The 57,671-nt window shown below is 37.3% G+C and carries 48 protein-coding genes and 1 riboswitch (1 of these 49 running past the window's edge); of the genes, 37 read left to right on the top strand and 11 right to left on the bottom strand.

Going from position 1 to position 57,671, the window contains the following annotated elements; all coding sequences use genetic code 11:
• The first annotated feature begins 141 nt into the window (after positions 1-141).
• The 5 genes from BUC45_RS03215 to BUC45_RS03235 all read left to right on the top strand — a co-directional run bounded on the left by BUC45_RS03215 (position 142) and on the right by BUC45_RS03235 (position 6,984).
• Complete coding sequence (locus tag BUC45_RS03215) at positions 142-1,725, top strand: HEAT repeat domain-containing protein (RefSeq protein WP_296970278.1); 1,584 nt, start codon at positions 142-144, stop codon at positions 1,723-1,725.
• Positions 1,726-1,757: 32 nt separating this feature from the next.
• Entirely contained in the window at positions 1,758-2,954 is a 1,197-nt protein-coding gene (gene metK, locus BUC45_RS03220) for a methionine adenosyltransferase (protein WP_296970280.1), read from the top strand.
• A gap of 167 nt (positions 2,955-3,121) precedes the next feature.
• On the top strand, positions 3,122-4,276 hold the full coding sequence (locus BUC45_RS03225) for a sensor histidine kinase (protein ID WP_296970282.1): 1,155 nt from the start codon (positions 3,122-3,124) through the stop codon (positions 4,274-4,276).
• A 14-nt stretch (positions 4,277-4,290) separates the two neighbouring features.
• Entirely contained in the window at positions 4,291-4,938 is a 648-nt protein-coding gene (locus BUC45_RS03230; RefSeq protein ID WP_296970284.1) for a response regulator transcription factor, read from the top strand.
• A gap of 342 nt (positions 4,939-5,280) precedes the next feature.
• A complete protein-coding gene (locus tag BUC45_RS03235; RefSeq protein WP_296970287.1) occupies positions 5,281-6,984 on the top strand; it encodes a sensor domain-containing diguanylate cyclase in 1,704 nt (567 codons plus the stop codon).
• On the opposite strand, the gene BUC45_RS03240 is transcribed toward BUC45_RS03235, so the two are convergent.
• A complete protein-coding gene (locus BUC45_RS03240; RefSeq protein ID WP_296970289.1) occupies positions 6,981-8,678 on the bottom strand; it encodes a glycosyl hydrolase family 18 protein in 1,698 nt (565 codons plus the stop codon). The genes BUC45_RS03235 and BUC45_RS03240 overlap by 4 nt on opposite strands.
• Positions 8,679-8,914: 236 nt before the next feature.
• Here BUC45_RS03240 and BUC45_RS03245 point away from each other — a divergent pair, with 236 nt between their 5' ends.
• The 6 genes from BUC45_RS03245 (at position 8,915) to BUC45_RS03270 (ending at position 16,682) form a co-directional block, all read left to right on the top strand.
• Positions 8,915-11,116: an ATP-dependent RecD-like DNA helicase gene (locus BUC45_RS03245; RefSeq protein ID WP_296970291.1), complete on the top strand. Its 2,202-nt coding sequence runs from the start codon at positions 8,915-8,917 to the stop codon at positions 11,114-11,116.
• A 52-nt stretch (positions 11,117-11,168) separates the two neighbouring features.
• Entirely contained in the window at positions 11,169-12,002 is an 834-nt protein-coding gene (gene larE / locus BUC45_RS03250) for an ATP-dependent sacrificial sulfur transferase LarE (RefSeq protein WP_296970292.1), read from the top strand.
• Positions 11,990-12,745, top strand: a complete 756-nt coding sequence (larB, locus tag BUC45_RS03255) for a nickel pincer cofactor biosynthesis protein LarB (RefSeq protein WP_296970294.1) — start codon at positions 11,990-11,992, stop codon at positions 12,743-12,745. Before larE ends, larB begins: the two co-directional genes overlap by 13 nt.
• A 54-nt stretch (positions 12,746-12,799) precedes the next feature.
• Complete coding sequence (gene larC / locus BUC45_RS03260; RefSeq protein ID WP_296970296.1) at positions 12,800-14,002, top strand: nickel pincer cofactor biosynthesis protein LarC; 1,203 nt, start codon at positions 12,800-12,802, stop codon at positions 14,000-14,002.
• A gap of 141 nt (positions 14,003-14,143) precedes the next feature.
• A complete protein-coding gene (gltX, locus tag BUC45_RS03265; RefSeq protein ID WP_296970298.1) occupies positions 14,144-15,619 on the top strand; it encodes a glutamate--tRNA ligase in 1,476 nt (491 codons plus the stop codon).
• A gap of 262 nt (positions 15,620-15,881) precedes the next feature.
• Positions 15,882-16,682 carry a L,D-transpeptidase gene (locus BUC45_RS03270; RefSeq protein WP_296970300.1) on the top strand — a complete coding sequence of 267 codons (801 nt, stop codon included), beginning with the start codon at positions 15,882-15,884 and terminating at the stop codon, positions 16,680-16,682.
• Here BUC45_RS03270 and BUC45_RS03275 read toward each other — a convergent pair.
• From BUC45_RS03275 to BUC45_RS03285, 3 genes are all read right to left on the bottom strand, one after another.
• Positions 16,672-18,189 carry a M1 family metallopeptidase gene (locus BUC45_RS03275; protein ID WP_296970301.1) on the bottom strand — a complete coding sequence of 506 codons (1,518 nt, stop codon included), beginning with the start codon at positions 18,187-18,189 and terminating at the stop codon, positions 16,672-16,674. The genes BUC45_RS03270 and BUC45_RS03275 overlap by 11 nt on opposite strands.
• Before the next feature lie 353 nt (positions 18,190-18,542).
• A complete protein-coding gene (gene fba, locus BUC45_RS03280; protein ID WP_296970303.1) occupies positions 18,543-19,472 on the bottom strand; it encodes a class II fructose-1,6-bisphosphate aldolase in 930 nt (309 codons plus the stop codon).
• Between the two features lie 63 nt (positions 19,473-19,535).
• Positions 19,536-20,528, bottom strand: a complete 993-nt coding sequence (locus BUC45_RS03285) for an ATP-grasp domain-containing protein (RefSeq protein ID WP_296970305.1) — start codon at positions 20,526-20,528, stop codon at positions 19,536-19,538.
• Positions 20,529-20,858: 330 nt separating this feature from the next.
• Between BUC45_RS03285 and BUC45_RS03290 the strand changes: the two genes are divergently transcribed.
• The 17 genes from BUC45_RS03290 to BUC45_RS03370 all read left to right on the top strand — a co-directional run bounded on the left by BUC45_RS03290 (position 20,859) and on the right by BUC45_RS03370 (position 38,532).
• The gene (locus tag BUC45_RS03290; protein WP_296970307.1) at positions 20,859-21,896 is read left to right on the top strand and encodes a LacI family DNA-binding transcriptional regulator; all 1,038 of its coding nucleotides are present in this window, start codon (positions 20,859-20,861) and stop codon (positions 21,894-21,896) included.
• 172 nt (positions 21,897-22,068) lie between these two features.
• Positions 22,069-23,100, top strand: coding sequence for a TRAP transporter substrate-binding protein (locus BUC45_RS03295; protein WP_296970308.1), 1,032 nt, complete (start codon positions 22,069-22,071; stop codon positions 23,098-23,100).
• Between the two features lie 86 nt (positions 23,101-23,186).
• Positions 23,187-23,678 (top strand): TRAP transporter small permease, encoded by a 492-nt coding sequence (locus tag BUC45_RS03300; RefSeq protein ID WP_296970310.1) that lies wholly within the window; start codon positions 23,187-23,189, stop codon positions 23,676-23,678.
• On the top strand, positions 23,678-24,973 hold the full coding sequence (locus BUC45_RS03305) for a TRAP transporter large permease (protein WP_296970311.1): 1,296 nt from the start codon (positions 23,678-23,680) through the stop codon (positions 24,971-24,973). The genes BUC45_RS03300 and BUC45_RS03305 overlap by 1 nt, the downstream gene beginning before the upstream one ends.
• A 213-nt stretch (positions 24,974-25,186) precedes the next feature.
• Positions 25,187-25,948, top strand: a complete 762-nt coding sequence (locus tag BUC45_RS03310; protein WP_296970313.1) for a glucosamine-6-phosphate deaminase — start codon at positions 25,187-25,189, stop codon at positions 25,946-25,948.
• Positions 25,949-26,032: 84 nt separating this feature from the next.
• Positions 26,033-26,239, top strand: a riboswitch (cobalamin riboswitch).
• Between the two features lie 95 nt (positions 26,240-26,334).
• Positions 26,335-26,865, top strand: a complete 531-nt coding sequence (cobO, locus tag BUC45_RS03315; protein ID WP_296970315.1) for a cob(I)yrinic acid a,c-diamide adenosyltransferase — start codon at positions 26,335-26,337, stop codon at positions 26,863-26,865.
• Positions 26,866-26,990: 125 nt separating this feature from the next.
• A complete protein-coding gene (gene ubiB, locus BUC45_RS03320) occupies positions 26,991-28,661 on the top strand; it encodes a 2-polyprenylphenol 6-hydroxylase (RefSeq protein ID WP_296970317.1) in 1,671 nt (556 codons plus the stop codon).
• A 47-nt stretch (positions 28,662-28,708) separates the two neighbouring features.
• The gene (locus tag BUC45_RS03325; RefSeq protein WP_296970319.1) at positions 28,709-29,164 is read left to right on the top strand and encodes a hypothetical protein; all 456 of its coding nucleotides are present in this window, start codon (positions 28,709-28,711) and stop codon (positions 29,162-29,164) included.
• 68 nt (positions 29,165-29,232) lie between these two features.
• On the top strand, positions 29,233-30,378 hold the full coding sequence (locus tag BUC45_RS03330) for a glycosyltransferase family 4 protein (protein WP_296970321.1): 1,146 nt from the start codon (positions 29,233-29,235) through the stop codon (positions 30,376-30,378).
• On the top strand, positions 30,362-30,844 hold the full coding sequence (locus tag BUC45_RS03335) for a DUF4330 domain-containing protein (protein ID WP_296970322.1): 483 nt from the start codon (positions 30,362-30,364) through the stop codon (positions 30,842-30,844). Before BUC45_RS03330 ends, BUC45_RS03335 begins: the two co-directional genes overlap by 17 nt.
• A 269-nt stretch (positions 30,845-31,113) precedes the next feature.
• Positions 31,114-32,811 (top strand): O-antigen ligase family protein, encoded by a 1,698-nt coding sequence (locus BUC45_RS03340; RefSeq protein WP_296970325.1) that lies wholly within the window; start codon positions 31,114-31,116, stop codon positions 32,809-32,811.
• Positions 32,808-33,902, top strand: a complete 1,095-nt coding sequence (locus tag BUC45_RS03345; protein WP_296970326.1) for a glycosyltransferase family 4 protein — start codon at positions 32,808-32,810, stop codon at positions 33,900-33,902. The genes BUC45_RS03340 and BUC45_RS03345 overlap by 4 nt, the downstream gene beginning before the upstream one ends.
• Before the next feature lie 102 nt (positions 33,903-34,004).
• Complete coding sequence (gene csaB, locus BUC45_RS03350; RefSeq protein ID WP_296970328.1) at positions 34,005-35,126, top strand: polysaccharide pyruvyl transferase CsaB; 1,122 nt, start codon at positions 34,005-34,007, stop codon at positions 35,124-35,126.
• On the top strand, positions 35,123-35,884 hold the full coding sequence (locus BUC45_RS03355; protein WP_296970330.1) for a WecB/TagA/CpsF family glycosyltransferase: 762 nt from the start codon (positions 35,123-35,125) through the stop codon (positions 35,882-35,884). Before csaB ends, BUC45_RS03355 begins: the two co-directional genes overlap by 4 nt.
• Positions 35,881-36,726, top strand: coding sequence for a YitT family protein (locus tag BUC45_RS03360; RefSeq protein WP_296970332.1), 846 nt, complete (start codon positions 35,881-35,883; stop codon positions 36,724-36,726). Before BUC45_RS03355 ends, BUC45_RS03360 begins: the two co-directional genes overlap by 4 nt.
• Before the next feature lie 33 nt (positions 36,727-36,759).
• Positions 36,760-37,581, top strand: coding sequence for a transketolase (locus BUC45_RS03365; protein ID WP_296970334.1), 822 nt, complete (start codon positions 36,760-36,762; stop codon positions 37,579-37,581).
• Between the two features lie 24 nt (positions 37,582-37,605).
• A complete protein-coding gene (locus tag BUC45_RS03370) occupies positions 37,606-38,532 on the top strand; it encodes a transketolase family protein (RefSeq protein ID WP_296970335.1) in 927 nt (308 codons plus the stop codon).
• Between the two features lie 138 nt (positions 38,533-38,670).
• On the opposite strand, the gene BUC45_RS03375 is transcribed toward BUC45_RS03370, so the two are convergent.
• The 4 genes from BUC45_RS03375 to BUC45_RS03390 form a co-directional block, all read right to left on the bottom strand.
• Positions 38,671-39,756 (bottom strand): hypothetical protein, encoded by a 1,086-nt coding sequence (locus BUC45_RS03375; RefSeq protein WP_296970337.1) that lies wholly within the window; start codon positions 39,754-39,756, stop codon positions 38,671-38,673.
• Positions 39,757-39,888: 132 nt separating this feature from the next.
• Positions 39,889-41,097, bottom strand: a complete 1,209-nt coding sequence (locus BUC45_RS03380) for an amidohydrolase family protein (RefSeq protein ID WP_296970369.1) — start codon at positions 41,095-41,097, stop codon at positions 39,889-39,891.
• A 15-nt stretch (positions 41,098-41,112) separates the two neighbouring features.
• Positions 41,113-42,123 carry a Nif3-like dinuclear metal center hexameric protein gene (locus tag BUC45_RS03385; RefSeq protein ID WP_296970339.1) on the bottom strand — a complete coding sequence of 337 codons (1,011 nt, stop codon included), beginning with the start codon at positions 42,121-42,123 and terminating at the stop codon, positions 41,113-41,115.
• Positions 42,124-42,672: 549 nt separating this feature from the next.
• Entirely contained in the window at positions 42,673-43,050 is a 378-nt protein-coding gene (locus tag BUC45_RS03390; RefSeq protein WP_296970340.1) for a Na-translocating system protein MpsC family protein, read from the bottom strand.
• A gap of 199 nt (positions 43,051-43,249) precedes the next feature.
• Between BUC45_RS03390 and BUC45_RS03395 the strand changes: the two genes are divergently transcribed.
• From BUC45_RS03395 to BUC45_RS03410, 4 genes are all read left to right on the top strand, one after another.
• Positions 43,250-43,726 (top strand): hypothetical protein, encoded by a 477-nt coding sequence (locus BUC45_RS03395; protein WP_296970342.1) that lies wholly within the window; start codon positions 43,250-43,252, stop codon positions 43,724-43,726.
• 198 nt (positions 43,727-43,924) lie between these two features.
• Positions 43,925-45,076, top strand: coding sequence for a glycosyltransferase family 4 protein (locus BUC45_RS03400; protein ID WP_296970344.1), 1,152 nt, complete (start codon positions 43,925-43,927; stop codon positions 45,074-45,076).
• A gap of 22 nt (positions 45,077-45,098) precedes the next feature.
• On the top strand, positions 45,099-46,100 hold the full coding sequence (locus BUC45_RS03405) for a hypothetical protein (protein WP_296970346.1): 1,002 nt from the start codon (positions 45,099-45,101) through the stop codon (positions 46,098-46,100).
• 11 nt (positions 46,101-46,111) lie between these two features.
• The gene (locus BUC45_RS03410) at positions 46,112-49,648 is read left to right on the top strand and encodes a glycosidase (protein WP_296970347.1); all 3,537 of its coding nucleotides are present in this window, start codon (positions 46,112-46,114) and stop codon (positions 49,646-49,648) included.
• 64 nt (positions 49,649-49,712) lie between these two features.
• Here the strand turns inward: BUC45_RS03410 and BUC45_RS03415 are convergent, their stop codons facing one another.
• Positions 49,713-50,198, bottom strand: coding sequence for a hypothetical protein (locus BUC45_RS03415; protein ID WP_296970350.1), 486 nt, complete (start codon positions 50,196-50,198; stop codon positions 49,713-49,715).
• A 72-nt stretch (positions 50,199-50,270) separates the two neighbouring features.
• A complete protein-coding gene (locus tag BUC45_RS03420) occupies positions 50,271-51,629 on the bottom strand; it encodes a sodium-dependent transporter (protein WP_296970352.1) in 1,359 nt (452 codons plus the stop codon).
• A gap of 660 nt (positions 51,630-52,289) precedes the next feature.
• Here BUC45_RS03420 and ftsE point away from each other — a divergent pair.
• The 5 genes from ftsE to BUC45_RS03445 are packed head-to-tail and all read left to right on the top strand — an operon-like array spanning position 52,290 to position 57,563.
• Positions 52,290-52,976: a cell division ATP-binding protein FtsE gene (gene ftsE, locus BUC45_RS03425; protein WP_366749625.1), complete on the top strand. Its 687-nt coding sequence runs from the start codon at positions 52,290-52,292 to the stop codon at positions 52,974-52,976.
• Positions 52,966-53,838, top strand: a complete 873-nt coding sequence (ftsX, locus tag BUC45_RS03430) for a permease-like cell division protein FtsX (RefSeq protein ID WP_296970355.1) — start codon at positions 52,966-52,968, stop codon at positions 53,836-53,838. Before ftsE ends, ftsX begins: the two co-directional genes overlap by 11 nt.
• 26 nt (positions 53,839-53,864) lie before the next feature.
• Positions 53,865-55,007, top strand: a complete 1,143-nt coding sequence (locus BUC45_RS03435) for a peptidoglycan DD-metalloendopeptidase family protein (protein WP_296970371.1) — start codon at positions 53,865-53,867, stop codon at positions 55,005-55,007.
• A 46-nt stretch (positions 55,008-55,053) separates the two neighbouring features.
• Complete coding sequence (locus BUC45_RS03440; protein WP_296970356.1) at positions 55,054-56,310, top strand: S41 family peptidase; 1,257 nt, start codon at positions 55,054-55,056, stop codon at positions 56,308-56,310.
• Positions 56,307-57,563, top strand: coding sequence for a PDZ domain-containing protein (locus BUC45_RS03445; RefSeq protein WP_296970358.1), 1,257 nt, complete (start codon positions 56,307-56,309; stop codon positions 57,561-57,563). The genes BUC45_RS03440 and BUC45_RS03445 overlap by 4 nt, the downstream gene beginning before the upstream one ends.
• Positions 57,564-57,610: 47 nt before the next feature.
• Here the strand turns inward: BUC45_RS03445 and BUC45_RS03450 are convergent, their stop codons facing one another.
• A protein-coding gene (locus tag BUC45_RS03450) for an Asp/Glu racemase (protein ID WP_296970360.1) crosses the window boundary here: on the bottom strand, positions 57,611-57,671 show its end. 611 nt of this gene lie beyond the right edge of the window; the window shows 61 of its 672 coding nt (coding positions 612-672); the start codon falls outside the window, past its right edge — the gene reads right to left on this strand; it ends in the stop codon at positions 57,611-57,613.

The raw sequence follows: 57,671 nt of genomic DNA on the forward strand, positions 1-57,671 counted from the left end.
AAAAGATAATTTGAGCTGCCGTTAGACCTTCTAAAAGAGGTTTTGAGTAATTCCCTTTAATGATATTGCGACAAATAGCCAATTTCACCTTTTTTGTGCAATAGATAAAATGATTTTTCAAATTAAGGAAAGGAGCGGGCAATGCAGAAAAGAATTCAGGAAAAAGCACCCAAAGTTGATTACCGACTTTTATATAAAAAACAAATATTGGACTATCTAGAATCTTTAAAGGATACGGAGCAAACAATATGGCAAATGGATGAATCCATGAAAAGACTTTTCCGCATTGGGGAACAGGTAATACCCGTTTGCTTGGCCAAACTCAGGGAAAATGACGAGGAAATTGCCCCCATTGTTTGCTATGCATTGGAATTTGCCAATGACTACAGTGTAGTCGAACCTTTGATGGATATATTAATAATGCCTAGTGTTTCCGACCGTATAAAAGCTCGGATATTGGCAGTGTTGACTCATTATGGAATAGATGCCAGTGAGCTTCCGCTTGAAATAATAATGGAAGATTTTGATAAGATGGCATCTGATTCAATGGCTGAAATGCTTGAGGATATTGAAAGTGATCCTTTTTTAATACCTTACATACTCGATGATTTGGATGAATTTTCCTTAGAAATGAAACTTGCTTATATAAAAGATTTGGGAGCACAGAAAGATGAAAGGGCAATCCCTCTTTTGGAAATCATAGCATCAGTTGACGATTATCCGGTGGCCCATGAAGCTATAAAAGCTTTAGGCCAGATAAAATCAGGCAAAGCGCTGTATGTCTTATATAAATTGGCAACTAAATCTGCTGAGGAAGATATACAAAGGATAGCACATCGTGAATCTCAAAGGTTGAAATTTAACGGCATATCTATGGAATTTTTTGAGCCTTGGGAAAATCTTCAGAACCCAACAAAGGTATTTATTTCTTCCATAGATGGTATAGGAAGCCGTGTGTTGTGGCTAGCCTGGAAAAACCCTTTTAAGAGTCGAAAGTTAAGCTTTATGAATTTGCTTATAAGCACTGATATGGGTGTTAGGGACTGTTGGGGAGTTTCAAATATAACGACTCGAGAATTTAATTCTTCGGTGAAAGATTTTTCAAGGACAACAGTCGTAACAAAATGTGATTTGGATTACGCAATTACATTATTAGGTGACGCACTATTTTTCAATAAAACAAAAGATTATCCTATTCCATATCAATTTTATTTTTGGAAACATCTACTGGAGCAAAATTGCCGCATAAATTGCGAGCCTTACTATCCGAAATTTACAGGCTATGATTTGGAATCAATTGAAAACGACCAAGAATGTTTTAAAAGTACTTTTGACTTATTTAATCATAGCTTTTTTAATGACTGGTTTATAGCACACCCCCGAGTTTATGATTATGCTGAAGAAAACAAGTCTAGAAAAGGATATTTAATAAAAAAAATGACATACCAAAAAGCGGAAAAGCTTTTTGCAAGATTTACCGAAGAGCTCATTGAACCTAATGCAGATAAGGTAAAAAGGATGTTGGAACTGTCCGCGGATTTTTTAGACAAAGCCGGTCAAACAGAAATAGCAAAAACCACCCTTTGCGCTTTTTTGCATATGGATATCAAGCCATTGTATCATCATCCTTTTATTCAGAGGATGATAGTTGAAAGTATAAAAGTAGCTTTAAATAACATGAAGAATGGCTTTGACATGCGATTTAATCCCAGCGACTTTGAATAGTCAAGAGCCTGAAACAAAAAAGGAGGTACAAAATGGGGAAAAACTTTTTATTTACTTCAGAATCAGTAACTGAAGGACATCCTGACAAAATATGTGATCAAGTAGCTGATGCTATTCTTGACTCGATTTTAAGTAAAGATCCTTTGGCGAGAGTTGCGTGCGAAGTGGCTGTTACCACAGGTTTGGTACTGGTTATGGGAGAAATTACAACTGATTGTTATGTGGATATTCCTAGCGTTACTCGAGAAACCGTAAAGCAAATAGGATACACTCGGGCTAAATTTGGCTTTGACTGTGACACATGTGCAGTAATTACCAGTATAAATGAGCAATCACCTGACATTGCTATGGGAGTTAACTGCGCATATGAAGCACGGCAAAGCATGGACAATGCTGATGAATTTGATAAGATTGGTGCCGGCGATCAAGGCATGATGTTCGGGTATGCCGTAAATGAAACTTCTGAACTAATGCCTATGCCTATTTCGCTTGCTCATAAGTTGGCAAGAAGGCTTGCTGATGTCAGAAAAAATGATGTACTTCCGTTTTTAAGACCTGATGGGAAGACACAGGTCACGGTGCAGTATGAAGATTCAAAACCTGTAAGGATTGATAAGATTGTGGTTTCTGCTCAGCATAGCTCTTCGGTGGAACTTTTGACTTTAAAAGAAGGCATTATAGAAGAAGTCATCAAAAAAATAATTCCGGCACATTTAATGGATAAAAAAACACAAATTTATGTTAACCCCACAGGCCGCTTTGTTGTCGGCGGACCCCACGGCGATTCGGGCTTGACAGGTCGCAAAATCATAGTTGACACATATGGTGGTTACGGGCGCCATGGTGGAGGCTCGTTTTCAGGTAAAGATCCTACGAAAGTCGATCGTTCCGCATCTTATGCAGCTCGCTATGTGGCGAAAAATATTGTTGCAGCAGGCCTTGCTTCCAAATGTGAGCTTCAGCTTGCGTATGCCATAGGTGTGTCAAGACCGGTTTCGGTAATGATTGATACATTTGGTACGGGAATTTTGCCTGATGAAGAAATTGAAAAGTTAGTAATAAATAATTTTGATCTTCGCCCTGGTGCCATTATAAGGGATTTAGATCTTAGAAGACCGATATACAGACAGATAGCTTCTTATGGGCATTTTGGGCGGGACGAGCTAGACCTACCTTGGGAGAAAGTAGATAAAGCAGAAATATTAAAAAAACAAGCCGGCAGCCTTTAGTAGGCTGCTTTTTTACTTGTTTTTGTCAATAACTGTAGACGCAGATAAAAAGGCAAAATATGACAAACCACGATTTGCATGTCAAAAGAAGGGATATCCTAGATTTTCATCGAATATAATATCTGATATATTGTGATATTTGGTACAAAAATAAATGGGGGTTTATTATGAATAAAGCCCATATGAATATAGAATATCTAAATGAAGTGATAAATTCTACTATTGATGCAATTGAAAAAGGACAAAAAGAGATTTTTAACATTTTTGAGTATGCAAAACAAGAATGCGAACGCATGGAAAGGGAGCTTGAAGACTTAAAAGCTCAAGTTAAAGATAGAATAAAAGAGGTTGATAACTTAGTTAAGCTTGAAAAAGCAGCTAAATTTAAGTTAATGACAGTAAGCCGGGACTTTGAAAAACACTCGGAGGAAGATATAAAAGCTGCTTATGAGGAAACTAAGGATATACAGATAAAACTTTCTATTGAGCGTCAAAAAGAAATTCAGCTTAGAGAAAAACGAGATGACCTTGAGCGGAATCTAAGAAGTATGCTTAATATATTAAACCAATCAGATCATTTGACAATGCAGTTGGGGGTTGCTTTAGGCTTTTTAAAAGGTGATCTTAAAGACATGTCGGGCCATATTTCGGATATCAATGAGAGACGCAACCTCGCAGCTAGAATCATAAAGGCTCAGGAAGAAGAACGACAGCGCGTGGCACGGGATATTCATGATGGGCCGGCTCAGACATTGGCTAATATAGTCATCCAAACCGAGATTTGTGAAAGGCTTATAGATAGAGATTTGAATGAAGCTAAAAAAGAGTTGAACGAACTAAAAGAAATTGTTCGCTCGTCCTTGCAAGAATTAAGGAAAATTATATTTAATTTAAGGCCATCATCTTTAGATAATCTTGGCCTGCAAGCAGTAACAAAACGTTATTGTGAGGAATTTCAGGAAGAAACCGGTATAAGGACGGAGTTTCGATTTTTTGGGGATAAAACGAGACTTGATTCTGAAATCGAAGTGACGATTTTTAGGTTAATTCAGGAAGCCCTTACAAATGTGAAAAAACATTCAAAAGCAAAAAACTGTATTGTGAAACTAGAGTTTGGTGATGGTAAAGCAAATTTAGTTATAGCTGATGACGGGGTAGGTTTTGAAGTATGTGCAAAAGATAGTAACGACTCTGAACAACATTTTGGTATTATGACAATAAAAGAGAGGGTTGCCCTTGTTGATGGCTCTTTTAATATTGAATCTGAACGGGGTCAAGGTACAAAATTATTTGCAACTATTCCTTTTACTAACGGACTTTAAAGGAGGATTTAGTTTTGGAAAAAATTACTGTAGTGCTGGCAGATGACCATGTACTGATGCGAAAAGGCCTTAGGAAAATTTTAGAGATGGAAGAGGATATTGAAGTAATAGATGAGGCTTCTGATGGAATTGAAGCCATCGAGAAGGTTATTGATAAAAAACCTCAAGTTCTTCTCCTAGATATAAATATGCCAAAGTTAAATGGTATTGAAGTGACAAAATCTCTAAGAGAGAAGGATGTCGATTCACAAATAGTGATTCTAACGATATATGATGACAGGGAATACCTTTTGGAATTATTAAAGCTTGGAATATCCGGCTATGTGCTGAAAGACATAGAACCCCAGGGTCTAATTGAAGCAGTGCGAAGCGCAAGCCGTGGTGAAACATACATACAGCCCAATTTAACGCGAGCACTGGTGGCTGAATATAATCGGCTAACACAGCCTGTATCAAATAATGATGTAAGAAAAAACCTTACGGCTAGGGAAAAAGAAGTTTTGGCGGATATAGCCAAAGGTATGAGCAACAGAGAAATATCTATCAACCTGGGTATAAGCGAGAAAACTGTAAAAAACCATGTAAGCAGTATACTGCGCAAGCTTGACTTGATGGATCGAACACAAGCAGCGGTTTTTGCTATCAAAAATAGGATTGTTTAGCTAAGATGTATATTTATTTTCTTAAAAGCAATACGACTACACTTCACGTAAAGTGTAAAAAAATGTCATAATAGGTCTAAAATACTAGTAAAATAGGACAAGTGGAATATACCAAATTTTACTAGTTTAGTATATAATAAAATTTAAGAAAGCCCTATTTCTTCTTAAATGATTTACCCCTTAGTTCTTTTTTAAGCCCCCCTTTCTTTCGTGGTTAAGACCCTGGAAGTAAGGGTCTTTTTTTTATTTCTTGATATAAAAGGAAATATCGTTTTTATGTAGAATAATATACAGAATATATAAATATTATATAAAAGTTAATATTATTTGGGGGCTTAACTGATGTCACCACATAAAAAGTACGCATATCTCATAGGGGCTTTGGGTTTTGCGTTTTTAGGGGTGTTAGTTGTTGTATTCGGTTTTGAGGAAAATCCAAACATAAGTTACATAATATTTTTGCTATTTATGACTATATCGGAGCTGCAAACTGTGCAGGTAGATAGTAGTTATTTAAGTGCTGGATTTGGCTTTTTATATTCTGCGGCATTTATTTTTGGTCCTGCATCAGCAGCTGTGATGAAGGTTTTAAGCGTATTAATCTGTCAAATATATTATAAAGTGAAAAATTGCTTAGACGACAGCGTGGAGAAAACCGTATTCAATGTGGGCCAGTATATGATAAGTTTTTTCTGTGCTACACAGTTATATTCATTAAACAAAAAGAGTTTTATAAATAATAATCTTACATATGAGATAGTTGTGCAGGGCTTGCCCATAACGATTTATTTTTTACTTAACAATCTATTGGTAGAATATTACATAGTTTTAAAGCAGCAGAGACCAATACCTAAGCGGATTTCAAAGTCTGTACTAATGGATTTTTCGACATATCTGATAGCAGTACCTGCCGGGATATCAATAGTAAGTATATATAATAAACACGATTTTTTCGAAACTGTGCTAGTCTTGGTTATTTATCTGGCTGTAGTTTATGTATATATTTTGTATCATAATCTAATCAAGACAAACTGTGAACTGACTGCTCTTTATGATATGGTTACGAGTATTGCATCGACTCTTGATATTGAGATGGTGATGGATATAGTGCTTAGTTATGCCCAGAGCATAGCACCTTGGGATACGATATGCTTATATGTATATCAGAACGGATATTTAGTACCGGCTATTTATGAAGGCTTTGAAAATGAAACATTTAAATATCATAAATTAAAACCTGATGAACAAATATTTGGATACAATATTTTTACGCGTAAAGGAGAAATAATTAACAACTGTCATAAGAAGAGCACAGACTTAAAAGATATATCAATTGGCCCGGATGGCATAAAATCCATATTAGCAGTGCCTCTTACAACAAATAAAAAGCTCATAGGCGGTATTGTGCTTACCAGCAAAAAAAATAATATCTATACCAAAAAACATTTAACACTGATGAATATCCTGGCAAGCCAAGCTGCCGTTGCATTGACAAATGCACAGCTTTTTGATGAAACTTCCCAAATGGCAATTACTGACGGACTTACCGGTTTATATAATCATACCTATATATACTCGGAGATGGAACGGCAAATGAGAGGTATAAACAATGCCGGCGGTATTTTTAGTCTTATTATCATCGATGTAGATCATTTTAAAACATATAATGACATGTATGGCCATATTGTAGGAGATATCATATTAAAGAATTTAGCCGATGTTTTAAAGAAAAATGTAAGGGATAAGGATATTATAGGCAGATATGGAGGCGAAGAATTTGCTATAATATTACCGGGCATTCCGCCGCTTGAAGCAATGATTATTGCAGAGCGCATGCGAAAAATTGTTGAAAAAACTGCGCTGGCTACAGTAGAAAATGAAAATATATATATTACTATAAGTGCCGGTATTGCGGCATATCCGACTAATGCAGCTTCGGTAGAAGACTTGGTTGACAAGGCCGACCAAGCCATGCTTTTTGGAGCTAAAAAAGAAGGCCGAAACAGGGTTGTAATATTTCGGCAGAATATAAGTATGGAAACTTAAATTTTTGATGGTAATTTTAAGCTGCTATAAAGCACATCCCAAATCTCTGGTTCTTCAAACCCCTTTCTCCACGCTGCGGCTCCTGCAAGGCCGTATTTTTCTATAAGAGCAGCTTTTAGCTTAATGGATTTTTCATCTTCCAGCCATATTTTAAAAACCGAATCTCCTTTTTTGTAGTAGGCAAAATTTTGTCCGGCTTTTTCATCCCAACTAATTTTAGCCTCATTTTTTTCGAGTATTTCTTTTACTTGAGCCATGGAAAGAGCTGTAGATTTAACTGTTGTGTTGCCACCATCATCAGATACTTCCTCCCACTGGCGTGTATAAAAAGGTAAACCCAGTATAACCTTTTCCGGAGGCACATCTTCTAAAAGAGTTGCAATACCCTTTTCAACCCAGCCTATGGAGGCGACAGAACCGCTGATAGGGCTTGTTGCCCAATGCTCATCATATGCCATTAAAATTACATAATCCACGACTTTACCCAATTCCTTCCTGTCATAGCACATGGACCAATTGGGACTTGTAGATTTGACAGTAACGTCCATAGATACGACAATACCCGCTTCATGAAGGATAGGGACAAGTTCACGAACAAATTGGACCAAAAGTCCTTTGTCTTCAAGATATACATTTTCAAAATCAAGGTTAATGCCATCTAGACGGAAAAGTTCAGCATACATCAGAATTTGCCGGATAATCTTATCGCGAGTTTCAGAACTTGATAAAAATTCATGGGTAATATCCGGGTCGAAGTTATTATTTATAAGTGGCCAAACTGCCAGATTATTTTTATGTGCCCATTCTATATAAGCAATGTCAGCCTTGCTATCAATGGTTCCTTGACCATCGATAATTGAAAACCAGGTGGGAGATATTATATCAAGGCCTAATGGAACAGATTCCATACTCTTATCAGGTGTAACTTTGTAAATATAGTCCCATACCATGTTGAGCCTACCTCTACCGGGGCTATATCGCCGATAATCAGGTTTACGCTCGGTCATTTCCGGCATTTCAGATACCTCCAGATGATTTTTTAGGATGTAACCAATTAAGCCGTCTTCAGTTCTGACTTGAAACCACCCGTCTTCGAGAGAATATACGGTGAGATTATCGGATTTTTTAATTTTAGCTACACTTGCAGAAAGCCATGTAGGCGAAAGTTTCATAATAGTTTCATCAGATATTATTTTACCTATCTTATGGGTATTAAGGTTTTTATCAATAATTACGCGGTTTTTATCTTGAATTACTTTAACTTTTATGCCATACAAATCCTCTAAAAGCCGAATGGGTATGTATGGCTGTTGTTGAGCTGCCAGGATTTTTGCAGGCAAGGATATTTCTGTGGGCTTTGTATTTATCATTGCGGTTAGACTTTCTGTTGCGAGGCGAACGGTTTTATCAAGTGTTGTAATAGTAACTTTACTTTCCGCTAAGTCCCAGAATATATAAGGGTCTAGATACTCTTTTATAATATTATATGATAAAAGCACATGATTGTTCTCGATTATGAAGGGAGTTTCTTCTGACAATACCATGTTTTCAATAACCAATATCGGCTTATTATCCGGCAGCGGTGAAACTGTATAAATATCTGTAAAACAGAAGATGCAGAAAAACAGTAACATCATTAAAAAAAGAGCGACAAAAGCAATTGAGTTTGATTGGGTAGCAGGTTTTACGCTCATTATTTCCTCCGTGATAAAAATAATTTATTTGACAATTAAAGAATAATTAATTGATATAATTCGACAAAAAACTTTCAGTTCCTCTATTTTTGATGGACTTAAAATATGCCAATAACTTCTCGAACACTAGAAAGTTAGGCAGTTGCACGTATATTCAAAAAATGTTAGAATAAACCGAACAGGTCTATTATTACAAGGCTAAAACTGTGTTTTAGTACATCAATGGAGTGCTTTATATGATTGAGCTGGAAGGTGTTGTAGAGAGAATTACATATTATAATGAGGAAAATGGTTTTACTGTTGCAAAAATTACAGTAAAAGATAGCGATGATTTAATTACGGCTATAGGGTATTTTCACTGTCTTGAAGTCGGGGAAGTATTAAAACTCAAGGGAAATTGGACTATACATAAAAATTACGGGCATCAGTTCAAGGTCGAGTTTTATGAGACGATTATGCCGGCGACTGTCAGGGGTATAGAAAACTATTTGGCATCAGGGGTAATTCGCGGCATAGGTCCTACAATGGCAAAGAAAATCGTAGAAGAATTTGGAGAAAAAACTTTGGAGGTCTTAAGTAACTCACCTGAAAAGCTTTTAAGTGTTCCCGGTATTGGAGAGAAAAAACTTAAAATGATAACTGAATCCTATAGCCAGCAACAGGAAACTCGCGATATCATGTTGTTTCTTCAAGAATATGGAATTGGTCCTAATGTAGCGGTAAAAATATATAAAAACTATAAAGAAAAATCAATTCAAATACTGAAGGAAAACTCTTATCGTTTAGCAGACGAAGTATATGGAATCGGATTTAAAACAGCCGACTATATTGCTCAAAAAATGGGTATGGAACGCGACTCTATGGAACGTCTCTGTGCCGGCTTGAAATATGCTATGGTAAAGGCCGCAGATGAAGGCCATGTTTTTATGCCGCTTGAGGAGTTGCTGCATAAAGCTTCGGAACTTTTATCCGTAGAAAAAGAGCCTTTAAATCAAGCTTTTTTAGCGCTTGAGGAAAAGAAAGATATTGTTGTAGAGAGGGCATGGGGCAGGGAAGATGTGTATTTGGCCGCTTTTTACTATTCGGAAAAGGCCGTCGCTCGCAGGCTTTTTTTATTGGCTGCTATGATAGACGAGCCGTTGGAAATTACCGATGAAACTATAAATGAGATAGAAAAGTGCTGCAATATAAGGCTGGCTAAGCGTCAAAGGGAAGCCATTGAAAAAGCGGCACAGCATGGTGTGTTGGTAATTACGGGAGGTCCGGGCACCGGTAAAACCACAACAATTCAGAGCTTATTGGAATTTTTCAAAAAGCAAGAATTAAAGGTGGCACTTGCAGCGCCAACAGGTCGAGCTGCAAAACGGATGGTAGAAGCTACAGGAGTTGAAGCAAAGACAATCCACAGATTGTTAGAATATAATGCATATGAGCAAGGCGGCATGGCTTTTGGCAAGAATCAGGACGATCCTTTAGATGAAGATGTTATTATTGTAGATGAAATGTCCATGGTTGATATAATTCTCATGCATCATCTGCTGTCTGCAGTAAGACCGGGTGCTCGACTTATTTTGGTAGGAGATAAAGACCAGCTTCCATCGGTAGGGCCGGGCAGTGTCTTGAGAGAAATCATTGAAAGCGATAGAATTCCGGTAGTGGTTCTTGATGAGATATTTCGGCAAGCACAGGAAAGCATGATTATAGTAAATGCACATAGGATAAATAAAGGTTATTTTCCATATATAAACGTGAAAGATAAGGACTTTTTTTTCGAGCAGGTTCTCCTACCTGAGGATATATTGGAAACTATCTTGGAGATGACTAAAAACCGGTTACCTAATTACGGAAATTTTGATCCATTTGAGGATATTCAGGTACTGACACCAATGAAAAAAGGGTTAGTAGGTGTTGCTAATTTAAACGACAACTTACAGTCGATTTTAAATCCGCCAAACAGGCGCAAGAAGGAATATCATTATCGTGCATGCGTTTTCCGTGAAGGTGACAAAGTCATGCAGATTAAAAACAATTACGATAAAGAAGTATTTAACGGCGACTTGGGCCGAATTGTCAGAATTGATGATGAAGATGTAGTCATCGTGAGTTTTGCAGATGCATGGCAAGAAAGGGAAGTGGCTTATCAAGGTCAAGAAATAGAAGAATTAAGTCTTGCTTATGCCCTTTCTGTACATAAGAGCCAAGGCAGCGAATTTCCGGTAGTTATTATGCCTATCACAACCTCGCACTATGTGATGCTGCAGAGGAACCTTTTATATACTGCCGTTACGAGGGCTAAGAAACTAATAGTACTTGTGGGTACAAAACAAGCCCTGACAATATCCATACAAAACAACAGGTCACTGAGACGCTATGGCCATCTAAGTGACAGGATAATTGACGAATTTTCCCAAGCAATTTTTAGGGACGGTTCCATTTAATTCACTTTTGATTCAGTGTAGATATTTTACTTAGTTGAGAGGTGGAAATGATATGTTAGAACAGAAACTCTCCAATCTAAAGCAAAGAATTCAGGCACTCAAACAGGTGGTGGTAGCTTTTTCAGGGGGCGTTGACAGCACTTTCCTATTAAAGGTATGTATGGATGTTTTGGGTAGGGATCATGTCTTGGCAGTAACCGCCAGGTCTGGGGCCTTCTCTGAAAAAGAGTTTATAGAATCTCAAGGCTTGGTAAACCTCCTAAATGCCAGGCAAATAATAATAGAATTAGATGAGTTGAATATCCCTGGTATCCTAGACAACCCTCCCGAAAGGTGTTACTTTTGCAAGCGGTATTTATTTAATAAGTTTATCAACATTGCCAGAGAACAAGGCTATGATTTTGTAGTGGAGGGTTCGAACTTTAGCGATACTGAAGATTTCAGGCCAGGAATGGTTGCCATACAGGAACTGGGTATTATAAGCCCATTGAAAGAAGTAGGCTTGACCAAGGATGAAATACGAAAAGCCTCAAAAGAAATGGGACTTCCTACATGGAATAAACCTTCATATGCATGTCTTTTTTCTAGATTTCCATATGGAGAAAAAATTACTCGGGAAAAACTTAAAAGGGTGTCCGAGGCCGAGGATTTATTGAGAGGCCTCGGGTTTTATCAATTTCGCGTCCGCAGCCATGAGGACCTTGCACGAATTGAAGTTTTGCCGGAGGAAATAAACAGGTTTTTTGAGCAAAGCTTTCGTGATAAAATAACAAATGAGTTTAAAAAACTAGGTTTCACATATATTACCTTGGATTTGACAGGATATAGGACAGGCAGCATGAATGAGGAGCTAAAAGAGGGGGACAGAGCAGCTTGGAAAAATTAAGAGGATTACTTGAAAAATTGCAGGCAGGAGATGTAACAGTTGATGATGTTTTAAAAGAACTAAAAAATTTGCCTTATGAAAATCTGGAATTTGCTCGGATTGACAATCATCGAAGCCTTAGGCGAGGAGTGCCGGAAGTAATCTACTGCCAAGGCAAGACAACGACTCAGGTGGTGGAAATAACCCGGCACATGCTGAAAAGCGGCAACAATGTTATGGGAACTCGAGCGGATTTAAAGACATTTCACGAAGTGCAGCTTATTGCCCCGGATGCAAAATACTATGAACCTGCAAGGATTTTTGCAGTTCAGCAAGAAGAAGTCTTGAAAAACGAGGGTATTATTGCGGTTGTAACTGCTGGGACATCAGATATACCTGTGGCCGAGGAAGCTGCTGTAACTGCAGAGCTGTTCGGCAATCCGGTAGAGAAGCTGTATGATGTGGGAGTGGCAGGTATCCATCGGCTGTTGATGAATATGAAAGTAATTCAATCAGCCAGAGTAATAATAGTTGTGGCCGGTATGGAAGGAGCATTGGCCAGTGTAGTCGGGGGATTAGTGGACAAACCCGTGGTGGCGGTTCCCACAAGCATAGGATACGGAGCCAACTTTCACGGCCTTTCTGCCTTGCTTGCAATGCTAAACAGCTGTGCCGGCGGTGTATCGGTAGTCAACATCGATAACGGCTTTGGTGCGGCATATGTTGCCCATCAAATTAATCGGCTGGGAGAAAAGAGTGAATAGGATAAATAAATTATGTAAATCAACTACGAATTAAGATATGAGGGAGTGAGCGCTGTGAAAAACGGTAACAGCAAAACCATCTTATACCTGGATTGCTTTTCCGGCATAAGTGGAGATATGTTCCTTGGTGCCATGCTGGATTTGGGGTTAGACAAGGAAGAATTTTTAAGTGAACTTACAAAACTTCCTTTACATGATTATGAAGTGGAAATAAAAAAGGCGTTGAAGGGCGGCATTACAGGCACAGATGTTATGGTGAAAACTCATGAGCATCATCCGCATCGGGGTTTAAAGCAAATATATGAGATAATTGACAACAGCAAACTAAAATCAGATGTAAAACAAAAAAGCAAAGAAGCTTTCTATAAGTTAGCTGAAGCGGAAGGTAAGGTTCACGACAAGCCTCCGGAAGAAATCCATTTTCATGAGGTAGGGGCGGTGGATTCTATTGTGGATATCGTAGGTTCATGTATTCTTATGGACATGCTAAACCCTGGAGCGGTCTATGCTTCGCCGGTCAACGTCGGCTCAGGAACGGTAAACTGCGCCCACGGAATCCTACCGGTACCGGCTCCTGCTACCATAGAACTTCTAAAAGGAGTTCCCGTATATGCGGCAGAGGAATCAGGAGAGTTTACAACGCCAACGGGAGCACTTCTTTTAACCATATTTGTTGACGAATTCGGGTCTATGCCCTTGGGAATTCCTGAAAAATCCGGTTATGGATTGGGTAAGGCCGAGAGAAAGTCTCCAAATGTTTTAAGGGCGGTCTTGCTTAAAGAATACTGCAATACCGGCGACATACATACAAACGATTTGGAAAAGGATAAAATAGCAATCCTTGAAGCGAATGTAGATGATATGAATCCCGAGCTATATGAGGGAGCTATTGAAAGCCTTTTTCAAAAAGGAGCATTAGATGTGTTTCTTACACCAATAATCATGAAAAAGACCCGACCCGGGATAAAGATTACCTGTCTTTGTCCGCCGGATAAAAAGCAGCATTTGGCGGAAACTATGCTTAGGGAAACCGCTACTTTGGGTGTAAGGGAATTGGTGTCGGATCGTATAAAGCTTTTTAGAGAGATAAAAGAAATAAATACACCTTTAGGGAATCTAAGGGTCAAGATAGCTAAAATAGGCGACGAAATCATCAGAACAACCCCTGAATATGAAGATATGAAATGTTTGGCTAAAAACAACAAGATGCCTTTACTGAAGGCTTATGAAATTGTAAATCAGTTTTTAGCAGGATGAGCAGGATGATCGGTTGATTCTTGTAAAGCAAAGTTCATAGTGCTATACTAAATTTATGTAAGCAAGCATTATCTTGCGATAATACTGTAATACTGTTTTTTAAGAATAATATTTGAATAGCTTTGATAGGAGTGTTTTTTTATGTCAGAAAATGTAAGAGTCAGATTTGCACCTAGCCCTACCGGCAGTCTGCATATAGGTGGAGCCAGGACGGCACTTTTTAACCTGCTTTTTGCAAGACACAATAACGGAACATTTGTGTTAAGGATAGAAGATACTGATACCGAAAGGTCCACCGAAGAATCTACGCAGCAGATTATAAGATCCCTAAAATGGCTTGGCCTTGACTGGGATGAAGGGCCGGAAAAAGGAGGAGATTTTGGCCCGTATTTTCAATCACAGCGATTGGAACTTTATAAAAAAGAAGTAGACAGGCTTTTGGCCGAAGGGAAAGCCTATTATTGTTACTGCAGTCCTGAAGAGCTTTCTGAGCGGCGTGAAGCAGCTCTTAAAGCCGGCAAACCGCCTAAATATGATGGCCGCTGCCGCAACCTTACGCCGGAACAAAGAAAAAAGTTTGAAGATGAGGGAAGACCATATACCATAAGGTTAAAAATGCCTGAAGAGGGTCAAACTGCAGTAGAAGACCTTATTCGTGGGACGGTAGTATTTGATAACTCTGTCTTAGATGATTTGATTATAGTAAAATCTAACGGCATTCCCACCTATAATTTTGCATGTGTTGTTGATGACAATGCTATGAAAATGACTCATATTATAAGAGCTGAAGAACATCTTTCCAATACGCCTAAACAGATTCAGACCTATTTGGCTTTAGGCTATGAAATACCAAAGTTTGCTCATGTTCCGATGATATTAGCACCGGATCGCAGTAAACTTAGTAAACGGCATGGAGCAACCTCTGTGGAAGAATTTAGAGATCAAGGTTATCTTGCGGAATCTATAATAAACTATCTAACGCTGCTTGGGTGGTCACCTGAGGGAACTGAAGAAATCTTTGACATGGATAAGGCTATAAGAGAATTCACACTGGAAAGAGTTAACAAAACAGCAGCCATCTATGATGTAAAGAAACTAACATGGATAAATGGTCACTATATGCGCGAGTTAGATTTGGAGTATATAACAGAGCAGACTATACCATTTATGATTAAGAAGGGTATTATTACCGAAGAAGAGGCACGGGATAATTTTGACTATATCAAAAAGGTAGTTGAAATTTCCAGAGACAGAGCAAAAACCCTGGATGAGCTGGCGGATACTATAAGCTTTTTCTTTAAGGATGTGACGGAATATGAAGAAAAAGGCGTTAAAAAACATTTTTCCAAGGAAAATGCCGCAAAGCTTTTGACACTGGGTGCCGAAGCCTTAGAAAAATTGGAAGATTTTACTCATGATAAAACCGAAGAAACATTTAGAAATATTACGGCCGATATGGGGCTAAAAGCGGCTGAAATTATTCATCCCACCCGGCTTGCTATCACCGGCAGGACTGTTGGCCCCGGCCTTTTTGACATTATCGTGCTTTTAGGCAGGGAAAAGACCGTGGAACGCATGAGAAAAGCTGCACAATGGATTAGTAATAAGAGCAATTAGCTTAGTTTTTCATCATAAAATCCAAGGCCATGCATTAATGTAGCTAAAAAGCTATCTTATGCATGGCTTCTTTTATTTATGAGAATTCATAAGCGCAAGTTTTGCAAGCAGCCGCTTTTAAATACTAAGTTGTGCTGCTTTTTGTCTGCAACGGCATCATAAATAGATTAAAATATGATGATATTTGTGGACAAGTGTGATATTATGTAATGTAGCGTAATAATAGAACTTTATAAAGCTTGGAAACAAGGAGGATATAGACTTGAAACCTATCAAAGTAATTACTTTTTTGATTGTGCTGACCTCAGCTGTAATGATACCATGGATAACCGGAGAAAAAACTGAGTTTGCTCCACTTTCGACAGAAGGTGCAGAATCAGAAAATATCATACTGGAAAAACCTGAAATTGATGTATTGCAAGAGATTGAACCAAAACCATTAAGCAAGTTTCCAAGCAAGATAACCGTCTTAAAAGCCAATGAAATAACAGCCGTGAACATCAGGGAGCTGCCGTCTTCAGATTCCAAAAGCTTAGGTGTGGTTTATGGAGACTTGGTACATGTAGAAGTTATAAAGAATTTAGATAATGGCTATACAGAAGTGAGCTGTAGGGACTATAGAACAATGAAACCAATTTGCGGTTTTGTTCCCACAGAATACATAAAAGAAGTTGATTTGGATGAAAAATTTGGGGTAATAGTTGATTTAAGTGAACAGAAGGTAGATATTTACGAAAATGGTAACATTATTAAAACTTTTTCATGTTCCACAGGACTAGATGAAAATGGCTGTGGTACCCCCGAAGGTCTGTACCGCATAGGTGAAAGAGGGGACTCTTTTTACAGCCCTAAGTATAAACAAGGTGGCTACTATTGGGTAAGATTTAATAACAACTATCTTTTCCATAGCGTGCCCTTTGACGAAAACAAAAAGATTATTGAAGAAGAAGCGGAAAAACTGGGTCAAAAGTCATCTCACGGGTGCATACGTCTTTCCTTAGATGATGCCCTATGGTTTTATAAAAACATACCACAGGGCACTCCGGTCGTAATCAAGGATTAAGCCATTTGTCGTAGAAGCTCTCATCGAGAGCTTCATATTTTTTGCCTCTCAAGAATTCTTCAAACTCTTTTAGGCTGACATTTTTATACTTGAACGTTTCTAGATATGACCGCAAAAAGTCTAATAAGTTTTCTTCACCGATTTGATTTCTCAGGTCTTCATAAAATAATACACCGGATGTATAAACAGTTGTAAAATATTCTTGCTGGTTTTTAAAAAGCGGAAGAGGGTCCAGCATATGTATATGATTTTTCATGACAAAATCTACAGAGGTATTCACATATCTGCCGAAATATGAATCTCTGCCGGGCTGTCCATAGCGCTTTTCGAAATAATAGGCAGTGGAAAATTCAGTTATTCCTTCATCCAGCCATGGCTCGTTTATTTGGTCGCTTCCGACTAAACCATACCACCATTGATGTGCGACTTCATGGGCGGTAGATCTTTCCAGGGAAGTGCTTGCTATATGTGGTTCCGTATATTTGGTAGCATCCATCATTATAAAAGTGGGAAATTCCATGCCTCCCAGATAATAATTAGCCTCGGCAATCCTGAGCTCCGGGTATGGGTATTTTCCAAACGCATCATTAAAAATACCAAGGGCATATTTTGCAATATTTAGTGCCATAAAACCACCCCGCTTATCCTCCGGGTGAAAATAAGACACTATTTTTATGCCATCAACTATATCTGTTGAAGTTTGATAATTATTGCTTATAGCTGCGGCGAATTCTCGTATACTGTCAATGGAATAAATAAAAATCGCCTTATTATCTTTTGTGTAGCTTTCCTCTAAAATCCCTGATGCAGCAACTGTAAAGTCTTTCGGCACTGTAAAACTTACGGTGTAATCTGATATATCGCTGTAAGTGCAGTCGCCTATAGCGTAATGCTTATCAAGATTCCACTTGCCATCCTTGCACACTGCCAGGACAGGATACCAATTACCTAGCGACAAGGTTATTTTACCATCTCCAAATGTCTGGTAGCCAAGACGAAATTTGGCCTGTGGGACAGTAAGCTCAAATTGTATATTTATAATTGATACATTACCGGGGTCTACCGGATGGTTTAATATTAATTTGAGTATCTCATCGTCTTCGATTAAAGACCAGGCAACATCTTTACCATCTTGCTCAACTTGCTGTATTTTTATTCCACCGGGGCTAAAGCCTTTAGGAAATGCGCGATAAAAGTCTTCCTTAAAAAAAGGCACACGGGCAGAGCTTGAAAATATATTGGGATAAAGATGAAAATAGAGTTCTTTAAAAATGTCCTCAGTATTATTTACATATGTTAAATTCATTACGGCTTTTATCTTATTTATTCCGTTATATTCGACCTTAATGTCGTAAACATTTCTCTCAGGTGGCAGATAAACAGTATGGCTTTCTTCGGGCTGTTGCGCCTCAGTCTTTACTATAGGATGTAAAAAGACGTTTTTTACAATAAGAAACATCAAAAATATAAGCAATACAGCAGCAACAAGTGTAACAACTTTTTTCAAAACAAATCCTCCTAAATAAATGAAAAACAAGCTAATATTTTCCCATATATTGTATATTATATTTATTTCTATGTAAAAGCATTAAATCCTTCTAAACTCTAAAAAAGAAAAATAAAGTTTAATTTTGCAGTAAAAAGTCGATTTTAAGCTAAAAATGTCAATATTTTCTAGCTGATTTAAAGTTTTGCTGCTTTCTGATTTTATATTTATCTTTGAAAGGGCTTTAGCATTAGGATTATAATAGTCATATTTTAAAGATATGTTTACCGGAGAAATTTATATAAAAAAGCTCTGCTCGTTAGACTGAGCAGAGCTTTTTAGTATTCTTAAACACTGTTAAATTATTATTGTTTTTAAGCTTTTCCGCTGCATCCCAAGACATTTCTCATTTTATGTATGACCATTTGCTTGATTGCATCCCGGCCTGGTCCAAGATACTGACGCGGGTCAAAATGCGACGGATTTTCTGCAAGATATTTTCTAATAGATGCTGTCATTGCAAGACGCAAGTCGGTGTCTATATTGATTTTGCAAACGCCCATTTCTGCAGCTTTTCTAAGCATACTCTCCGGAACACCTTGCGCACCGGGAATCTGGCCGCCATATTTATTACAAAGTTCTACGAATTCGCTAGGTACAGAAGATGCACCGTGCAGTACTATAGGAAAGCCCGGCAGCATATTTGAAATCTTTTCCAGCCTTTCAAAATCAAGTTTGGGCTCACCTTTGAATTTGTAGGCACCATGACTGGTTCCAATTGCGATAGCAAGTGAGTCGACTCCAGTCCGCTCTACAAACTCAACTGCTTCATCCGGGTCGGTGAAAAGGGCATCCTGCTCGGATACTTTTACCGCGTCCTCAATTCCTGCAAGTCGACCAAGTTCTGCTTCCACTACAACGCCTCGCTCATGCGCATAATCCACTACCCTTTTTGTTAATTCTATATTTTCCTCAAAAGGATATTTTGAACCATCAATCATAACTGATGTAAAGCCATCATCAATACATGATTTACATATTTCAAAGCTTTCGCCATGGTCCAAGTGAAGAACTATCGGAAGGCCGCTATCGTCAACTGCGGCTTCAACTAATTTTTTCAAATATACCGGTTTTGCATATTTTCTAGCGCCGGCAGATACCTGCAGTATGAGAGGAGCCTTTTCCTCCTGGGCTGCTTCTACGATGCCCTGAATTATTTCCATATTATTAACATTAAAAGCACCTATGGCATACTTACCATCGTACGCCTTCTTAAACATTTCTTTTGAAGTTACTAACGGCATAGGTAAACCTCCCATATTATTTATTAACATAAGTATATTACAAAAGTTGATAAATTGGAAGGTTTAAGTAAAGGTAGTGATTTCATATCGCTTGAAGGCGCTTTCCAAGATTTTCATTACAAGTCCCTCATATCCCAGTTTACAGGCATTTGCCATTCGAGTAAAAGCACTATACCCGTTTAACAATCCGGGTAGCGAGTTTATTTCCAAAACATATGGAATGCCATTTTTTATACGAATATCTAAACGAGCATAATCTCGTAGTGACAAAGCCTCAAACACGCATTTTGCTATATCGTAAATCATAGCAGATAATCCTTCATCAATAATAGCAGGGCATATATAAGTTGTCTTGTCTTTATGGTATGCCTTTACCTCGAAACTGTAAAATCTTGCCATGGAATCCGGAAGATTATCCAAGCATATCTCTTCTATAGGTAATAAGTACAAATCATCACCATTGCCGATAAGCCCTGCGTGAAACTCTTTTCCATCAATAAACTCGGTTATCATGACAGGAGGGTTATACAGCCTTAAGTTTTCTGCAACCTTTGCCTTTAACGATTTCATGTTATATACAAGGCTGTCTTGATAAATACCGCGGCTAGACCCTTCATCGCAGGGCTTTACAAGAACAGGGAAAGTTATATCATGCCAATCAAGTTCATTTACATTATGCACATAAATAAAATCAGGGGTATTTATACCTATGCCTTTCATGATTTTGCCGGCATATACCTTATTTGAAGCCAGAGCATGGCCCAGAACAGAAGAACCGGTATATGGAACACCCATAAACTCAAGAAAAGCAGGGACTTGCGAGAGCTTGTCCGCTCCTTTTATACCATTACATAGATTAAAGACAAAATCAATTTTTTCTGCACTTAATTCTAAAGGAAGATTAATATCGGCTTCAAGGATAACACACTCATGATATTTTGAGATAACTTCTTGTAAACCTAGAGCAGTTTTCCTTTTTTGTTCATCTTCTCGAAAACCCTCTTCATTTGGCAAAAACGCAGCCCTTGGCTTATCGATAAGAACAGCAATTTTCATATCTCGACCTCCTGATAAATGATATTATAATAAACGTAAAAGAATTCTCAATTTTCACTCATATAATAACATTTACAAGGCATTATGTAAAGTGAAAATTTAATTATATTCAAAAATCGCTAAAGCCTTTTTTGATGCGCAGTGGTGCCTAAAAAGAGCGGAGCTTAAGTTTGTAAGGCCATATTTGTTGGTGTGTAATTAATGTATTTAGATTATATAAAAATAAAATATAATATTAAAAAATATTTTCATTTTTAAAGAAGGACTTTTGAAAAAAATGTAGAATATATAAAACATAGTAACCGATTACTATGCATTAGGAGATTAAAGATGAACTTAAAAAATGCTACCATATACGATATTGCTAAATATGCAAAAACATCTACTGCTACAGTTTCGAGAGTTTTAAGCAACAGTGATTATCCTGTATCCGACGAATTGAAGCAGCGAGTTTTAGATGCTGCTAAGAAGTTGAATTATACTCCCAATTTAGTGGGTAGACAGCTTAAAACCAAAGAAACCAGTGATATTGCTGTTATAATTCCTAACATTTCAAATCCGTTCTATCCTTCAATTGTATTGGGAGTAGAAGATGTTGCCAGAGAGAAAGGATATAATGTATTATTATGTGATTCATATAGAAATCCCCAGTTAGAAAATGCATATTTGCAATCGATGGTCGAAAAGCAAGTCAAAGGAATCATAATTTCATCTATCTCCCAAAACAATAAAACATTTATGCAATTAGTGGAAAAAGATTTAAATATTGTCGCATTTGACCAAGATGTAACATTTCCATGTAACAAGATAACCTTCGATTTTGAAGACGGAGGATTTTTAGCAGTAGAACATTTGATAATGCTGGGACATAAAAAGATTGCTCTGATTGGTGCACCGATAAATAGACCTAGCAGAAAAAGCATTTATGACGGATATTTAAAGGCGCTAAAAAAATATAACATCAAATTTAATAAAGAATATGTACTATTAAATGAACTGGAAAAAGAGTTTCATAACGAAATATATGAGTATAAAAATGGTATTGAACTGGCAAAAAGGTTTTTACAATTGGATGACAGACCTACAGCTATATTTGCTATTAATGACCTAACCGCCATAGGAGTTATCCAAGGCTTAAAATCTCATGGTGTGAGAGTACCTGAAGATATATCTGTAGTTGGATTTGATAATATTTTCATTTCAGAAATGGTACAACCTGCTTTAACAACCGTTGATCAGCCCCAATATGAGATGGGTAAATTAGCAGCAAATCTTTTATTTGAAAGCCTTTCTAATAAAAGAGGTAAACATCTTGAAATACGTCTAAAACCTTCTTTGATAATCAGAGATTCTACCCAAAGAAGTTAGGTTTATTTTTTATTATAGTAATCGATTACTATAAAGCAAAGGTTGAAAAAGTGAATCAGTCTCACAATATTACAGAAGAAAGGAGAATTTTATGCAAATTATAATAATGAGCGATTGATGATGTTGTAATTTTTTATCTAAAAGTTAAAAAATGAAACAGGAGGTTTATATCATGTTTAAGAAAACAAAGTTTTTTGTCGTGGCACTATTGTGCTTGTTGTTAGTCCTCAATTTAACTGCTTGCTCAAATCAAGGTAAACAAAATTCTAATACCAATGAATCCATAAAAGATAAAAAAACAGACGAGCCTATAGTATTACGTTTAGCAGAGAACCAACCTGAGAATAACCCGGTTACTATAGCAATGTATAAATTTGCTGAATTAGTTGAAGAAAAAACTGACGGGAAAGTAAAAATTGATGTTTACCCCAATGCGCAATTAGGACAAGAGACAGAAACTATTGAACAAGTTCAACTAGGAGTTTTGGATTTAGCCCGTGTGAATTCTGTACCAATAGCACAGATAGTGGATGAAATGAAAGTATTTACCCTTCCTTATATGTATAAAGATTTATCACATAAATATAAAGTATGGGATGGAGAGATCGGTCAGGAAATACTTGAAAAGCTCAAAGAACAAGACATAATTGGTCTAGGATATCTTGAAGCAGGATCGAGAAACTTTTATACTACAAAAAAACCCATTAAATCAGTAGCTGATTTAAAAGGACAAAAAATTAGGGTTCAAGAATCTGAAGTCATGATAAAAATGGTAAAATTATTGGGTGCGGTAGCTACACCAATGAATTATGGTGAAGTATATACTTCTCTTCAGACAGGTGTTATAGACGGTGCTGAAAACGATTTTGTGAGTTACTATACCTCGGGTCATTATGAAGTTGCAAAGCACTATACATTAGATGAGCATTTAGCACCTCCAGCTTTGATAATAATGAGTAGAAAAGTCTGGGATGAATTGCCGGCAGAGTATCAAAAAGCTATTAAAGAAGCTGCGGATGAGGCAAAAGAGTTTGAGCGTAAAGCAATGGTTGAAAATAATGAAGAATGTAGAAAGAAAGTTGAAGAAGCAGGGTGCACTATATATGAAGTTGATATCAACGAATTCCAAGATGCTGTCGAGCCATTGTATAATGATTATCCAGAGTTGAGCGAAGTAATTAATGCAATTCGCGAAATAGATTAGAACTAGATGTTTGTATCCTGCAAGCAAAATCGTTTTAGCGATTTTGCTTGCCCTCAAATATAAGTTTAAAAGTGGTGATAAACTGTATGATAATCAAAAAACTTCAGGAATTTACAAGTGAGATAGTTAAACGTGTGTTGGCAGTTATATTGTCGCTTATGCTCTTTCTGACTTTTATGGAAGTTGTATTACGATACGTATTTAACAATCCTATTGCTTGGTCTGAAGAAGTAACATTAGTTATGCTTATTTGGTATGGATTTTTAGCCATGGCACTAGGTGTAAAAGATGACAGCCACATGTCTTTGGAATTTTTTTATGGGATATTCAGTGAGAACGGGAAAAAGGTGTTAGATTTTATCAGGCATGTCCTAATGCTTGCATTTTCGACTTTAATGACATACTACGCATTGGAACTGGCCAGAACATCAATAACTAAATACTTACCGGCATCCAAAATTAGCAGGAGTATTCTTTATATTGCCATGCTGATATCGGGTATACTTATGTTTATATATACGTTAGTACATTTAATCAGTATCTTTGTTAATCCAAAAGAAAGTGAGGTAACGAAATAATGGTTCCAGAAGCAATTGGCTCGTTACTATTATTTGGGCTTTTATTTGCCCTAATGATGATTAAAATTCCAATATCATTTGCTCTTGGAATATCATCAGTAATTACTGCTATTTATCTAAAAATACCATTATTAATAATTTTTCAGAAAATGGTAAGTGGTATGAATAGCTTTACATTCTTGGCTGTCCCATTTTTTATTTTAACGGCACAAATAATGCAAGAAGGTGGGATTAGCGATAAATTGATACAATTTGCAAATGTTATCGTCGGTAGAATTCGTGGTGGCACGGCTATGGTAAACATAATTGCTAGCATGTTTTTTGGTGGGATATCAGGCTCATCAGCAGCTGATGTATCATCTATAGGTGCTATGCTGATTCCTGCTATGGAAAAAGAAGGATATGATAAAGACTATAGTGTGGCAGTTACGGTAACATCATCAGTTCAAGGGGTTATTATTCCACCTAGCCAAAATATGATTTATTATTCTTTAGCTGCTGGGGGGCTCTCAATAAGTAAGCTCTTTTTAGCAGGATACATACCAGGAATTTTATTAGGAGTATCTCTAATGATACCTGCATATTACATTGCAGTAAAACGAGACTACCCTGTTGGGAAAGTAATTTCTTTAAAAGAAAGCATGTCAATCGTAAAAGACGCAATATTAGGGCTTATTACTGTTATTATTATCATTGGCGGTATTATCGGGGGCATCTTTACGGCAACGGAGTCAGCTGCAGTTGCAGGAGTTTATGCACTCTTTCTCACAATTTTTGTTTATAAAAACATGACCTTGCAAAAGCTTAAAAATGTACTTGTTTCTTCATCGAAAACTTTAGCGATGATAATGGCCATTATAGCAACTTCTTCATCTTTTGGTGCTTTATTAGCATACCTGAAAGTCCCGACACTGGTCGCAAATTTTTTCCTATCAATATCTGACAATCCAGTAATAATTATGTTTATGATAAATGTAGTGTTGATACTATTGGGTATGGTCATGGATATGGGAGTATTAATCCTTCTTTTAACACCAATTTTACTGCCAGTAGCAACGAGTGTTGGAATCGATCCAATTCATTTTGGAATAATTATGGTATTGAATTTAGGTATAGGTCTTTGCACTCCGCCGGTAGGAACATCTTTGTTTATTGGCTGTGCAATAGCTGAATTGCCAATAGAAAAATCCATAAGAGCTTTTATACCTTTTTATGCTTCAATGATAATTTTGCTAATTATAATTATAGCTGTACCCCAATTGTCGTTGTGGCTGCCCAGTATAATAGCTCATTAATTAAAAGAAGTTATATAATAATTTGATTTTAAATAGTAATTGCTTATTATTACAAATTACAAATTGGATATAAATATTTTATAAATTCTACTATATTTGATGCCTATTGAAAAAATGTGGCATGTACATGTATAAGATATTATGTAGACAGGATAAGGCAGATTTAATACTTTACTTACCAATAAAACTTTTATTACAGAAAGGATGATTTTTATGAAAATCGTAGTATGCAAAAATCCTGTAGAGTTGGGAGAAAAGTCAGCTGATGCAGCAGCACTTGTATTAAACAAAGCAATTTCAGAAAAGGGTTCAGCGAGAATATTGTTATCTACAGGAGCATCACAATTTGAAACAATAAAGGCCCTACAAAAAAAAGATGTTGATTGGAGCAAGGTTGAGATGTTCCACTTGGATGAGTACATTAATTTGCCTGAAACACATCCTGCAAGCTTCCGAAGATATCTAAAAGAGAGGTTTGTGAATCATGTAAATTTGAAAAAAGCCTATTTTGTAAATGGAGAAGGCAACATCAAGAAAAACATTCAAACATTAACAGATGCTTTAAGAAAGCAGCCGATTGATCTTGGCATAATAGGAATTGGAGAGAATGCCCATATTGCTTTTAACGATCCACCGGCAGATTTTGATACGAAAGAAGCATATATTGTTGTCAACTTAGATGACAAATGTAAAAGACAACAAGTTCGGGAAGGCTGGTTTGATAGCATAGAAGATGTACCTGACCAAGCCATTACAATGACTCCACATCAAATTATGCAGTGCAAAACTATTATTTCTCCTGTTCCCTTTAAAGTAAAAGCTGAAGCAATAAAACTTACTTTGGAAAATGAATTAACCAACGAGATACCCGCAACACTGCTAAAGCAACATAATGATTGGACTCTTTATCTTGATGAAGATTCATCATCAATGGTTGATAATAAGACGATTGAAAAGTATTTATATGTTATGTGAAGGCTATTTTTGAAGCCGCAAGAGCACATAATTTTAGGAGTATTGACTTAAGCAATGCGTAAAGGTAGAATAAAATTGTGCAATTAAATACAAAAATTTTATGGTCCGAAAGGTTAAAAGGGAAGGCGGTGAAAATCCGCTGCAGCCCCCGCTACTGTAAGCGAGGATAGAGCCCTGATATACCACTGTTTGATACTTGGTTTAATTAAGAACCTGCTAGGTATTGAACGGGAAGGTAGGGCAGTAGATGAATCGCAAGCCAGGAGACCTGCCATAAGATTTACAGAGTTTACCTTCGGAGGGAAGGAAAAACAGGAAAGCGTATCAAATACAACCCCTTTTATTTCGAAGAAGGGGTTATTATTTTTTTAAAGGAGAGGTTACTATTGGAAAAAGGGTATGTGCAGGTGTATACTGGAAATGGAAAAGGAAAGACAACAGCGGCACTGGGACTAGCTTTTAGAGCTGCTGGTAGAGGCATGAAGGTAATAATGTTTCAGTTTTTAAAGGGAATGGATACCGGTGAACTTAAATCAGCGGAAGCGCTTAAACCGAATTTTGAAATACGCAGATTTGCCGAATCAAAAAAATTCACATGGAATCTTACGAAAGAAGAATTCGACGATTTAAAACAAAATGTAAAAGATGAATACAATCAGCTTGCTACTATACTAAAAAGCAAAGATTACGATATTGTTATTTTAGATGAGGTTATGGCAGCCATACATGGAGGCTTTCTTACGGTGGAAGAGGTAGAAAAACTTATTGAAGAAAAACCCGAAACCGTTGAATTAATTTTAACAGGAAGAGATGTACCGCGGGAGATTATTATGAAAGCCGACTTAGTTACTGAAATGAGGGAAATAAAGCATTACTTTAAAATAGGAGTGCCTGCCAGAGTCGGGATTGAAATGTAGATTGCAGTAATCACGAAAGGAAAAGCAAATAATTGGCGATTAACTATTTCAATAAACCTTCCCAAGATTAGATAATTAGTCCACAGTGTGGTAAAATATAATTATCATTGCTGGGAGGGTTTTTCTTGTTTATAATTCAATTAAGTTCCACTTATCATCACGCTAAAAGATATAGGCAAATAATGAATGTGTTAATTAAATACGGATTCGGATATATTGTTGAGAAAGCTGGTATAATCCTGCCTAGAGGAATTACGCGAGAAAATGTAGACCCAACCGGTAAAATGACAACAGCGCAAAAGGTTGTTATGATGCTCCAAGAATTAGGGCCTACCTTTGTAAAGTTGGGGCAGGTTTTAAGTACAAGGCCGGATTTGATTCCGGAGGATTATATAGAGGAACTTAAAAAACTGCAGGATAATGTAGCCCCTTTCAGCTTTAAAGAAGCAAAAAACCAAATAGAAGAGGATCTAGGGGATAATACCGACCATATTTTTTTATCCATAGAAGAAAAACCTTTAGCCGCCGCATCCATAGGACAAGTGCATCGTGCTGTTTTAAAGAATGGTCAGGAGGTTGTGGTTAAGGTCCGCAGACCGGGCATAGACAAAATAATAACTGCCGATTTAGAAATCATGCTTAATCTTGCGCGCCTGGCTGAAAAACATATACCGGAAGTACGAATATATGACCCAGTTGGTAAAATTGAGGAATTTGCTGATGCAATGCATAAGGAATTGGATTTTACCAGAGAAGGTTTTAATATAGATAAATTTAGGCAAAATTTCGAAGGGGACGAAACCATATATGTTCCCAAGGTCTTCTGGGAGGCTACTGCTCAGAAGGTATTAACTATAGAATATATCAAGGGATACAAGGTTACAGAGTTAGATGAAATAACCAATAATAACTTAGATAGGAAACAAATTGCAGTAAACGGTGCTAAAGCCATGATGAAACAGATATTTATACATGGTTTTTTTCATGCAGACCCGCACCCCGGCAATATTATAATAAGGCCTGACGGTAAAATCGTATTTATAGATTTTGGCATAGTTGGTCGTATTGATAAATATACAAAAAATAAACTTGCAGACCTTATCATAGGCATTATAAACAAGGATACCAAGAAAATTATAGGTGTGTTATTGGAGTTAAGCCAAGTTGAGCAAGAATTGAACATATCTGAAATTGAACTGGATGTAGAAGATTTATTGGATCGATATTATGGTAAAGACCTTAAAAATATTGACATGTCTAAACTCCTAAGCGAAGTCTTTACTATTGTAGCTAAGTATAAGATTATTTTACCTTCAAATTTTACCCTTTTATTAAAAAGCCTTATAACTATTGAAGGTGTCGGGCTTGAAATTGATCCGGATTTTAATATTTTTGAAACAGCTAAACCCTTTGTTAATAAGATGCTTCGCGAACGCTATAATCCTCAACATCTTTTGAAAACTGCGGTATCAACATTGCAAGAATTTAACAAATCAGTAGTGCTGATTCCAAAGCTTTTAAATGGTTTATATCAACGCACAAAAATTGATAGCATGAAAATAGATTTTGATACAAGAGGCACATCAAAAGTAATTTCGGAGTTGAATAAAATGGTTAATCGCCTGGTTTTTAGCCTTATTGTAGCATCTTTAATAATCGGTTCTTCCTTAATAATTCAAGCAGATGTTGAGCCGTTTCTTCTACACTATCCGCTTCTTGGTGTTGCAGGTTTTGTAACCGCTGGTTTACTGGGTGTTTGGCTGATAGCATCCATAATCCGAACCGGAAGAATGTAAAATACAAATGCATGTTTAATTCTATGATTTTGGGAGTGTGAAAAAGCATGAATAAATTATTGAGATTTTTTATGGTCATAGTGGCAGTTGTAGTTTTTTCTGTATTTGCTCTAAATGTTCAAGCCGATGTGGCGGAACCGGGATCTGAAAGTGATCCGCTTGTTACTAAAAGTTATGTTGATAAGGTTTTATCGAATTTAAAACAATATGTTGATTCAAAACCCGGTAGTTCGTCTGGTTGGGAGATAGTATATATGGAACAAGGTCAGAGCCTGATTGGAGATAAGGGAACAGAAATAATTTTAAGAAGCGGAATTGCTACTGTTGTGGATGAAGGTAATGGAGGCCTTGCCGATATAACCGAAGGAAAAGACATAATCAACGGAGAAAATGTGATGCAAAACCATTTACTAATTGTACCTCGGGATGATGGAAGGGGCGTAAAGGCCGAGAACAATAATGTGATATTACTTATTAAAGGGAGCTATACAATAATCAAATAAACTTTACTTTACTTTCGTATGATGATATACTTTTTTTAGCAAATTCCTCGGAGAGAGAGGCTTTTTTAATGGAAAGACTTACGGTGTTATTGGCTTTGATGGCTCTTGATGCCGGCGGAGCCGAAACTCATGTTGTTTCTCTTGCCAAACAACTGAAAAAACGAGGGGTCGAAGTTATTGTTGCTTCACATGGCGGGAAATTAACCAAAGTCCTAGAAACCAGTGACATTAAGCATTATACTTTACCACTTGACAGAAAATCGCCATTGAATTTAATATATTCTGTAAATGGTCTTGCGAATATTGTTAAAGAGCATGAAGTAAATGTAATTCATGCACATGCGCGCATTCCGGCATGGGTATCGCAATGGGTTAGTTTCATGACCGGTTGTCCTTACATAACTACTTCCCACGGAATTTATTCTACAGGCTGGGGAATGGGGCTTATTACCACATGGGGCCGAAAGGTTATTGCCGTTAGTGAGGATGTAAAGAAATATCTGATAAATGGTTTTAAGGTAAACCCAGATAAAATTTTCGTAATTCCCAACGGAATAGACCTTGAACAATTTAATCCTGGTGTCGACTCTTCTCAGGTTGAAAGACAATTAGGACTAAAGTATGAAGATTTAAAAATTGTATATGTCAGCCGTCTTATGGGTGCACGAGGAGAAATCGCTTTGAGGTTAATAGAAGCCCTTCCTCAGATAGAAAAAACTTTTCCAAAAGTTAAGCTAATAGTTGTAGGCGAGGGAGATAAATACGAGTCTATAGTTCGAATGGCAGCCGAATACAATTCAAAAACCTCTGAGAATAATGTGATTGTTACCGGTGCACGTCTGGATACACCTCTGATAATGAATATGGCAGATGTTGCAGTTGGTGTGGGTCGGGTAGCTTTAGAAGCGATGGCCATGGAAAAACCTGTGATAATAGCGGGTGAAGCAGGATTTATGGGGATTTTAAGTCCAGACAACTTTGAAATAGCAAAGAAGCATAATTTTAGCGGTAGAGGTTCGAATATGAGGACTGATGCAGACAATATAGCTAAATCCATAAAAGAGCTATTAGGTGATATTGAGCTGCGAAAGAAATTAGGGGCTTTTGGCAGGCAAAAAGTTGCAAAATATTTTTCTATTGAAACTATGACTGATGAAGTATTAAATGTATATCATCAGGTGATTGAGGAGGGTAAAAATGAGCTTAATAGATAACAAAGGCAGGATTTTCGGTTTAATAAATATCATAGACTTGTTGGTTATATTGTTGATTATTGCAATCGTAGGAAGGTTTGGCACTAAGGCTCATCAAAAGTCGGCGGGAGCAGTAACAAAGAATATCGAAGTGGTATTGCATGTAAAAGAGGTAAGAGATGCTACTGTAGATGTTGTTAAAGTTGGAGATATTGTAAAAGAAACAAAGACAAATGCGGTTTTAGGCAAAGTGACAAATATTGAAGTGAAACCCTCAGAGACATTAGTAGAAACTGCCGACGGTCGTGTGGTGGTATATCCTAATCCTGTATATAAAGATATGCTTATTACGCTGGTGGGGTCAGGTTCTGCCGGAGATAATGCCATAGTTCTCGGCAGCAATGAGATTCGCGTTGGCACATCTCTGCAGCTTAAAACCAATCTTTATTCGGTAACATCAACTGTAATGAGTATCAATATACAATAGTCGAAAACTACTTTAGCATCAATCGGTGAGTTGTTCCGGTGAGCATAAGGAGATTTATAATGGAAAATGTAACCATATGGATGCAAAACAGTTTATTTATTAATATAATTAAATTTTTTTTAAGACCTGCAGTCTATCAAGGCAGCTTTTTGTATAATGGTATTTGTGTTTTAAGTGACTTTATTTCAAAAACTTTTAAAGGGAGTTCTTTTAGAGCCTTTTTTACCAATAAAAGCTGGGAAAATAACGCAATAAAAGAAAGTAGATTTATGTCCACTGTTTTAAAACTTAATCAACCAATAAAAAAACTTTCGGACATTTTGAATAATATTATAGAAAACAGTTTTCCAGTTAAATCTGTGTCAAAAGCGGTCAAGCTTTTTATTCAAGTTCCGCTTGCAACGACAGCCCATATTTTATTGCCGTCGGCAGCTTCAGTTTTAATTCTAAGGGCTGTTTTTGAAGGCTATATGCCTAAAGCACTCATATATCATATAATTTTATTAATTATGTTGTTTTTTATATTATCGGTGAAAGTATCTTTAAGTTCGCTTTTATCCTCCAGTATAGCATACAAATCATGTAAATGGTTTTTAGATGGACAAGATTCTAACACTTTGCCTGTTAAGCATAGCCAAACAGGTGATTTATCGCGTCAAGATAAGTTGAATTTAGCGGTAATTGGAGTTTTAGCAGGTATTTTGTATTATTATCTCCATAAACTTACGTTTATTAAATTATGCGGTCTTATTTTAATGCCTGCACTCATATATTTATGGCCATGGTTGGGCCTGGCCTTGACTGCGCTAATATTACCACTGGCTCCTACCACATATAGTGTTGGTATTATAGGGTTAACTTTTTTATCTGTTTTACTAAAGAATGACAAGTTTAAAAAAAGTTTACCTGCAGCTATTATACCATCAATACTGTTTATGATATCTGCAGGCATTGCGGCAGCGTTTTCCGTTGCACGAGCTGAAAGTTTGAAAGCTCTTCCTCTTTATGTGGCATATTTTATGATATTTTATTGTTCTTCAGTTTTATTCCGCGATTCTAAGACAATAAAGACAGTGCTTGCTTTTTTGGTTATATCGGTTATGATGATTTCATTGCTAGGTATTTACCAGTATTTTTTTGTCAAAGTACCTACGGCTGAAGCTTGGGTGGATGTAAAACAGTTTCCGGAACTTGCAACTCGTGTATATGCAACTTTGGAAAATCCCAACGTACTGGGAGAGTATTTAGGCCTTGCAATACCGCTGCTTTTAGGCCTCTTTTGGGCATCCGGTAAATTCAGACAAAAATTTCTTTTAACTATAGTTTTGGGAATATCAACACTTTGTCTTGTCTTAACATTTTCCAGAGGCGCTTGGCTTGGCTTAGCTGTAGCTGTTTTGGCTTTTGCATTGATTAAAGAACCTAAACTTTTGATTTTATTGTTAATACTGGCTATTTTGGCCCCGATGTTTTTACCATCTGTTGTTACTAATCGTATTGCAAGCATCGGCAGCCTTGAGGACAGTTCTAATGCATACAGGATAACAATATGGATTGCAGCTTTGAGGATGATGAAGAACTACTGGTTAAATGGCGTAGGCTTGGGTTCAACAGCGTTTGCCAGGGTCTACAGAGATTATATGATAGCAGGAGCTTCAGCCATTCATGCACACAACTTATATCTTGAAGTAGGACTTGAGATGGGAATTTTGGGTCTTTTTGCACTGCTTTGGATGGCTTTTAGAGGGTTTTCGGAGGCGTTAATTTACGTAGAGAACAATTCTAAGATGTCATTCGTATTGGCAGGGATTTTCGCAGGCCTGGTTGGGCATTTGTTTCATGGGCTATTTGATTATGTATGGTACAGCCCGCGGATTGTCATGGCATTTTGGATGTATTTTGGAATGATGTCAGCCATAGCTTCCGGCAATCTTATCGATGATATGACAGGGGAGAAAGCAGCATGATAAAGGTTCTTCATGTACTTTCCGATACTAATATAGGAGGCGCCGGCAGATATCTTTTTAATCTTTTGTCAAGTCAAGATAGTAATCGCTTTGAGGTAGTTGTTGCTTGCCCGGGCGGCGGTGAACTCGAAAGGCAGTTAAAGGCGAAAGATATAAAGGTATATACATTGGAAGGCGGAGAAAGTTCTGCGAACTTGAGTCAGATAAAAAGCCTCAGGCAAATTATTTCCTGGGAAAAGGTAGATATTGTACATACACATGCAAGCTTTGCCGGCCGCATAGCCGGGAAAATTGCCGGCTGTAAAGTGGTGATGACTCGTCACGGCTTGGGCGGCGGTGGAGGCGGTTTTCTTAAAAGGACAACCACCAGACTGGTTTCGCGAATATTTACCGATCGCATTATTGCCATATCCCGTGCTGTAAAAATCAGCCTTATAGAGAGCGGAGTGCCGGCAGATATGATAACAATTATATATAATGGGATTGATTTATCACAATTTGGTAGAATTGAAGGGAGCCTACGTAAAGAGCTGGGCATTGCTCCTAATACGCCTATAATCGGTATGGTTGCTCGATTGGTACCTGAAAAGGGTTATGAATATGCAATCAATGCCTTTTATCATGTATTAAAGGTATATCCGTCAGCCCAACTTGTCATTGTGGGCGACGGACCGCTGGAAAAATCCTTGAAAAACCTGTGCACCCAATTAGGCATAGATGATCATGTGGTTTTTACGGGTTATAGGCAGAATGTCGAAAACATAATGGCTGATTTTGATGTTTTTGTACTTTCTTCCATAAGCGAAGGATTAGGTTTGGCCTTACTTGAGGCCATGGCACTGGGAAAACCTGCGGTAGCTACGGCAACAGGAGGAATACCTGAAGTTATAAAGCATAATGTAAATGGTTTTTTGGTACCTTCAGGAAGTGATAATTATTTAGCTGAGAGTATAATCAAGGCTATATCCGATAAGGAGTTAGCAAAAGCGCTCGGCACAGAGGCCCGAAAAACGGTTAATGAAAAATTTTCTTCAAAAGCTATGATTGAAAAAACTAATAAGGTTTACATGGAGATTCTCCAAAGAGTCTAATGTGCAAACTGAAAATCTTGTAAGATTACATCTGCTGTCCGAAAGCTTAAGTGCATTGCTAGTAGATGCTGGGAGTTCTCACAATTAGGGGGATTTATCTCTATGAAAAAAGGAGAAATATTGATGCGAAGAGTATTGGTTTCTGGTTATTACGGTTTTGGTAATGCCGGAGATGAAGCTATACTCATGGCTATTGTAAACTCACTAAAAAAACTGAAAAGTGATATTGAAATCACGGCTCTTTCTGCAGACCCTTTAAAGACCAGGGAATATTATGGCATAAATGCCGTACAGAGAACTAGCCCATTTGCCATAATAAGAGAAATATCCAGGGCTGACTTGGTGATTAGTGGAGGAGGAGGTCTTCTTCAAGATGTTACCAGCAATCGGTCGATTCCCTACTACCTTTTTATTTTATATTTGGCTAAAAAGCTGAATAAAAAAGTCATGTTTTATGCCAATGGAGTAGGCCCGGTCTTTAGGGAAATAAATAAGAGCATGATTAAACTTGTGGGAAACATGGTGGATCTCATAACAGTAAGAGATGAACAATCCCGGAAAGAGCTGGAAAATCTCGGCGTATCCAAGCCCCCTATTATAGTTACAGCAGATCCAGCATTTGTACTAGAGCCTATTGATGATAAAGCAGGATATGAATTGCTGAGAAAGCTGGATATCAGTTTTAATGAACAGCATCCTAAAATCGGTGTATCTGTAAGACCGTGGAATCTAAATAAAAGTCGTGATATAATAGCTAAAGCCTGCGATTACTTAGTAAAAAGTCATGACGCAGATATCATATTTTTACCAATGCAATATCCCAAGGATTACAATGAGTCCCTGGAGATAATTAAATTGATGAAGGAAAATGCCACAGTTGTTCCTGAATCCATTGGTCCCCGCGAAATACTGTGGCTGTGCGGAAAAATGGATCTCATATTTGGTATGCGACTTCATGCCTTAATTTTCGGGGCTATGATGCAGGTGCCGCTGGTAGGATTGGTATATGACCCGAAAGTGGAGCATTTTCTAAGCAGGATAGACCAACCATCGGCAGGCAAGCCAGGGGATTTAGATTTAGTTGCACTCTGCAATTTATTAGAGGAAGCTTTGGCTAATATACCGCAAAGTCAAAAACAACTCCAGGAGAAAAAAGAAGAGTTGACAGTTTTAGCCAATAAAAATGCAAAGTTGGCGATAAATCTGCTGGAGGAAGATAAATGAATGCTGAAGATAGAGAGCGTATAAATGTGCTCGATGTTTTGCTTGATTGTGTCGATTACGAAGATGCTTGCCACAGAGTAGCGGCATTTTTAAACTCTTATAGTAATAAAGTAATTGTTACCCCAAATGCAGAAATTATCATGGCCGCCCAAAAAGACCATGAATTAAAAGCTGTGCTTAATGCAGCTGATATTTGTCTTCCTGACGGCATAGGTGTGGTAATAGCTTCGAAAATTTTAGGTAAGCCTCTTGCCGAAAGGACTACAGGCTTTGACTTTATGATGAAAGTATTGGGTATGGCAGATAAGGAATCACTGAGGTTATTTTTGCTTGGCGGCAAACCAGGGATAGCTGAAAAAGCTGGAGAAAAAATAAAATCAATGTTTCAAAATATACAAATCGTTGGGTCATATCACGGATATTTCAATGAGGATGATACTCAGAAAGTAATTAGTATAATTAATAATTCAAAACCCGATATTTTATTGGTGGCGATGGGATGTCCCAGGCAGGAAATGTTCATGCTGCACAACAAAGATAAGCTGAAGTTTCGAGTAGCTATGGGTGTCGGGGGCAGTTTTGATGTGCTGTCTGGTAATGTGAACAGGGCCCCGGTATTTATGCAGAAGGCCGGTTTGGAGTGGCTGTACAGGCTTTTAACCCAACCGACACGAATAAAGAGAATAAGTGTTTTACCATTATTTTTATTAAAAGTGACGGCATGCAGGCTGACAAAAAATAAAGAAGTGAGTGTATGAAATATAAGGAACTGTTTTTGGAATACTTGCAAATAGTTTTAGGATCTTTTATTGGCGCATTAAGTCTTACAATGTTTCTTATTCCTAACAAAGTAGCCGCAGGCGGTGTCAGCGGTCTTGCGACAGTCTTATATTATCTTTTTAAGCTACCAGTAGGGTGGATAATGCTGCTGTTTAATATCCCACTTTTCTTATCAGGAATAATTTTCCTGGGCAAAAGTGTTGGTATAAAAACGCTAGTAGGCAGTCTCCTGTTTTCTGTTTTTACAGAGCTAACTGCTAATTTTCCTGTAGTAACTAGAGATTTGATGCTTTCTGCCGTATATGGAGGCATAATCTTGGGAATAGGCCTGGGCATTGTTTTTAGAGTAAGGGGCTCAACCGGCGGAACTGATTTGGCAGCTATGATTTTAAATCACTTTATACCGTCAATAAGTGTGGGACAGGGCATACTAATAATAGATTTTTTTGTTATAATCTTAAGCGGTATAGCCTTCAATTGGGAACTTGCCATGTATGCATGGATTGCTTTGTTTGTGAGCAGCAAAGTGATTGATTTAATTCAAGAAGGTTTTAACTATGCAAAAGCCGTATACATAATATCAAACGAAACAGAAGAAATATCACAAAAAATACTTACAGAAATGGAGCGAGGTCTCACTTTTATCAAAGCAGAAGGCGGATTTACCAGACAGGACAAAAATGTTTTACTTTGCGTGATAACCCGCTTAGAAGTATCTAAGCTAAAAAATATAGTTCATCAAACAGACCCCCGGGCTTTTGTAATTATCCATGATGTGCATGAAGTTTTAGGTGAAGGTTTTAGCTATAAAAATGATTAAAAAAAGATTATTTTCTAAGGAGTGATTTTCAAGATGAGTATATCTTGTGAAACTATCAATGAACTTAACTCTAAAGCGCGTATTATTCGCCGCCATATTGTCGAAATGATTGCTGAAGCGGGTTCGGGTCATCCCGGTGGGTCATTATCAAGCGCAGATATTGTTACTGCACTGTACTTTCATGTAATGAATGTAGACCCTCAAAATCCTCATTGGCCGGAAAGAGACAGGTTTGTCTTATCTAAAGGCCATGCGGCTCCGCTTCTATATGCAGTCCTAGCAGAAAAGGGATTTTTCCCCAAAGAAGAATTACTAACCCTCAGAAAGACAGGTTCCATGCTTCAAGGGCATCCTGACATGAAATCAACTCCGGGTCTGGATATGACTACAGGCTCTTTAGGCCAGGGTTTATCAGCCGCAAATGGTATGGCACTTGCGGCAAAATTGGATAACAAATCCTATAGGGTATATGTAGTAATGGGTGATGGCGAGCTTGAGGAAGGTCAGATTTGGGAAGCAGCCATGACTTCAGCGCATTACAAATTAGATAATTTGACGGCTTTTGTAGACAACAACGGTTTGCAAATAGATGGTCCAATTCAAAAAGTAATGTCACCGGAAAACATACAAGAGAAGTTTAAAGCTTTTGGTTGGAATGTAATCGATATAGACGGGCACGATATGAAGCAGATTCTTGAGGCTGTTGAGGAAGCTAAGACCGTAAAAAGCAGACCTACTGTCATAGTTGCGAAAACTGTAAAAGGTAAAGGTGTGCCTTTTATGGAAAATCAGGTAGGTTGGCACGGAAAAGCCCCATCTCTTGAACAGGTAAAAGAGGCTTTACAGTCTATATAAATATATTTGTGGAGGAGATATCAGATGACCAAGATTGCAACTCGAGAAGCCTATGGAGAGGCCTTGGCCGAAATAGGTGAAGAGATAAAAGATATTGTAGTTTTAGATGCTGACCTTTCGGGTTCTACTAAGACAGCTATTTTTGCGAAAAAATATCCTGAACGATTTTTTAATATTGGTATAGCAGAACAGGATTTAATGGGTACTGCAGCAGGGCTTGCAACTTGCGGCAAAATACCGTTTGCCAGCACTTTTGCAATATTTGCTACCGGAAGAGCATTTGAGCAGGTTAGAAATTCAATATGTTATCCAAAGCTAAATGTAAAAATTGCAGCGACACATGCCGGCCTAACTGTTGGTGAAGATGGAGCTACACATCAGTCTATTGAGGATTTAGCTCTTATGCGGACATTGCCGAATATGACAGTAATAAATCCGGCCGATGCTGTTGAAGCAAAAAAAGCTGTGAGAGCTGCGGCCGCTCATGAAGGTCCGGTTTATCTTCGCTTTGGCAGATTGGCAGTAGAAACTATATTCGAAGAGGATTCTGAGTTTGAAATAGGTAAGGGCAAAATCCTTAGAGAAGGTAATGATGTAGCCATAATAGCTACGGGAATAATGGTGGGAGAAGCTTTAAAGGCTGCAGAAATTCTTGAAAAAAGCGGCTTAAAAGCAATGGTGATAAATATTCATACATTAAAACCAATTGATGAAGAAATAATTTTAAAGGCTGCAGAATGTGGTGCGATTGTCACTGCTGAGGAACATACCATTATCGGTGGGCTGGGCAGTGCGGTAGCAGAAGTCCTAGCCGAGAAAAAGCCAACACCAATGAAAAGAATAGGAATAAAAGATAAATTCGGCCAGTCAGGCAAGCCTGAAGAATTGTTAAAACTGTATAACCTGACGGCAGAAGATATAGTAAAAGCCGCAAAAGAAATAAAAAGATAAAAACTGAAGGGGGGCTGTTGCAATAATGCAATGGCTCCTTTTTAAAAGGCAAAGCGGAAGCCACATTAATTTTTACAATAAAAATAAACGCCGCAGATTATTCTGCAGCGTTACTTGTCAATTTATCCCAATGATGAATTATACCATTGGTGTCAATATCCAAGCTAAAGCAAATGCACTGAATACACGGATTGCCAAACCTACAAGGGCTGCTTGCATGGCTTCGCCACCGGTAAGGTCAGAGCTTTGTGACCATACAGCAGGAATTTGAGCAAAAGGTATCTGCAAAGGCAGGCCTGATGCAGCAAGGATAAATGAACCTATGGCGAAACGTGTTGGCATAGTTCCGATTGTTTCGACCAGTGTATTCATTGCAAGTGTTGGTGCAACAAGGATTGATTGCATACCGGTTGCAGGGTCAATCGATAAAGCATTAAGGAATGCAGACATTGCTGATTCGATAGGTGCCCATATTCCCATATATTCAAGTAATCCTATTATGGCGAAAACTACAACGACAGCTGGTATTAGTAATAAGAACATTAATTCAGCACCTTCTCGAGCTCCATTCATTAGAGTGGTAAACAGAGGAGTGCTAGGTGTAAAGCTTGGCATTTCGCTGATATCTTTGTACTGAACGTCTCTGTAGAGGGTCTTGCTGAGAAGAAAGGGTATCACGATAACAGGAAGTAGTATTCCGATTATTACAATAGGAAATGCCCAAATTCCCTTTGATGCAAAAGCTACTAAGCCCAGCATAAAAGTTGAGAAGGATTGTTGTGATTGAAACATGGTAGCAACAGCTATTTTCTGTTCATCTTTTGTAGCTCCTGCTTTCTTTAATGCAGGTCCGGTTATTCTTCCTGATGCGTTTATATCTCCGAGTATGTTATAAATAGCGGGAACGATAATTAACGGGGTGATTTTCATAATCTTTGCAAGCGGGGTAAAAATACGCACTAAGGCATCGGTAAAACCGAGACGTTCCAAGATACGGCCGGTCATAACACTCAATATGATGGCAGTACCTAGGGTGCCTGTAAGATATACATTAACTACAGGTCCGACAGCTTTTTTCAACATTGCATCAAAACTACCGCCGATAATTTCTGGTTTAACAAAAAGAATAATAAGGGTAAGGGCAATAAGAGACATACCAACATACTCAATATTCGATATTGGACGAGCCTTACCTTTAGTTGCCTCATTTTCCTTAACAGCCATTAAAGAGACCTCCTTGTATAAATTTTTAGTAATTAGTAAAATTAATAATAGTGAGTAATATAATAATTAATACATTACTTTGCTTTGAAAATAATCACCTCCAGAAATTAATGATTTATCTATAAGCTTTAATTAACATCTATTAAACTCTATTAAACCATCTTTAATAACTGTGGTAATAGATTCGGTGTCTGTAAAGTCAAAAACAGGCAATCCTTTGGAAAGGATGATATCAGCTCTTTTGAGTTTTGCAATTGAACCTATCTCTGCTTCCAAGCCCATGATTTTAGCAGCATTTATAGTTATCATTTTTAGGCAGTCAGCCTTTGCAACACCATGCTTACTTAAATATTCAAAAGTGGGTTTACAGATTTTTAAAAAGTCTTTAGGCCCGACCATTTTTATATCATCTAAGCCAACAGCTTTTGCATGTACCGGCAAATATGAATCAGTGGCTATAGCTGTTGTTACCCCGGCGTTTAAGGCATTGTAGATATCCTCCGGTGTATTTGGAGAACTACTTGTTCCACCATGTGGTGTAGCAACAAGGAAAATATTCTTTCGAGCCATTTCGTCAAATTGACTGGCGTTGGCACCATGACCGTGGTGAACCACATCACCGCCCGCATCTATAAACAACTGGATATTGTCAGCACCTTCGATATGTGCCCCTATTTTTTTGCCCAGCGAGTGAAATATATTAACAATTTCGAAAATATCCTCACTATCAAAAATACGTTTTCCACCATTAGGCACAAGATGACAGGGCAGATTAGCTACTGTAGCGGTTATGAATATATTTTCTCCTGGGAATTCACTTTCAACTGCCAGCCTAGCATAGTGCTCGTTATCTAAATCATCAAGGGTCAAATTACCTCCCGGTCGCAGTGACGAAGTATAAGCCAATGGTTCAGTACCTAAACAGCACATCCCGGCAGCAAATTTAATATTTAAAACCGTATTCCGAGCTGCATCTTTTAGTACCTCTAAAGGAGCCGATAATAACGGGTGACCCAGGTGATGATCACCTATCGTGGTAATACCGCTTTTCAAACAATCGAGGTAATTTGATATAGCGGCTATTGTTTGGGATTTACCTCTGATGTGATGAACTCCTTCAGTGGCATATTCGCATAAATGAGTATGGCAATCTACCAGTCCCGGCATTACAACCAACCCAGTAGCATCTATTACTTCACAGGCATCAAGATTTTCAGCCGTTTCATTATCAACAATATCTGAAATAATTCCATTTTTAATCAATACAGATTTATATTGCTCATGGGGGGAATCCATAGTTAGTATGCGACCATTCTTAATAACTAAGTCCCACAATAGCATCACCCCAAAGAAATTTTATTTTTTGTCGTGTATAAGGTAGTTTTCAGTAATAAACTTGGCATAATCTTTAATCGTTGCAGAGCCAAAATCTTTAAGCGGAGTGGAACATATCCTCTCCCGGAAAATCACAATCTCAACATCTTCCGGCAAGTAATGTCTTAAAGCATATGCAAGAGGTAGTCCATTTTCAAAGACTTCCAAAGCATGGGAATTGCCGCAAATAAAGTTCAAGCCTAGTTCTTTAGCTTTATAGACTAAGTCACTGTCCATTTTGACACGGCTTATTGTAGCTAAGACAGTATCGATTTCAGGATGTTCACTCTTTGCTTTTTCTAGATGTTCAGCTGTAAATCCGGTATGTGGGAAAATATGCAAAATTGTATTTACCGGAGTGTCTTTTGTGCCCAACAATATTTCTCCCTGAACAGCAGTAGCGGAGTCTTTAATTTCACTGCAGTTAAAGTGGATTCTTTCTGTTCCCATTACTTGATGCTCTTTGTCCATGTCCATCATTTTGTTTAGACGATTTAAAATATCACCCAAGGTTTTTATTTCGTCTAATGTTTTACCGACATACATAATATTTCCAGGGATACCTCCATATCTTATATCCGTATAAAAAGGCTTATGGCCATGAATATAGGAAATGCCAGGATGTAAACCGTGAAAAGCTTCATGAAGTTCAAATACTGAAATATTATAAAGATCCAAATAGCAGCTTAGAGTTACCCCGCCTGAATTTGCCGCATCAGCAATGGGATGGTGAGCTACAATGACGTCTACTCCTGTTGCACCAGCAAGTTCAATATTTCCTTCGGTAAGTGTCATTGTTACGGCAACTTTTTTAATTTCTGCTTCAGGGTTTCCGTAAACAAGACCCGGAGTTTCCATTACTGCTTTTCCAGGAATATTTGATGACTTCATCACAACAAATGGGTTCTTAGCTGTAAATACATCGCCTAAATCCTTGACTACCCTCCCTCCTGTTATATTGTCCAGTACTTCGATTAGATCCTTTACCTTCATCTAGTGTTCCTCCTTTTTTAAATACAGATTAAAGTTCTGGCAAAATCCAAAATCTGCCGAAAAACTAAAGGTTTTGATTTTGTTTATAAATAGGATGTGTTCCAATATATTTATTTATTCCCTATTTATTCCCTCATCAGTGATGAGCTACACATATTATACTACGACATTTAAAACAAAAGTCCTTCCAATAATTCAATTTTATTGTAAAAATATAAAAAATTTCTACAGTGCATATCTTACAAAAACTCCAAACATTCAATTTATAAAATTGCTTAAATTGAATTTCAAACTTTTTCAGTGAAACTAAATAAATTCTGTAAGTTCTTTTTATAGATAGTTAACTTGGACAAAAATAGAGGCCGCCAAATAAATACCTCTCTAAAGGAAAATTACACTACCATTCTCGATATGAAAATAGCATAACAGTTCCCTTAAAGGTATTTATTTGACGGCCTCGAACTATCTTTTTAAGATCTTTCTTATCCAGTCAATTATAAAATTTTTCACAAAGTCCTATTTACAAGCTATCAAATAAATTTTAGTTTGTCAAGCGTTTTTTGAAAAAATTTTTTCAAAAAACTCTTCTACCGGCTCAACGGTAATTATTATCATACCGGCCAATTGATTTACAGGGTCGTAATCTTTTAATATTGTGCGTACCTTTAATTGAAATTTATCTTCAAAATATGTTTTAATTCTGATTTTAAATTCATTTAATAATGCCAGATCCATCAATCTAGCAGTAAATGCGTCTTTTTCATCTATATGCCTTAGTACAGAGATTCTTCGATTTAATGCTAAAATAATAATTTTATCTCCAATGATATCTATTTTCTGCCAATCTAAACCTCGGCCATACATTTCTTCATTTACTTGATTATTTATTTTAATAAGTTCTTGCTTAAAATCGCCAATATTCTTCAAAATTTCATCTCCTTTACATTATATTATAATAAAGTCTAATATAAGTATACACTTTGGCACACGAACTATATTCTACGAAATAATAAATTTTTCCTGCCTTATAAAAAAATAAATATTTGCATGGAAATGTAGCAACTAACAAGCCCTATGAATATCATGGAATGAAGTGGTAAATTTTTTAGAAGGGGGGCATGCTACAATGCAGGTAGCAATTGAACTGTATCTTCAAAGAGGTTTGAGCGTTATGGATAACAGTTTTATAAATTTAAAGCTTATGTACAATAGTAAAATAATTGAAGAAAGCTGTTCTGAGGATGTTTTTGAATTTTTCGGAATGATTCTTAGCGGAAAAAGACTAGCTGCTTTAGGAAGAAAAAGATATTATGACAGTAATTATTTAATGGGAAGAATTTTTGAGGCAGATCCGGCATCACCTATGAATTTTTTATTTATAGACCCGGAAGATGATATTAAACTCATTATAGAAACAAATATTTGGCTTGATCCGGGAATCATGGTTCAAGATGTTTTGCTAAAAATATTTTCCGACAAAAAAGAACTGAATATTCCTTTAAACAGACCTGATGTTAAAACAGATTGGTCAGGTCGGGGAACTTTTACGATTGATATAGGCGAGTTTATAAAAGAGCTGAATGCTGAAAGAGTAAAACTGTAAAAATATGCCCTGTTTAAAACAGGGCATATTTTATGCTAAAAAATAACTATGGATAATATAATGGCAAATTTACAATAATATTAGTGTATGAACAGGCAAATAATAGATATAGCTATTTTGCAAAAACTTTTTAATAAAATTGAAATACAGTTATGATATAAATTTACGATTATATAAATATATTAAGGAGAAATGCACATGAATATTGCTATATTATCTACCTATTTTCCTAGGGAGTGCGGAATAGCCTCTTTTTCAAAGGATCTTAGAAACAATCTCATGCTATGTGGTGAGCAAGTGTCAATTCTTGCCGTTAGTGACAAAAACGACTATTATAATTATCCGCCGGAAGTAGTTTTTGACTTAGAAGAGGATAATAGGGATCAGTATGTGATTGCAGCTGAATTTGTCAATACTGCAAATATAGATTTGGTCTTTGTAGAGCATGAATATGGTATTTTTGGCGGTAATGACGGTGCCTTTGTATTGGATTTTATCGAAAACTTGGAAAAACCATTTATCCTAAATACTCATACAGTTCTACCATCACCGGATTTTCATAAACGAAGGATACTATCAACATTGGGCCAAAAATCAATGGCTGTTATATGTATGACCCACCGCTCTTCAGAACTGCTGAACAAGGTATATAATATACCTCTCAATAAACTTTATATGGTCCATCATGGAGTGCCGATATTTGAAGAAAAATCTAGAGATGAAATTAAAAGAATATATGGGGTCGAGGATCATCCGCTAGTAGTTACTTTTGGTTTTTTAGGTCCAGGTAAAGGTATTGAATTGGGAATTAAAGCTATATCTTTCTTAAAAGAAAAATATCCCGATATTATTTATTTGGTAGCAGGAGAAACACACCCAAATCTAAGGAAAAAGATGGGAGAGGCTTACAGGGATTCTCTTGTCAATTTAATACAGGCCTTGGAAGTTGATAATAACATAAGATTTATCAATAAATATCTCAGCATTGAAGAACTAGGAGAAGTGCTCTATATGGCAGATGTTTATCTTACCCCTTATCCACATCGCAATCAGGCTGTAAGCGGAACTCTTTCCTATGCTGTAGGCTGTGGTAGGGCAATAGTGTCTACTCCATATGATTACGCTCTGGAAGTTCTTGCGGACGGTAGGGGCCTTATAGCCAATGATGCCAATCCGGAAGAATTGGCATCATTGATAGATAAAATCTTATCCGACCATCAATTAAAAGAGAATCTGGAAGAAAAGGCCAGTAAATTAGGTAAAACTATGACATGGCCTCAAGTAGGCAAAAGATATGTAAGTATAATAGAAAATATTATGCAGACAGAGGCTGAAAGGAAGGTTTTCTAAAGTGTATAGGCATTTTAAACGCATGACCGATTCAACGGGGATTATTCAATTTTCCGATATATCAAATCCTTTAATTGAAAGCGGTTATACGGTAGATGATAATGCTCGGGCACTGATTGTTGCAATAGGAATGGAGGAATTGGAGCGCGAAAAACTTATAAAAACTTTTATAAGTTTTTTACAAGAAGCTCAAATGCCAGACGGCACATGGCAAAATTTAAAAGTTCATGATAAATATTATACATTGATTAATTCAGAGGATAGTGTAGGCCGAGGTATACTTGCAGCAAGTTTTGCAGCGGACTGCGATATACCTGAAACAAAGGATACTGCCTGTAAGATGTTAAAAAAGGTGCTGCCAAAGGCTATAGATACCAATTCTCCACGGGCCATGTCTTATACATTGTTAGGTATGGTGAAACTTATAGATTCATTAGAAAGGATAAGCCTCTTGCCATATGCAAAGCATATTGCATATAAACTTATAAAACTTTACGATGCCAATCGCTGTAAAGATTGGCATTGGTTTGAGGACAGACTTACGTACTGCAATGCATTGCTGCCCCATGCATTATTTGGCTTTTATGTAGTGAGTAAAGATGTAAAGGCTTTAAAAGTAGCTAAGATTACACTGAATTTTCTTACAGATTCTTTATTTAAGAAAGGATATCTTAATATTGTTGGTAATCAGGGGTGGTGGATTAAAAAAAGCCAAATACCGCCTTATGACCAGCAACCGGTAGATGCGGCGTCTATAGCTCTTGCTTGCCTACAGGCGTTTGTAGTTACGGGTGAAAGAGAATATATAGAAATGGCTCAACTAGCATATGATTGGTACTGGGGAAAAAATCTCAATAACCTTCCCTTATACAATGAGGAAACACAAGGCTGTCATGATGCTCTTGTTCCACATGGAGTTAATTTAAATCAAGGTGCAGAAGCTGTAATCTCATTTTTGATGGCACACCAAGTTTTACAGAACATTAAAGAAAAAAAACAAAGGATATTAATTCCGGCGGTATAGGAGGGGCTTGGTTGGGGCATATTGAAATGCTTTTTAAAGAAACCATTGACCATGCAAAAGCAGAACTTAAATCAGAAAAAGATATTGACATTATAATAGGTGTCCCTTTTCATGACGAAAAAAATGCCTTAGAAAATATTATAACAGTTGCCAAGAACAGTTTAAAGGCAAAAGGCCGAAAGCTGATTGTTTGTGTCGGTGGTCCAACAGATGTCGAAACGATAAAAAATATAAAAGAAAGATTTGGAAACGAAATAGTAGGTTTTTCACTGCCGTCGGGTGTCGATGGCCGAGGCTTTGGTATAAGAGCCATTTTGGAAATTGCTCGTCTTTTTAAGTCAGATGTGATACTTCTGGAAACAGACTTAAAAAGCAAAGGAGAGCAAGGATTAAAACCCGATTGGGTAGACTGTCTGGCAGCTCCTATCTTTGGAGATTATGATATGTCAGTTGCCTGTTTTAGACGATATCCGTTTGAAAATATCATTGACAAGATATTAGTTTTGCCGCTTATTACAGCTCTTTATAAAACTAAATTTAGTGATCCTCTCAGCGGAGTTGTCGCTATTACGCACGATCTTGTTGAAGAGTTCTGCTCTGAATTCGATCAAAGTAGAGAATATCTAGGCGGCTATGGTATCAACCCATGGCTTATTACAACTGCCTTGAAATGGGGTAAAAGGATATGTGAGGTAAATTTCGGGGCAAAAATTTCCTCAATACCCCCTGATAAAAGATATATTTCTGAAAAAGAAATGCTTAAAGCACTGTTTGAATGCATAATACGGGACGAGGATATTTGGTTGGAAGATTTTAAAATTATTAAAACCCCTGATATGTACAGCAGTGAATTTAAGGATGTACCGCTAAAAATTGTTTATAACCATGAGGAGCTTTTAGATTCCTTTATTAAAGGAACTTGTCATTACAATAATCTATTGCAAAAAACATTAAGCAAAGAAGTGCTTAGTCATATTGAATTTATGACAAAATCGAAAGACAATGTAATTTACTCACCAGAAATCTGGTCACGAGCAGTTTATGAGTTTATAGTTGCTTATAATTTTAATTCAGAAATATTGCAGGAAGACCTATTGGAAACCATGATAGCTATATGTAAAGGAATGCTCGCAGCGCTGATACTAGAAATCATGAACGCAAACGAAGGTTTAAGTGATTTGAATGTGGATGTCGACACTGTTGTTTTAGCTCAAACTGAAACAATTTATAAAAATACCGTAAATGCTTTCATGAGTAATAAATCTCAATTTTCGGAGAATTGGCGTCGAAAATTAGATGAAACCAGTCCAGTGCTTACTCCACTGGATTATCTTGAGTTTATTCCAGGGGTTCCAATTGTGTTGCCTAAAAAACTTATAGGAAAGAATCGTTGCGAAGCGACTACCAGTAAAGTTTTTAAAAGACTTCAAAAAAAGTATAATAATGCTTTTATATCCTTTCTAGAGACTTTAAACATCCATAATAATGCTTCTTCTGAAGACATTTACCGGTGTTTAACCGAATTCATGGCAGATTTGGAAAACACTATCGATGGCTTATGCCCGGGGAATTTATACAGCTTAGAAGGTACCAATGATGTAGTAAAAAGCATATTTGATATTATTCCACATAGCAAAGTTATAGCAGTAAAATGGGAAATACTGCGGAAATTATTATATGAATATCCTCCGGGAAATTTAATTTTAAGAATGGGCTTTAGAAACTTGAGAGAACTCCTTGACAATATGAATGAACGAAAGATTCTTACATTGGCTTCGTTTACTGAGGACAAGGATTATTTTGATCGTATATTTTACTGGCTTAAGGACAATTTAAGACCCGATAGTTTTGAAGAAGTAGAAATACTTCCAATAGTGGTAAATCGTAATGATTTTCACGGTTCTAGTGAACTTCGAGAAATATCTGATTTAAATCGTTTGACAGCATATATACCTGTTATGAACTTAGGCAAAGGCATGGGTGGCAACTATCCTAAGTTGTGGTATTTTACACGCATAGCAAAAAGTATAGTTGAGGCTGAGCATTTTTCCGACCTATGGAAGACCTATACAAGGGAACGGAAGGAAGTAGGTAGAAAATTTGTTAATTCTATTCTAGGTCATTATGGAAAGGCTGTATTTTCCGCACATCATATTTTTGAAAACTGGCACCATAGGGTGTTGGTTTCAAAATTACAAGTAATTGCGGATAATCTTCGACAGAAAAATAATGAAACAGATGCAAAAAATATCGATACTATGGTCAAAGGGTATGGCCTCAGCATGGTATTAAACGATGGAACGTTTATACCGTGTTCGGCATGGACTTGGGCCAGTTTCAGCTTTAAAGGCGGAGATGGCATACCTACACCGCTTTTCCTACATGTGGAAAGGGATTGGTTCAATCACGATTTGCTTGAAGAAATCTATAAGGAAATGGGATATAATCCTGAAGAAATCTTGCAACAAGTATTTCAATATATAAGTCAAGGCCGCGAAAGCATAGATTTAGCAAAGGTGTTATTGGGAGTAAAACCACATCGGGAACAAGTAATAATTCAAGAATTGGATTATTGGCCTAAGGCAGAGATTTTAAAGCGTTATAGCGAAGTGCCGATACTTAAGCCTATAAATGAGCACTGGTGGGAAAATCGTTTTGTGCTCAATACGGCGTCGCTAAGGATAAAAGATAAGGTATACCTGCTATATAGAGCATTTGGCGAAGATGAGATTTCGCGAATTGGTCTTGCTATTTCTGATGGTTATAGAATAATTGAAAGATTAAAAGACCCTATATTTTCTCCGGAGATGGAAGAAGAGAAAAAAGGTTGCGAAGACCCAAGGACCGTCATAATTGGTGATGAAATTTTCATGCTTTATACCGCATATGATGGTGTGGTAGCTCAAATAGCAGCAGCATCAATTACCATAGAGGATTTTCTCAACAGAAAATATAATTGCTGGAAAAGAAGAGGGCTGGCTTTTCCGGGCCTATGGGATAAGGATGCCATATTGTTTCCTGAAAAAATCAATGGTAAGTATGTCATATATCATCGTATTGAACCAAGCATATGGATTGCATATTCAGATAAGCTGTCTTTTCCATGGCCTCGTGACGGTCATAAGATAATAATGGGACCGCGCTCTGGTATGATGTGGGACTCTCTAAAAATAGGAGCTGGTGCACAACCTATAAAAACACGTTATGGTTGGCTGCTCATATATCACGGGGTGGATAAGGACATGGTGTATCGGTTAGGAGTGATGTTGGCTGACCTAAAAGATCCCGGCCGACTTCTATACAGGTCGCCCAACCCCACACTATCTCCTGAAACCGAGTGCGAGGTGGGAGAAAAAGATAAGTGTTGGGTGCCGAACGTGGTATTTACTTGTGGTGCCGTTGCAGCCGAAGATAAAGAAATTCTTGATGTAGATGATGAAATTTTAGTATATTACGGCGCCTCCGATACCTATATTTGTCTTGCCACAGGTACTGTCGGCGACATGATTCCCGCACAAGTAAGAGAAAGAATAGATAATCGCAGGTGAATATTAATCCCCACCTCTTTTATTGATGCTATATAGTGGAGGTGGGGGTTGTTGTTAAAATATATTATGGAGTTAAGTCATCTTCACTTGATGGAGGTTCAAGCTGATAATCATTAACATTCTCTATCCAGAATAATGAATCATAATTATAGTTACGATTTGTGGTATTAAAATTTTTAATATTATATTCCAAAGAGACAGATTTCCACTCTTTATCTTTTGAATTTGGTGTGTACTCATAAGTATAAACATCATTGTCATCTTGGGGACAGTTAGTCAAGTCAACTAAATGAAATCCTTTATTTCCATATTTATCATAGAAAACAATGTATAGTCTTTTAGCATATTGACCATAACCTTTTACGGTTAGTGATTTAATTGTTTCTTTCTTTCCTACAGTGAAAATGTCAGAAGTTAGTTGATTTGGTGGAGCAAGGTTAGAATTTTTTCCGTTATACCATACATAGACACTGCCGTATTCTGCTGCCAATGCAACAGAAGAAGTAAGTAAAAATAAGAAAATTAATGTTAATGTATATAATCTTTTCATTTGTACACCTCCCATAATTATATTACCATATTTAAGGTATTTTATCTAGAGGTATTGCTGCCGTTTGTGCCATCAATTAAGCAGAGCAATTATAAAATCCTTATAGGAATTAAATAATATAATAAATACGCCTATCGGAACAACATACTTTACTAAGAAACTCCAGACGGGAGCTAACTTAAAGCGGATTCCCGAAAGCTCTATTTCTTTCACTGCTTCTTTGGTGGTAAGTATCCAAGCCACGAAAATGGAAAGCAAAAATGCACCGGTGGTTAGGAGTATATTGGAAGACAGTTTGTCATATATATCGAAAAAGCTCAAACTTCCTATATAGAAACTGCTACCTTGAACTAGGGAAAGGGAAGCGGGTATTCCCATTAGAAATATTACAATCCCTACTGCCAATGTAGATTTTTTCCTGTCCTTTTTCAGTTCATCCACAAAATAAGAAACGCTGATTTCTAACATAGACATTGAAGAAGTTAATGCCGCAAAAGTAACCATCAGAAAAAAAGCGATACAAAAGATTTGCCCTAAAGGCATCGATGCAAAAACTGCCGGCAGTGTAATAAACATAAGTCCGGGCCCTTCTCCAACTTCAAAGCCTAAGGCAAATACCGCCGGGATAGTGGCAAATCCGGCTATCAATGCAGCTAATGTGTCCAAAGCTGGGATCGACACCGCTGTGCTTAGCAAATTAACTTCCTTATCCAAATAACTTCCGTAGGTTATCATGACACCCATACCTATGCTGAGAGAGAAGAACACTTGTGCCATGGCGTTTTTAGCTACTTCAAGGGTAATCTTAGAGAAATCAGGAACCAGCAAGAATTTAATTCCCTCCATACTACCCTCCAATGTTACACTCCTAATAGCTATGATTATAAGAAGTATAAAGAGGCCGGGCATCATCACTTTAGAAGTGACTTCAATTCCTTTTTTAATGCCGTTTATTACTATAAGCATAGTAAGTGCCATGAAGATTAACTGATAAACTATTAAGGTTGCAGGAGAGTTCATCATATTGGAAAAAATACCGGCAAGAACTTGGGGATCTTTTGTATTAAGATTTCCCGTAACAGCGTTTTTAAAGTAATACAAAACCCAACCGCCAACGGAAGAATAAAAGGCCAGTATGACAAAACCGCAAATTACAGCGAGAAAGCCCACAAATGACCAACGCTTATCTATGCTTTTATATGCACCGAAAACCGAAAGCTGTGTCTTCCTGCCAAGAGTGATGGCAGCCAGCATAAGGGGAGTTCCGATAAGCACTAAAAACAAAAGGTATACTGCAACATATGCTCCGCCACCGTTAGTACCAACACTATAAGGGAATTTCCATATATTACCCAAACCTATGGCCGAACCTGCAGCAGCCAGGATAAAACCAGCTTTTGAGGACCAATTTTCCCTTGTTTTAGTTTCCATAAGATATATGACCTCCTAAAATAATTTTGAATTACCGTCAAATATTAATCGCTCACATAAAAAAAGCTCCGCCTCATTTTAGAGGTGGAGCTTTGCTCACGGTACCACTCTTATCCCGAATATAAAAAATATCCGGGATAACTCATTTCTAGTCTGCGATATGCTAAACTATAGTCCTTTGTAAGGGAGGACAACCCTTTGCCCCTACTCGTTTCCTTTTAGGGCAAAGACTCTAGAGTGAATATGCACTTCGTCTTGTAACACCGGCTCTCATCAAACCCAGCTTTCTGTATTTACAGTGTCGAAGCTTATCTTCTCTGTCATTGTCTGTAAAACTATAATTCTTTTTATTACTATATGCACAAATTTGTAAAATGTCAACCCCTTAATTTTATAACATAATTCATTCTTTCCGTTATGTGGGAAGTATATCGTTTTTTGTGAAAAAGGAGAAAAATTGATTGCTTAAACCCCTTATTTCGCCTTAGCTTGTCTGAAAATGATATACAAATGTTGAGAATGAAAATATTTAATGATATATTTGATAATGTCGACGAAGTTTAAGAAATTACATATTTTAAGTGTGTTTTATGAAGGATTTTCGGTATTGACGTCGAAGTTAAAAATATATGTAACTAAATGGAATTTGGAGTGAGCAGTTTGATTGAAATGTATGGGGTTACTAAGATTTATCCGGGCGGTCAAGTCGCCCTTAAAGATATTAGTCTAAAGATATTAAAGGGAGAGTTTGTATTTATTGTCGGGCCCAGTGGGGCAGGAAAATCGACATTGATTAAGCTTTTATTCAGAGAAGAACTTCCGACAAGGGGACAGATATTTTTCGGAGGTAAAAACATTACCAGATTAAGACCGAGAGAAATACCTTACCTAAGGCGGCGTATTGGTATTGTTTTTCAAGATTTTAGACTACTGCCGGAAAAAACCGTTTATGAGAATATAGCTTTTGCAATGGAAGTGGTGGAAGCCCCCGGCAGAGATATAAGGAAAAGAGTACCATATGTTCTTGAAAGAGTAGGCTTGGCTCATAAAGCCAAGGCAAAACCTTCGGAACTTTCCGGAGGCGAACAACAACGAGTCGCACTTGCTCGTGCTCTGGTAAATAATCCCGATGTCCTCGTAGCCGATGAACCTACCGGTAACCTTGACCCGGATACATCTAGGGATATCATGAATTTGCTAGATGATATCAATAAGCGGGGGACTACATTGGTTGTTGCCTCGCATGCCCGAGAATTGGTAGATTCTATGAAAAAAAGAGTAATTCAGCTCGAAAAAGGTAGTTTAGTAAGAGACGAGGAAAGAGGGGTATACAGTAATGAGACTTAGGACCATCAAATATTTTTTCAAAGAATCCTTCACCAGTCTTGTAAGAAACAGATGGATGAGTCTCGCATCCATTGGAGCGGTAGCATCTGCACTCATCATTCTAGGCTCTTTTTTATTACTTTCGGTAAATTTTGATCATATTTTAAAAGATGTGGAATCACAAGTAGAGATTACGGCTTATCTTGAAGACTCTTTGGAACAAGAAAGGATATCTCAACTAAAAAAGGATTTTGCCGCTATTTCCGGGATAAAAGAAGTAGAATTTATTTCAAAGGAAATGGCTCTGGAAGAATTCAAAGAGCAAGTTGGAGAAGACTTGTTAGAGGGTATTGAAAATCCACTTCCCAATTCCTTCCGAATTAAGGTAAACGATCCTCATGAAGTGGCTTTGGTTGCTGAAAAAATCGAGAAATTTTCTGGCGTTGATGAAGTCAAATACGGCAAAGGCATTGTCGAAAAACTATTCAACATAATTTACTGGGTTCGGATGATTGGTTTGGCGATAATGGTAGTTTTTGCCGCAGTTTCAATTTTTATTATCTCAAATACCATCAGGCTTACGGTTTTTGCGCGGCGGCGTGAGATAAATATTATGAAATATATAGGCGCCACTGATTGGTTTGTACGCTGGCCGTTTTTGATAGAAGGCATGGTATTGGGATTAATTGGTTCTTCGCTAGCTGTAGCAATTTTGGGAATAGCTTACAAGTATCTTTATGTAACGGTGAAGCTAAATATTCCTATGATTTCGTTACTGCCAATAGAACAGTTTTATAACTATGCCTTTGGATTTTTAGGTATTGGTATGTTCATCGGGGCATTTGGCAGTAGCTTTTCCATAAAGAAATTTTTAAATGTTTAGCATTGCATAAGGAGTTGAAAAAGGTGATGAGTTGGAAAAAACACAAAGTAATTACAAGCATTTTGCTGCTGGCTATTATTTTAATGGCAACTGCTCCGACTGCATTGGGTGGCATCGATGATTTAAAAAAGCAGCAGCAAGATATAAGCAACCAAATAAAAATTTTAAAAGACAATATAAAGAAAGTTGAAGCGAATAAGAAGGATATAAGTGAAGAATTGGCAGAGCTTGAAAAAAAATTAAACTTGGCGCAAAAAGAACTGGCTGAAACGGAAGCCAAGCTCAGAGAAAATCAGACGAAATTAGTAAATACTATAGAAGAGCTTAGACAAGCCGAACAACAGGTAGAAGAACAAAAAGATGATCTAAATGTTCGCATGCGAACTCTTTACAAAACCGGGCCGGTGGATTACATAGAGGTAATTTTGGCGTCTTCCAGTTTTTCGGATTTCTTAACAAGACTTGATTTGGTTAAACGTATTATTGAGTCTGATAAAAATCTCCTTATGGAATTTAAGGCAAGACAGGAAGAAGTAGCAAAGAAAAAAGCGGAACTGGAAGAACAACAAAGGATTATAGCTCAGCAGCGCGATGACATAAATGCTCGGCGAGCCAGCATAGTTTCATATCGCGGAGATCGCCAAAGACTCATGGCGGAGCTGGAAAAACAGAAAAAAGAGTATGAGCGTCAAGAGGATAAGCTGCAAAAAGATTCGGAGAATCTGCGCCGGCAAATTCTTGAATGGGAAATGAAAAACAAAAAAGGCTTTTTTGGAACAGGGGAATTCCTTTGGCCGACGCCAAGCTCAACATATATTACTTCGGAGTTTGGATGGAGAACGCATCCTATCTTTAAAACACGGCGGTTCCATGAAGGCATAGATATAGGTGCTTCTATGGGAGCTGACGTGCTGGCAGCGGATGATGGTGAAGTAATTTTTTCAGGTTCTTATGGGGGTTATGGCAATACAATCATAGTTAGCCATGGTGGAGGTATTTCTACGCAGTATTCTCATCTTTCAAAACTGCTCGTAGCAGAAGGCAAAAAAGTGCTCAAGGGTGATAAAATTGGCTTGGTTGGCAGTACCGGATGGTCTACGGGACCGCACCTTCATTTTGGCGTAATCAAAGATGGAGAAGTAGTTAACCCTTGGAATTGGCTAAAATAAGTGATATAATGGTAAAGACTAAAAACTTTACCGGGTGGGAATACATATGCAAAACAAGAATGTAAAACATATGTTTAAAGTAGCGGTATTGTGCATAGCAATATCGCTGCTTTCGTTTTTTGCGGGAGCTGCAGCGGGAAGCAAACCATTCTACACAATAAGTAAAGGCGATGATAAAAATATTGCTACTGCTGCAGTTGATGGGCAGACAGATTTACAGCGCTTAAAGCCGATTGCCGATGTGATGAAACTCATAGAAGACAAGTATGTAAAGGATGTGGAACCTGAAAAATTAATTGAAGGAGCTATTAAGGGAGTGGTGGAATCCCTTGGCGATCCTTATTCTGTTTATATGAATGAAACGGAATTTCAAGATTTTATTGCGTCTATTAATGGTTCCTTCAGCGGTGTAGGAATGGTGCTCAGTGTTGATGAGCGCACCAATGATATCATAGTTGTATCCCCCATCGAAGGAACTCCTGCCCAGAGAGCCGGAATTCTTCCAAAAGATATAATAGTTAAAGTCGATGATATCGAGCTTGCCGGAAAAAGCCTTGATGAAGCGGTAAAACTTCTCAGAGGTGAAAAGGGCACAAAGGTTGTTGTATATATAAAAAGACAGGATAATGAAGATTTATTGGAATTTGAATTGACGCGGGACGATATTCGAGTTACAACAATAAAACATGAAATTATTGACGATAATGTAGGCTATATAAAAATTACCTCTTTTGATTCACAGACTTATGATGAATTTAAAGCTGCGGTAGACAGCTTGCAAAAGCAAGGTATAAAAGGTTTAATATTGGACTTGCGAAATAATCCCGGTGGTTCTCTTTATGAATCAGTGAGGATAGCCGATGAGATACTTGGAAAAGGAATGATAGTTTATACCGAGGACAGGAATAAAAATAAACTAGAAGAATATTATTCTGATAATAACAGAATTTCATTGCCGCTTGTAGTGCTTATCAATGAAAACAGCGCCAGTGCATCAGAAATAGTAGCTGGAGCTATTCAGGACCACAAAGCAGGCGTACTTATAGGCACAAAAACTTTTGGCAAAGGTTCCGTTCAGGAGATTGAACCTTTTCAAAACGGAACAGGAATGAAATTGACTATTGCCCGATATTATTTGCCGAGTGGACGAAGCATTGACGGCATAGGTGTAGAGCCTGATATCGAGGTTGAACTTGGCGAGGGCATCAGTCCTTTTGATATTCCCAGAGAAAAAGACTCTCAATTGTTAAAGGCTCTTGATATAGTTAAATCTCCGACTTACATGCAAAGACAGGAGAGATGAATGTGTTTCCTCTTGGGAAAATTATAATCCTAATATTGCAAGGTATTCCATCGGCCGTTTTAAATCCATTTTTCTGGCTGGTAATTTTCATTGTGTGGAAACAATATAAGAAAGCTGAGACTTTAGAAAAAACCCTGTTTGGAACTGCAAAGATTAATCCGCGCAATAAATTGCTCTATGCAATATTTTATGGAATTCTTGGTGGAATCATTGGCAGCTTTATAGTTATGCTGCTTGGTATAAGTATTACCGAAGCTGGTTTAGTATATGTATGGCCGTTAGCTTTAATTCTTGCTCTTGTTCATCCACACCTAATGTGTTTTTCATATGCCGGTGGCTTAGTAGCATTATTTTCATTGATGACAGGACTTTTACAAATAGATGTGGCTGGCCTTATGGGTCTTGTAGCAGTGCTGCATTTTGTAGAAAGTCTCTTAATATATTTTGCAGGACATATAAATGCAACACCGGTATTTGTCAAAGATGACAGCTATGGTATTGTAGGAGGATTTTCACTGCAGGAGTTTTGGCCTGTCCCCATTATGTTATTAACGATTCTTGTAGGGGATTTTCCGTCAATGGATGTAATTCAAATGCCGGATTGGTGGCCGCTAATAAGACCACCAGAATATGTGTTGGAAAATCCTCAGGCTATATACTTGATGCTGCCGGTAGTAGCAGCATTAGGGTATGGGGATATAGCTCTTACAAAGACACCAAAGGACAGATGTAAATCATCAGCGGTAAATTTATTTGCCTTTAGTTTTATACTTCTGCTATTATCGGTTTTGGCATCAAGGTATTTGCCTTTTGCCTATATGGCGGCAATCTTTGCACCTACCGGACATGAATTTCTAATAATTACCGGAAAGAAAAGCGAACAGGCGAACAAGCCTCTGTTTGTTCCACCAAAACAAGGTGAGATGATTCTTGACGTAATAAAAAACTCACCTGCGGAAAAATCGGGTCTAAATTCCGGTGATATAATCATGTCAATAAATGGGCAAGACCTGGATGAACCTGGAAAACTGCAAGAAGTGCTATCGGAATATCCTACATTCATATGGATGACAGTAAAGACCTCTGAAGGAAAGATAAAAGATGTTGAAATAAGTGCATTTCCGAACGGTTTAAATAACATAGGAGCTATCTTTGTTCCAAAGGTTTTTTCAGGGACATATGTAGTTATGGATGATGATAATATAATGAAAAGGATAAAAAGGTTTTTTAAAAAGAGGGATGAGAACGCATAAGTAAAAAATGAGAGTCTTAGAGCTAAATGATTAAAAAAGCAATAAAACTAAGAATCCAAAACCAATATTTTTAACATTTCTTCCGCAGGGTCAATAATAGGAATGCTG

This window comes from Tepidanaerobacter sp. EBM-38, assembly GCA_001896545.1.
Taxonomy (GTDB): domain Bacteria; phylum Bacillota; class Thermosediminibacteria; order Thermosediminibacterales; family Tepidanaerobacteraceae; genus Tepidanaerobacter.

What these genes read in the sequence shown, in the direction of transcription:
- BUC45_RS03215 (WP_296970278.1), top strand. Translation starts at nt 142, where the DNA reads ATGCAGAAAAGAATTCAGGAAAAAGCACCCAAAGTTGATTACCGACTT.
- metK (WP_296970280.1), top strand. Translation starts at nt 1,758, where the DNA reads ATGGGGAAAAACTTTTTATTTACTTCAGAATCAGTAACTGAAGGACAT.
- BUC45_RS03225 (WP_296970282.1), top strand. Translation starts at nt 3,122, where the DNA reads ATGAATAAAGCCCATATGAATATAGAATATCTAAATGAAGTGATAAAT.
- BUC45_RS03235 (WP_296970287.1), top strand. Translation starts at nt 5,281, where the DNA reads ATGTCACCACATAAAAAGTACGCATATCTCATAGGGGCTTTGGGTTTT.
- BUC45_RS03240 (WP_296970289.1), bottom strand. Translation starts at nt 8,678, where the DNA reads ATGAGCGTAAAACCTGCTACCCAATCAAACTCAATTGCTTTTGTCGCT.
- BUC45_RS03245 (WP_296970291.1), top strand. Translation starts at nt 8,915, where the DNA reads ATGATTGAGCTGGAAGGTGTTGTAGAGAGAATTACATATTATAATGAG.
- larE (WP_296970292.1), top strand. Translation starts at nt 11,169, where the DNA reads ATGTTAGAACAGAAACTCTCCAATCTAAAGCAAAGAATTCAGGCACTC.
- gltX (WP_296970298.1), top strand. Translation starts at nt 14,144, where the DNA reads ATGTCAGAAAATGTAAGAGTCAGATTTGCACCTAGCCCTACCGGCAGT.
- fba (WP_296970303.1), bottom strand. Translation starts at nt 19,472, where the DNA reads ATGCCGTTAGTAACTTCAAAAGAAATGTTTAAGAAGGCGTACGATGGT.
- BUC45_RS03285 (WP_296970305.1), bottom strand. Translation starts at nt 20,528, where the DNA reads ATGAAAATTGCTGTTCTTATCGATAAGCCAAGGGCTGCGTTTTTGCCA.
- BUC45_RS03290 (WP_296970307.1), top strand. Translation starts at nt 20,859, where the DNA reads ATGAACTTAAAAAATGCTACCATATACGATATTGCTAAATATGCAAAA.
- BUC45_RS03295 (WP_296970308.1), top strand. Translation starts at nt 22,069, where the DNA reads ATGTTTAAGAAAACAAAGTTTTTTGTCGTGGCACTATTGTGCTTGTTG.
- BUC45_RS03300 (WP_296970310.1), top strand. Translation starts at nt 23,187, where the DNA reads ATGATAATCAAAAAACTTCAGGAATTTACAAGTGAGATAGTTAAACGT.
- BUC45_RS03305 (WP_296970311.1), top strand. Translation starts at nt 23,678, where the DNA reads ATGGTTCCAGAAGCAATTGGCTCGTTACTATTATTTGGGCTTTTATTT.
- BUC45_RS03310 (WP_296970313.1), top strand. Translation starts at nt 25,187, where the DNA reads ATGAAAATCGTAGTATGCAAAAATCCTGTAGAGTTGGGAGAAAAGTCA.
- BUC45_RS03325 (WP_296970319.1), top strand. Translation starts at nt 28,709, where the DNA reads ATGAATAAATTATTGAGATTTTTTATGGTCATAGTGGCAGTTGTAGTT.
- BUC45_RS03330 (WP_296970321.1), top strand. Translation starts at nt 29,233, where the DNA reads ATGGAAAGACTTACGGTGTTATTGGCTTTGATGGCTCTTGATGCCGGC.
- BUC45_RS03335 (WP_296970322.1), top strand. Translation starts at nt 30,362, where the DNA reads ATGAGCTTAATAGATAACAAAGGCAGGATTTTCGGTTTAATAAATATC.
- BUC45_RS03340 (WP_296970325.1), top strand. Translation starts at nt 31,114, where the DNA reads ATGTCCACTGTTTTAAAACTTAATCAACCAATAAAAAAACTTTCGGAC.
- BUC45_RS03345 (WP_296970326.1), top strand. Translation starts at nt 32,808, where the DNA reads ATGATAAAGGTTCTTCATGTACTTTCCGATACTAATATAGGAGGCGCC.
- csaB (WP_296970328.1), top strand. Translation starts at nt 34,005, where the DNA reads ATGAAAAAAGGAGAAATATTGATGCGAAGAGTATTGGTTTCTGGTTAT.
- BUC45_RS03355 (WP_296970330.1), top strand. Translation starts at nt 35,123, where the DNA reads ATGAATGCTGAAGATAGAGAGCGTATAAATGTGCTCGATGTTTTGCTT.
- BUC45_RS03360 (WP_296970332.1), top strand. Translation starts at nt 35,881, where the DNA reads ATGAAATATAAGGAACTGTTTTTGGAATACTTGCAAATAGTTTTAGGA.
- BUC45_RS03365 (WP_296970334.1), top strand. Translation starts at nt 36,760, where the DNA reads ATGAGTATATCTTGTGAAACTATCAATGAACTTAACTCTAAAGCGCGT.
- BUC45_RS03370 (WP_296970335.1), top strand. Translation starts at nt 37,606, where the DNA reads ATGACCAAGATTGCAACTCGAGAAGCCTATGGAGAGGCCTTGGCCGAA.
- BUC45_RS03375 (WP_296970337.1), bottom strand. Translation starts at nt 39,756, where the DNA reads ATGGCTGTTAAGGAAAATGAGGCAACTAAAGGTAAGGCTCGTCCAATA.
- BUC45_RS03380 (WP_296970369.1), bottom strand. Translation starts at nt 41,097, where the DNA reads ATGCTATTGTGGGACTTAGTTATTAAGAATGGTCGCATACTAACTATG.
- BUC45_RS03385 (WP_296970339.1), bottom strand. Translation starts at nt 42,123, where the DNA reads ATGAAGGTAAAGGATCTAATCGAAGTACTGGACAATATAACAGGAGGG.
- BUC45_RS03395 (WP_296970342.1), top strand. Translation starts at nt 43,250, where the DNA reads ATGCAGGTAGCAATTGAACTGTATCTTCAAAGAGGTTTGAGCGTTATG.
- BUC45_RS03400 (WP_296970344.1), top strand. Translation starts at nt 43,925, where the DNA reads ATGAATATTGCTATATTATCTACCTATTTTCCTAGGGAGTGCGGAATA.
- BUC45_RS03405 (WP_296970346.1), top strand. Translation starts at nt 45,099, where the DNA reads ATGACCGATTCAACGGGGATTATTCAATTTTCCGATATATCAAATCCT.
- BUC45_RS03415 (WP_296970350.1), bottom strand. Translation starts at nt 50,198, where the DNA reads ATGAAAAGATTATATACATTAACATTAATTTTCTTATTTTTACTTACT.
- BUC45_RS03420 (WP_296970352.1), bottom strand. Translation starts at nt 51,629, where the DNA reads ATGGAAACTAAAACAAGGGAAAATTGGTCCTCAAAAGCTGGTTTTATC.
- ftsX (WP_296970355.1), top strand. Translation starts at nt 52,966, where the DNA reads ATGAGACTTAGGACCATCAAATATTTTTTCAAAGAATCCTTCACCAGT.
- BUC45_RS03435 (WP_296970371.1), top strand. Translation starts at nt 53,865, where the DNA reads ATGAGTTGGAAAAAACACAAAGTAATTACAAGCATTTTGCTGCTGGCT.
- BUC45_RS03440 (WP_296970356.1), top strand. Translation starts at nt 55,054, where the DNA reads ATGCAAAACAAGAATGTAAAACATATGTTTAAAGTAGCGGTATTGTGC.
- BUC45_RS03445 (WP_296970358.1), top strand. Translation starts at nt 56,307, where the DNA reads ATGAATGTGTTTCCTCTTGGGAAAATTATAATCCTAATATTGCAAGGT.